The 44,097-nt window shown below is 44.0% G+C and carries 45 protein-coding genes, 2 rRNA genes and 1 pseudogene (1 of these 48 cut by a window edge); 26 read left to right on the top strand and 22 right to left on the bottom strand.

Features of this window, described 5'->3' with window-relative positions:
• The 10 genes and pseudogenes from RLN88_RS00825 to RLN88_RS00780 all read left to right on the top strand — a co-directional run.
• Nucleotides 1-400 (top strand): 23S ribosomal RNA (locus RLN88_RS00825); the annotation flags it as partial.
• A gap of 89 nt (nt 401-489) precedes the next feature.
• Nucleotides 490-601, top strand: a 5S ribosomal RNA gene (gene rrf, locus RLN88_RS00820).
• Nucleotides 602-683: 82 nt separating this feature from the next.
• A pseudogene (locus tag RLN88_RS00815) lies at nt 684-872 on the top strand (BatA domain-containing protein); the annotation flags it as partial.
• Nucleotides 873-956: 84 nt separating this feature from the next.
• Nucleotides 957-2,546 carry a hypothetical protein gene (locus RLN88_RS00810; RefSeq protein ID WP_350219477.1) on the top strand — a complete coding sequence of 530 codons (1,590 nt, stop codon included), beginning with the start codon at nt 957-959 and terminating at the stop codon, nt 2,544-2,546.
• Nucleotides 2,543-3,793: a dihydroorotase gene (locus RLN88_RS00805; RefSeq protein ID WP_350219474.1), complete on the top strand. Its 1,251-nt coding sequence runs from the start codon at nt 2,543-2,545 to the stop codon at nt 3,791-3,793. The genes RLN88_RS00810 and RLN88_RS00805 overlap by 4 nt, the downstream gene beginning before the upstream one ends.
• Nucleotide 3,794: 1 nt before the next feature.
• Nucleotides 3,795-4,304 carry a DUF4199 domain-containing protein gene (locus RLN88_RS00800; RefSeq protein WP_350219473.1) on the top strand — a complete coding sequence of 170 codons (510 nt, stop codon included), beginning with the start codon at nt 3,795-3,797 and terminating at the stop codon, nt 4,302-4,304.
• A gap of 2 nt (nt 4,305-4,306) precedes the next feature.
• Nucleotides 4,307-4,834 carry a DUF4199 domain-containing protein gene (locus RLN88_RS00795; protein WP_350219472.1) on the top strand — a complete coding sequence of 176 codons (528 nt, stop codon included), beginning with the start codon at nt 4,307-4,309 and terminating at the stop codon, nt 4,832-4,834.
• Nucleotides 4,824-5,786 carry a glycosyltransferase family 2 protein gene (locus tag RLN88_RS00790; protein ID WP_350219471.1) on the top strand — a complete coding sequence of 321 codons (963 nt, stop codon included), beginning with the start codon at nt 4,824-4,826 and terminating at the stop codon, nt 5,784-5,786. The genes RLN88_RS00795 and RLN88_RS00790 overlap by 11 nt, the downstream gene beginning before the upstream one ends.
• A 7-nt stretch (nt 5,787-5,793) precedes the next feature.
• Nucleotides 5,794-6,759: a glycosyltransferase family 2 protein gene (locus RLN88_RS00785; RefSeq protein WP_350219470.1), complete on the top strand. Its 966-nt coding sequence runs from the start codon at nt 5,794-5,796 to the stop codon at nt 6,757-6,759.
• Nucleotides 6,760-6,775: 16 nt separating this feature from the next.
• Nucleotides 6,776-7,183 (top strand): DUF2721 domain-containing protein, encoded by a 408-nt coding sequence (locus RLN88_RS00780; protein WP_350219469.1) that lies wholly within the window; start codon nt 6,776-6,778, stop codon nt 7,181-7,183.
• Between the two features lie 75 nt (nt 7,184-7,258).
• Here the strand turns inward: RLN88_RS00780 and RLN88_RS00775 are convergent, their stop codons facing one another.
• The 4 genes from RLN88_RS00775 to RLN88_RS00760 all read right to left on the bottom strand — a co-directional run bounded on the left by RLN88_RS00775 (nt 7,259) and on the right by RLN88_RS00760 (nt 11,979).
• Nucleotides 7,259-8,524 (bottom strand): cation:proton antiporter, encoded by a 1,266-nt coding sequence (locus tag RLN88_RS00775; protein ID WP_350219468.1) that lies wholly within the window; start codon nt 8,522-8,524, stop codon nt 7,259-7,261.
• Between the two features lie 117 nt (nt 8,525-8,641).
• Nucleotides 8,642-9,271: a response regulator gene (locus tag RLN88_RS00770; protein WP_350219467.1), complete on the bottom strand. Its 630-nt coding sequence runs from the start codon at nt 9,269-9,271 to the stop codon at nt 8,642-8,644.
• Complete coding sequence (locus tag RLN88_RS00765; RefSeq protein WP_350219466.1) at nt 9,268-10,992, bottom strand: sensor histidine kinase; 1,725 nt, start codon at nt 10,990-10,992, stop codon at nt 9,268-9,270. Before RLN88_RS00765 ends, RLN88_RS00770 begins: the two co-directional genes overlap by 4 nt.
• A 75-nt stretch (nt 10,993-11,067) precedes the next feature.
• Nucleotides 11,068-11,979, bottom strand: coding sequence for a hypothetical protein (locus RLN88_RS00760; protein ID WP_350219465.1), 912 nt, complete (start codon nt 11,977-11,979; stop codon nt 11,068-11,070).
• 74 nt (nt 11,980-12,053) lie between these two features.
• On the opposite strand from RLN88_RS00760, the gene RLN88_RS00755 reads away from it, so the two are divergent.
• The 3 genes from RLN88_RS00755 (at nt 12,054) to RLN88_RS00745 (ending at nt 14,134) form a co-directional block, all read left to right on the top strand.
• The gene (locus RLN88_RS00755; RefSeq protein ID WP_350219464.1) at nt 12,054-13,079 is read left to right on the top strand and encodes a sensor histidine kinase; all 1,026 of its coding nucleotides are present in this window, start codon (nt 12,054-12,056) and stop codon (nt 13,077-13,079) included.
• An 87-nt stretch (nt 13,080-13,166) separates the two neighbouring features.
• Nucleotides 13,167-13,520 carry a response regulator gene (locus tag RLN88_RS00750; protein ID WP_350219463.1) on the top strand — a complete coding sequence of 118 codons (354 nt, stop codon included), beginning with the start codon at nt 13,167-13,169 and terminating at the stop codon, nt 13,518-13,520.
• An 11-nt stretch (nt 13,521-13,531) separates the two neighbouring features.
• Nucleotides 13,532-14,134: a hypothetical protein gene (locus RLN88_RS00745; protein ID WP_350219462.1), complete on the top strand. Its 603-nt coding sequence runs from the start codon at nt 13,532-13,534 to the stop codon at nt 14,132-14,134.
• Here RLN88_RS00745 and RLN88_RS00740 read toward each other — a convergent pair.
• From RLN88_RS00740 to trhA, 4 genes are all read right to left on the bottom strand, one after another.
• On the bottom strand, nt 14,131-14,535 hold the full coding sequence (locus RLN88_RS00740) for an OsmC family protein (protein ID WP_350219461.1): 405 nt from the start codon (nt 14,533-14,535) through the stop codon (nt 14,131-14,133). The two genes, RLN88_RS00745 and RLN88_RS00740, sit on opposite strands and share 4 nt — an antisense overlap.
• 59 nt (nt 14,536-14,594) lie before the next feature.
• Complete coding sequence (locus RLN88_RS00735; protein ID WP_350219460.1) at nt 14,595-15,104, bottom strand: YdeI/OmpD-associated family protein; 510 nt, start codon at nt 15,102-15,104, stop codon at nt 14,595-14,597.
• Nucleotides 15,101-18,169, bottom strand: a complete 3,069-nt coding sequence (locus RLN88_RS00730) for a two-component regulator propeller domain-containing protein (RefSeq protein ID WP_350219459.1) — start codon at nt 18,167-18,169, stop codon at nt 15,101-15,103. The genes RLN88_RS00735 and RLN88_RS00730 overlap by 4 nt, the downstream gene beginning before the upstream one ends.
• A gap of 173 nt (nt 18,170-18,342) precedes the next feature.
• A complete protein-coding gene (trhA, locus tag RLN88_RS00725; protein WP_350219458.1) occupies nt 18,343-18,969 on the bottom strand; it encodes a PAQR family membrane homeostasis protein TrhA in 627 nt (208 codons plus the stop codon).
• A gap of 375 nt (nt 18,970-19,344) precedes the next feature.
• Here trhA and RLN88_RS00720 point away from each other — a divergent pair, with 375 nt between their 5' ends.
• Nucleotides 19,345-19,782 (top strand): DoxX family protein, encoded by a 438-nt coding sequence (locus tag RLN88_RS00720; protein ID WP_350219457.1) that lies wholly within the window; start codon nt 19,345-19,347, stop codon nt 19,780-19,782.
• Here RLN88_RS00720 and RLN88_RS00715 read toward each other — a convergent pair.
• On the bottom strand, nt 19,779-20,939 hold the full coding sequence (locus RLN88_RS00715; protein WP_350219456.1) for an S-adenosylmethionine:tRNA ribosyltransferase-isomerase: 1,161 nt from the start codon (nt 20,937-20,939) through the stop codon (nt 19,779-19,781). The genes RLN88_RS00720 and RLN88_RS00715 overlap by 4 nt on opposite strands.
• Nucleotide 20,940: 1 nt before the next feature.
• Between RLN88_RS00715 and menC the strand changes: the two genes are divergently transcribed.
• A complete protein-coding gene (menC, locus tag RLN88_RS00710) occupies nt 20,941-22,002 on the top strand; it encodes an o-succinylbenzoate synthase (protein WP_350219455.1) in 1,062 nt (353 codons plus the stop codon).
• Nucleotides 22,003-22,030: 28 nt separating this feature from the next.
• Here menC and RLN88_RS00705 read toward each other — a convergent pair whose 3' ends face one another.
• Both RLN88_RS00705 and RLN88_RS00700 read right to left on the bottom strand, forming a co-directional pair.
• Nucleotides 22,031-22,495 (bottom strand): nuclear transport factor 2 family protein, encoded by a 465-nt coding sequence (locus RLN88_RS00705; protein WP_350219454.1) that lies wholly within the window; start codon nt 22,493-22,495, stop codon nt 22,031-22,033.
• A gap of 56 nt (nt 22,496-22,551) precedes the next feature.
• A complete protein-coding gene (locus RLN88_RS00700) occupies nt 22,552-22,854 on the bottom strand; it encodes a hypothetical protein (RefSeq protein ID WP_350219453.1) in 303 nt (100 codons plus the stop codon).
• Nucleotides 22,855-22,987: 133 nt separating this feature from the next.
• Between RLN88_RS00700 and RLN88_RS00695 the strand changes: the two genes are divergently transcribed.
• Nucleotides 22,988-23,743, top strand: coding sequence for a sensor histidine kinase (locus RLN88_RS00695; protein ID WP_350219452.1), 756 nt, complete (start codon nt 22,988-22,990; stop codon nt 23,741-23,743).
• 178 nt (nt 23,744-23,921) lie between these two features.
• Complete coding sequence (locus RLN88_RS00690; RefSeq protein WP_350219451.1) at nt 23,922-24,395, top strand: response regulator; 474 nt, start codon at nt 23,922-23,924, stop codon at nt 24,393-24,395.
• On the opposite strand, the gene RLN88_RS00685 is transcribed toward RLN88_RS00690, so the two are convergent.
• Entirely contained in the window at nt 24,392-25,558 is a 1,167-nt protein-coding gene (locus tag RLN88_RS00685) for a histidine kinase dimerization/phosphoacceptor domain -containing protein (RefSeq protein WP_350219450.1), read from the bottom strand. The genes RLN88_RS00690 and RLN88_RS00685 overlap by 4 nt on opposite strands.
• Nucleotides 25,555-26,706, bottom strand: a complete 1,152-nt coding sequence (locus RLN88_RS00680) for a sensor histidine kinase family protein (protein WP_350219449.1) — start codon at nt 26,704-26,706, stop codon at nt 25,555-25,557. The genes RLN88_RS00685 and RLN88_RS00680 overlap by 4 nt, the downstream gene beginning before the upstream one ends.
• 130 nt (nt 26,707-26,836) lie before the next feature.
• Between RLN88_RS00680 and RLN88_RS00675 the strand changes: the two genes are divergently transcribed.
• From RLN88_RS00675 to RLN88_RS00665, 3 genes are read left to right on the top strand one after another with little or no spacing between them, the layout of a single operon-like run.
• Nucleotides 26,837-29,305, top strand: coding sequence for a PIG-L family deacetylase (locus RLN88_RS00675; protein ID WP_350219448.1), 2,469 nt, complete (start codon nt 26,837-26,839; stop codon nt 29,303-29,305).
• Nucleotides 29,302-29,436, top strand: a complete 135-nt coding sequence (locus tag RLN88_RS00670; protein ID WP_350219447.1) for a hypothetical protein — start codon at nt 29,302-29,304, stop codon at nt 29,434-29,436. The genes RLN88_RS00675 and RLN88_RS00670 overlap by 4 nt, the downstream gene beginning before the upstream one ends.
• A complete protein-coding gene (locus tag RLN88_RS00665) occupies nt 29,436-31,133 on the top strand; it encodes a sodium:solute symporter family protein (RefSeq protein WP_350219446.1) in 1,698 nt (565 codons plus the stop codon). Before RLN88_RS00670 ends, RLN88_RS00665 begins: the two co-directional genes overlap by 1 nt.
• 31 nt (nt 31,134-31,164) lie before the next feature.
• Here the strand turns inward: RLN88_RS00665 and RLN88_RS00660 are convergent, their stop codons facing one another.
• Together RLN88_RS00660 and RLN88_RS00655 are read right to left on the bottom strand one after the other, a co-directional pair.
• Nucleotides 31,165-32,010: a hypothetical protein gene (locus tag RLN88_RS00660; RefSeq protein ID WP_350219445.1), complete on the bottom strand. Its 846-nt coding sequence runs from the start codon at nt 32,008-32,010 to the stop codon at nt 31,165-31,167.
• A gap of 123 nt (nt 32,011-32,133) precedes the next feature.
• Nucleotides 32,134-32,997 carry a DUF2911 domain-containing protein gene (locus RLN88_RS00655; RefSeq protein ID WP_350219444.1) on the bottom strand — a complete coding sequence of 288 codons (864 nt, stop codon included), beginning with the start codon at nt 32,995-32,997 and terminating at the stop codon, nt 32,134-32,136.
• 16 nt (nt 32,998-33,013) lie between these two features.
• Here RLN88_RS00655 and RLN88_RS00650 point away from each other — a divergent pair, with 16 nt between their 5' ends.
• Together RLN88_RS00650 and RLN88_RS00645 are read left to right on the top strand one after the other, a co-directional pair.
• Nucleotides 33,014-33,634: a DNA-3-methyladenine glycosylase gene (locus RLN88_RS00650; protein ID WP_350219443.1), complete on the top strand. Its 621-nt coding sequence runs from the start codon at nt 33,014-33,016 to the stop codon at nt 33,632-33,634.
• A gap of 151 nt (nt 33,635-33,785) precedes the next feature.
• The gene (locus tag RLN88_RS00645) at nt 33,786-35,282 is read left to right on the top strand and encodes an OmpA family protein (protein ID WP_350219442.1); all 1,497 of its coding nucleotides are present in this window, start codon (nt 33,786-33,788) and stop codon (nt 35,280-35,282) included.
• Here the strand turns inward: RLN88_RS00645 and RLN88_RS00640 are convergent.
• Both RLN88_RS00640 and RLN88_RS00635 read right to left on the bottom strand, forming a co-directional pair.
• Complete coding sequence (locus tag RLN88_RS00640; RefSeq protein WP_350219441.1) at nt 35,279-36,205, bottom strand: succinylglutamate desuccinylase/aspartoacylase family protein; 927 nt, start codon at nt 36,203-36,205, stop codon at nt 35,279-35,281. The genes RLN88_RS00645 and RLN88_RS00640 overlap by 4 nt on opposite strands.
• 1 nt (nt 36,206) lies before the next feature.
• Entirely contained in the window at nt 36,207-36,893 is a 687-nt protein-coding gene (locus tag RLN88_RS00635) for a DUF6090 family protein (protein WP_350219440.1), read from the bottom strand.
• A 55-nt stretch (nt 36,894-36,948) separates the two neighbouring features.
• On the opposite strand from RLN88_RS00635, the gene RLN88_RS00630 reads away from it, so the two are divergent.
• The 4 genes from RLN88_RS00630 to RLN88_RS00615 all read left to right on the top strand — a co-directional run bounded on the left by RLN88_RS00630 (nt 36,949) and on the right by RLN88_RS00615 (nt 39,802).
• Nucleotides 36,949-38,244 (top strand): MFS transporter, encoded by a 1,296-nt coding sequence (locus RLN88_RS00630; protein WP_350219439.1) that lies wholly within the window; start codon nt 36,949-36,951, stop codon nt 38,242-38,244.
• Complete coding sequence (locus tag RLN88_RS00625) at nt 38,222-38,650, top strand: type I restriction enzyme HsdR N-terminal domain-containing protein (protein ID WP_350219438.1); 429 nt, start codon at nt 38,222-38,224, stop codon at nt 38,648-38,650. Before RLN88_RS00630 ends, RLN88_RS00625 begins: the two co-directional genes overlap by 23 nt.
• Before the next feature lie 331 nt (nt 38,651-38,981).
• Nucleotides 38,982-39,284 carry an FtsB family cell division protein gene (locus tag RLN88_RS00620; protein WP_350219437.1) on the top strand — a complete coding sequence of 101 codons (303 nt, stop codon included), beginning with the start codon at nt 38,982-38,984 and terminating at the stop codon, nt 39,282-39,284.
• Nucleotides 39,284-39,802 (top strand): hypothetical protein, encoded by a 519-nt coding sequence (locus RLN88_RS00615; RefSeq protein WP_350219436.1) that lies wholly within the window; start codon nt 39,284-39,286, stop codon nt 39,800-39,802. Before RLN88_RS00620 ends, RLN88_RS00615 begins: the two co-directional genes overlap by 1 nt.
• Here RLN88_RS00615 and RLN88_RS00610 read toward each other — a convergent pair.
• The 5 genes from RLN88_RS00610 to RLN88_RS00590 form a co-directional block, all read right to left on the bottom strand.
• Entirely contained in the window at nt 39,799-40,158 is a 360-nt protein-coding gene (locus RLN88_RS00610; RefSeq protein ID WP_350219435.1) for a SiaC family regulatory phosphoprotein, read from the bottom strand. The genes RLN88_RS00615 and RLN88_RS00610 overlap by 4 nt on opposite strands.
• Nucleotides 40,159-40,267: 109 nt before the next feature.
• Nucleotides 40,268-40,738 carry a hypothetical protein gene (locus RLN88_RS00605; RefSeq protein WP_350219434.1) on the bottom strand — a complete coding sequence of 157 codons (471 nt, stop codon included), beginning with the start codon at nt 40,736-40,738 and terminating at the stop codon, nt 40,268-40,270.
• Nucleotides 40,739-40,748: 10 nt separating this feature from the next.
• Complete coding sequence (locus RLN88_RS00600; protein ID WP_350219433.1) at nt 40,749-41,822, bottom strand: Ldh family oxidoreductase; 1,074 nt, start codon at nt 41,820-41,822, stop codon at nt 40,749-40,751.
• A 9-nt stretch (nt 41,823-41,831) separates the two neighbouring features.
• On the bottom strand, nt 41,832-43,517 hold the full coding sequence (locus RLN88_RS00595) for a hypothetical protein (protein WP_350219432.1): 1,686 nt from the start codon (nt 43,515-43,517) through the stop codon (nt 41,832-41,834).
• Between the two features lie 59 nt (nt 43,518-43,576).
• A protein-coding gene (locus RLN88_RS00590; protein ID WP_350219431.1) for a Ppx/GppA phosphatase family protein crosses the window boundary here: on the bottom strand, nt 43,577-44,097 show its 3' portion. The gene runs 427 nt beyond the window's last position; 521 of the gene's 948 nt are visible here — the last part of the coding sequence; the start codon falls outside the window, past its right edge; it ends in the stop codon at nt 43,577-43,579.

Raw genomic sequence — 44,097 nt, 5'->3', positions numbered from 1 at the left:
GAGGTTTGGCACCTCGATGTCGGCTCGTCACATCCTGGGGCTGGAGAAGGTCCCAAGGGTTGGGCTGTTCGCCCATTAAAGTGGCACGCGAGCTGGGTTCAGAACGTCGTGAGACAGTTCGGTCCCTATCTGTTGTGGGCGTAAGAAATTTGAGTAGATCTGACTTTAGTACGAGAGGACCGAGTTGGACTAACCGCTGGTGTACCAGTTGTTCCGCCAGGAGCACTGCTGGGTAGCTACGTTGGGAAGGGATAAGCACTGAAAGCATCTAAGTGCGAAACCCACTACAAGATGAGATTTCTTTTAAGGGATGTTCTAGATTAGGACGTAGATAGGCTGTAGGTGTAAAGGCAGTAATGTCAAAGCTGAGCAGTACTAATTACCCGTAAGCTTTCTTGAAGCGTTTCGATAATCTCGCAATTTTTCCGTGAATCTTTCTATTTAATGTCAAGATATTAAGTCCTGTCCTTGATGGATATAGGCAAATTTTATGGTGATTATAGCGACGGGGTCCACCTCTTCCCATTCCGAACAGAGAAGTTAAGCCCGTCAGCGCTGATGGTACTGCCGTAACAGGTGGGAGAGTAAGTCGTTGCCAGTTTATTAACAAAGCCCTTCTAGAAATAGGAGGGCTTTTTTTGTTTTATATAACTTACCCAACGTTCGATCGTAAACAATCAATTATGATTTTTTGGTGGGTTTTTGCTTTATTTCTTTTTGTTCCAATTCTGGTCCACTTGTTTGACTTTAGAAGGGCTAAGAGATTTTATTTTTCATCGATCCAATTTATTGCTCAGCTTACTAGTAAGACAAAGTCGAAATCAAGATTAAAATACTTATTAGTTCTCCTAAGTAGAGTATGTCTATTCACGAGTATTATTTTTTTTATTTGGACCTTATCTAAGGAATCCAATGAAGGACCCAATGTAAGTACTACGATCTACCTTGATAATTCATTGAGCTCCGCACTTAGTGAGAGTAATTTAATTCTTAAGCGATCATTGGTAGGGTTACAAGAACCCAGATCGGTAGTTTTTTTCAATAATGACTATTCTTTTTTTGGAGGAGCTGAGCTTAATCTGGATCAAATAGGCGAGCTATCACATTCGCCTCCAAGGTGGACTGAATTGTTAAGAAAAGACAATAGTGCCGATTTATCAGGCAGGCTAATCCTTCTCTCTGATTTTCAAGGAGAGGATTTGGCCGGGCTAAGGGAACATTTTAGTGATACTTCCAAGTCCTATTCCTTGATACTAACAAGAAATTTGAATGAATTGGGGAATGTAGCTATTGATAGTCTTTATGTTCAACCAAATCCGGATGAGCTTTCAGAGATGACCATTAAAGTCACTTTTCGAGTATTTAATATGGAATCTGGATCATTAGTTATTAAACTAATGAAGGAGGGGCGGCAGTTAAGTTCCATTGTTAAGGAGGCTTCAGAATTGGATGAGATACAGTTTTCTATTGCCAATAATGAGATTGGGGCTTTCTCTTTAGAAATTGATGGTGATGAAGTAGGTTACGATAACACGTTTGATTTTACAGTTGCAGATCGCAAGAAGCCCATCATAAGTATCATAGAACAGTCCGATCCGAGGTTTCTCAGGGAAGTCTTTGCGAATACTCAACTTTTCAATGTCCATGTACAGAAGCCTGGAGATTTGGATTATGAAAAATTATCAGAATCAGACCTCATCGTACTAAGTGATCTAATTGAGCTTCCAGTCAGTTTAATTGAGCAGTTTGCAGAAACTACTTTTCTTGTGTTTCCTAATGATTCATCTGAGATATCCTCCTATGGAGAGTTCTTAGGAATCAATTTGGCCGAAGCTGATGGATCCATTGCAGAAATTGATATCGACTATCAGCACCCTCTTTTCGAGGGCGTATTTGAAAAAAGTGTTGATGAGGGAATGATGATTGAGCTTAATCCATTGTTTCTACTGAGGGGGGATTTTGAGTCTATTATGAAATTCAGATATGGAAATTCCTTTCTGACAAGGAAGAACAAGACGTACTTTTTTAATTCATCGATGGGTACGACGGGATTTCAATCGAGCGCCTTATTTCTTCCTGTAATGTACCAGTTGGCATTCTCTGCATCTAATGACATACAAATTCCCTACTATTATCCAGGTGATAGAATTGTAACTCAGGGCCAGCCATCGGATAATCCCGTTAGGATACTAAATGAAGATACTGAATTGATTCCTTCGTTCAATTCAAACGGAGGCGAAATTGTTCTGGAGATACCCCAGGATATTTCTTCTGGCTTTTATTTTCTTGTGCAAAATGAGGATACTTTAAAGCAGATAGCTATCAATATTCCCAAGCAAGAATCAATTATGCAAGCTCCAACTATTGATGAACTAAAGGACGCTTTTGCGAACGTTGAAAACGTGGAAGTCCTAGAAGCTCTTAATCAATCTTCTGATAGGCCCCTATTAGCGAGTGCCGGGCAATCGAGCTTATGGAAATATGCATTATTTTTGGCGGTGCTTTTAGTTTTAACTGAAACAATGCTGCACAGATACCTCAAATGAGCCTACTCCTAAAGAATGTACACGTAGTAGATGTAAACTCTCCGGTTCATGGCAAGCAAGCCAATATCCTTATTGAAAATGGTAAAATAGCGTCCTTGAAGGGAAGGTCTGCTAAAAAAGAGATCGACCTGAAAGGCAAGTTTTTGAGTTGCGGCTGGTTTGATCTGAGTGCTCAATTCAATGACCCTGGAAATGAACATAGGGAGGATATAAAATCAGGATCGGCGGCTGCCCAAAGTGGTGGCTTTACGGATGTTTGCATGGTTCCGAGTACGCGACCTCCTATAGAGTCTAAAAGTGATGTCAATTATTTGCTGAGAAGATCCGGAGATGAAGTTGATATCCATGTAATTGCCGCAATAAGCGAAGGTTTGGAGGGTAAAAATTTGACGGAAGTGCTGGATCTACACGATGCTGGTGCCATTGCTTTTTCGGATGGTGATTTGCCTGTTTGGAATGCTGAACTTTTGCTCAAAGCATTACAATATACAAGTGACATTGGGTTACCTATCATGCAAAATGCGCGAGATATGCATATATCTTCAAACACGCACATGCACGAAGGGCGAATGAGCACGCATTTAGGATTGAGAGGGGAGCCGTCCCTTTCAGAAGAATTGATGATCCGGCGTGACTTAGACATTCTCAAGTATAGTGGGGGGAGCATTCATTTTTCCCGAATATCCACGGAAAAGGCTGTGGGCTTGATCAAGGAGGCCAAGAAGAAAGGTTTATCGGTGACCTGTGATGTTGGGATTCACCATTTGGTTTTTACTGATGAGTCGGTGGGTGATTTTGACACCAACTTTAAATCACTGCCTCCCTATCGCACAGAAAGGGATAGGAGAGCCTTGATAAAGGGAGTGAAGGAGGGAGTGATAGAAGCTATCTGCTCAAATCACCGACCGTATGATCAGGAATGTAAGCAATTGGAATTTGACCTGGCTGATCCGGGCAATACGTCCCTTCAGACATTTTATTCTTCGCTTTTAAAAATTTCCAAGGAGATACCAATTGAGTTACTTATTGACAGGGTAGTGAATGGTCCTCGGAAGGTTTTGAAGAAGGAGCTCATCCGAATTGACGAAGGTGAGGAAGCCAAACTTACAATTTTTGATCCATCTCAGACATGGGTGCTGAATGATGAATCCAACCGATCCAAGTCCAGAAACTCCCCATACTGGGGACAGGAGATGAAAGGAAAGGTGCTTGGCACCATCAACAAACGAAGTATTACTATCGAATAGCGTGCTAAAGCCCACCTTAAAATATTCCATTCTGTGCGGAGTATTCCTGATAGGATTATTCTTCATTTCTATCAATTTTGGAAGCAATCCGCTGCTGGATATGCGCCACTTCTTTTTTGATTTGGGCGTTTTTCTGCTATTTATCTACTTCGGTGGCAAGGAGTATAAGGATTATCACAATGGAGGCTATCTGCATTTCTGGCAAGGCATCAGTATTGGTTTTGTCGTCATTATTCCGGCTACATTGCTTTTTTCTGGGGCCTTTTATGTGATGTTTCAAGCTAACCCTGAATTGTTGGAGGCTTATAAGGAAGGAGCCCGGGCTATGCTAATAGCAAAGAAGGATTTGTATATCGAACGATTTTCAGAAGAACAGTACCAACAACAGCTTACCGCTGTGGATAATGAGACAACCCTTCGGCTACTATTTAGCACCTTTTGGAAGAAAATCATCGCAGGATTCCTAATTACCCCTGTAGTTGCCATAATTTTAAGAAAAAAACCTAAGTAATTATGAATAATCACGCAATCAAATCAGGCCTTATCACTGGAGTAATCTCCATTGTACTTAGTTTGCTTATCTACATTGTTGACCCAACCATTTTTGCTATCTGGTGGCTCATGTTGCTGCTCATGCTTTTTTACGTAGGGGTAATCACTTATTTCGGCATACAGCACAGAAATCAAGAGGGAGGGTATCTCTCATTTGGCAAATCATGGGTTTATTCGTTTACTGCACTGGTTTCTTACAGTATCGTAGGCACTTTGTTCTCTATACTTTTGTTTACGGTCATTGACCCTGAGCTTTCTGAGATTGTAACGGATGCCGTGGTGGAAAAATCTGAAGCTATGATGAGAAATTTTGGTATGCCAGATGATCAGTTGGATGAAGCCCTGGAAAAAACCAGAAATGACACCTTGGAAAGATTCACTATTGCTGGTAGCTTAAAAGGTTTCGCATGGGGCTTAGTTGCCAATGCCGTATTATCTTTAATTGCCGGAGCAATTATTAAGAAGAAAGAACCTGAACTTGAAGGATAAAAATTTATCAATAGTAATACCTGTTTACAATGAGGAAGAATCCATTCCAGAGCTTTTGGAATGGATTTTTCGCGTTGTAGACGCTCATAAGATATCTACTGAGATACTTCTGATTGATGATGGGAGCACGGATACTTCCTGGTCCGTCATTACCGCGATTGCTAAAAAGGACCCAAGGGTTGTTGGGTTTAAGTTTAATCGCAACTATGGGAAATCTGCCGCATTGCAGACTGGATTCGATCATGCTACTGGAGAAGTAATCATCACCATGGATGCTGATATGCAGGACAGCCCGGATGAAATTCCAGCACTTATGGAGATGATATTGAGTGCCAACCTTCACATCGTCTCCGGATGGAAAAGGAAGCGACATGACCCGATTAGTAAGACCATCCCCTCGAAATTCTTCAATTGGGTCACACGAAAGGTATCAGGCATTAACCTTCATGATTTTAACTGCGGGCTGAAGGCCTACCACCATGATGTGGTGAAAAATATCCATGTGTATGGTGAGATGCATAGATACATCCCCCTGATTGCGAAATGGAATGGGTTCAATCGCATTGGGGAAAAGGTGGTGGAGCACCGGGCCCGAAAGTATGGGAGCACCAAGTATGGGATGAAGCGATTTATTACCGGTTTCCTGGATCTGCTCTCTGTGACTTTTGTGTCTCGTTTCAGAAAGAACCCGATGCATTTTTTTGGAGTATTTGGTAGCCTTTCATTCATTGGCGGCTTCTTCATCACCATCTGGATCATTGCTGAAAAGCTCTATCGTCAGTATTACCACATGGAGCGCCGTGATGTAGTGGACCAACCGTTATTTTTCCTGGCGCTTGTGGCTTTGATCGTGGGGATGCAGCTATTTCTTGCTGGTTTCATTGCCGAAATGATGATTCAGGTAAATCAGCGAAAAGGGGATTACCTGATCTCCGAGAAGACAAAAGACTAGGCTGTATATGCCAAAATACTCCATCATCGTACCAGTTTTTAATCGGCCAGACGAGGTAAATGAACTCCTGGCAAGTCTCACCAACCAAACAGTCAAGGATTTTGAGGTGCTAATTGTGGAGGATGGTTCAAGAGTGACGAGTGAGGAAGTGGTATCGAATTACACTTCGAAATTGAATATATGGTATTTCAAAAAGGAAAACACCGGTCAGGGGTTTAGTAGAAACTTTGCATCTGAACGTTCCCAAGGTGAGTGGCTCATTTTCTTCGATTCAGATTGTGTGATTCCCCCAGCTTATCTGTCAAATCTGCAGAACCTGACGCAGGATCACTCCATACACGCTTTCACTGGTCCGGATGCAGCGAAGGAGGATTTCTCCTTTTTGCAAAAGGCCATTTCCTACTCTATGACTTCCTTTTTCACTACGGGCGGGATACGGGGCAAAAAGGTAAAGGTGGATCAGGAAGCTCATCTCCGTAGCTATAACCTGGTGATGAGGAAGGAGGTTTTTCAGGCTTTGGGAGGCTTTCATAAAACGAATATGGGCGAGGATATGGAGCTCAGCCATCGGTTTGGAAAGTCTAAGCACAGGGCGATGGTCAGTGACGGGCTGACAGTCTATCATAAGCGGAGGAATACCCTTTGGTCTTTTTTTAAACAAATATTCTCCTTCGGGCAAACCAGGATTCAATTGAAGCGATCTTATGATATTGCTGTAAAAATTCCCCACTTTTTTCCATCCGTTTTCACCATAGTCCTGATCGTGGGGTTGATCAGTTTAGCCTTATTTCCATTTGTTGGTCAGTTGATATTTTGTATTTATGCCATCTACTTTCTCGCAATTCTGCTTCATGCAACCATTTCCCAAAGGAGCCTGATCGTGGGAGTTCTTTCTATGTATACCTCTCTCATACAGCACCTGGCTTACGGGCTAGGATTCATTGCGGAGGCGCTGTACCTAACTAAAAAGTGAACTCTATCTTTGACGTATGCAAATAACCCTGACCACTCCAGCCCTTCTTTTTCCTGCTATTTCTTTATTGCTTCTAGCCTACACCAATCGTTTTTTGGCCATTGCCACCCTCATTCGCCAGCTTCACAGAAGCTATCTGGATAATCCTAAAAGTGTTTTAGAGGGGCAGCTGAAGAATCTGAGAAAAAGGCTCTTCCTGATCCGGGCAATGCAGTTATTTGGAGTGATGAGCCTGCTGCTGTGTGTGCTGGCCATGTTTTTTATCTACCTACAGATTGGTGAGTGGGGGAGCCTGATTTTTGGGGTTTCTTTGGTGCTGCTTTTACTGTCCCTGGTAATTTCTGTCAGGGAGATTCAGCTATCCACTAAGGCCCTGGATTTGGAGCTGAGTGATATGGAGCTTGGGAGCAAATTGAAGTTCTGAAAAAGCAAAAGCCCCCGCTTTCACGAGAGCCTTTGTATCCACCTATAAAAGGACTCAACTACGAAAAACCATTTCTTATTCAGTCAATTTCACCGGATGTTGGTCATTGTACATCTTCATTACCTTGGTGAGGGTTAACCCTTGATAAAGCACTGAGCAAACTACCACCACATAGGTCATGGTTACGATTATTTCCTGTCCGGGGAAGTTGGTGAGGGAAAGGGATACTGCCACAGGCAGCCCACCCCTGAGAGCGCCCCAAGACAGCACCGGGATGGTGCCGTCATCAAAGGAGCGACTCATCGACATCAGCCTTATTGGGATAAAAACGCTAATCCACCTTGCCAGCAATGCTATATTCACTGCAAAGAATCCTAATGCGAAATAGTCTAATCGCAATGGAATGACCAACATTTCAAAACCGATAAGTACGAAGAGCATAGCGGCCAATGTCTCTTCCAGCAATTGCCAGAAACGATAAACATAATTTCCTACGGCACTTTCACCCACCTCATTTCTACCAAAATTCCCAAGGATCAGACCGGTCATTACAGCCACCATCATGGATGAAACCGAAAACATATCTGCAACATATGAGCCACCCATTACCAGCGCCAGAGTGACCAGAACTTCCACTTCTACTGCATCATTGTCCACATATTTGAGGACGGAATACCCCATCCATCCAAAGAAGAGGCCGACGATAAGTCCGCCACCCAGATCTCTAACCAAGACCCAAGCTGCGCCTGTAAAATTTAGCGAACCCATGGCGGCCTCTTCTTTGTAGATGTTTACCAGTACAAGTGCCAAAATGATTGCGATACCTCCATTGAGCAGCGCCTCACCGGCTATTTTAGTCTCTAGCTGATTTGACATTTTGAATCGCCGGATGGTCTTGGTGATGGCTACTGGATCCGTGGAGGATATTAACGCCCCAAACACCAATGAGGCAATGTAGCCCAACGGAATGCCTAAAAAACCTGCAGTGTAGTGGATTAGTGTAGCAATAGTGAACGTGGAGATTAGTACGCCTAGAAACGAAAGGATCAGGACAGGAACTAACTGATCACCCAGCTTTTTGAAATCCACATTCAGTGCGCCGGCAAAGAGCATGACGCTAAGGACAAACCGATAAAGTACTTCAGCGAAATCATATTTCTTGATTTGCTCTGCAAGATGAAATTCGGGAAACAACAAACCGAAAACCAGCACCAATAATGACAGCATAAGTGCCAGTATGGTAAGGCCAATTGAGGATGGAAGTTTTAGATAGAAGGTGTTTATAAAAATGAAAACACCGGAGAAAAAGATTAAAACTGCAATGATGTCGAATATGCTCATAGCGACTGTTATTTAGAAGGTAAAAGTATGAGTAAGGCTTTTTTATTATACTCTGAGAAATGTTGTATTATTCATTCAGGGGATATAGGGAAGTGTGTATCCGTATTTATACGGAAGTTATATCAAATTTAAATGTGCTGCTTTTTTGATCAATTCGGCTGTATTTTGGACTTTCAGCTTCTTCATCATATTCACGCGGTGTGTTTCTACCGTTCGGGCACTCACGAAAAGTTGTTCAGCTATTTCCTTGGTAGTCAGCCCCTCCGAAACGAGCGTAAGCACCTCCATTTCCCGGTCTGAAAGTTTTTTGTGCGACTCTCCCTCTATTGCCATGTTGCCAATCATCAGCTGTGAGATTTCACTGTTGAAATACTTTTTGCCATTGGCCACATTCTTGATCGCAGTGATCAGTTCATTTTCATCCGCATTTTTAATGAGGTAACCATAAGCTCCATTTCTCACCGCCTTCACCACATATTGTCCCTCAGCATGCATGGTCAGCACAATGAATCTTACTTCAGGATATTTTTCGCGAGCAGTCTCTATTACCTCCAGCCCATTCATTCCCGGCATGGTAATGTCCACTAAAACGATATTGACGGCTTCCTTTTCCAGCAGCTCAAATAACTCCTCTGCAGAGGGAGCCTCTCCAATTATCTCAAGGTCTTCATTTTTAGAAAGAAGTGAGATGATCCCTTCCCTAAATAGCTGGTGGTCGTCTACTACTATAATTTTTATCTTGCTCATTTTGTTGGAATTTCTACTTCGATGGTGGTACCTCTTCTGGAGCTGTGAATGTCAATGGTACCATTGACGATTTTCACCCGCTCCCTCATGTTTTTGATGCCGTTTCCTGATGTGGCCTGATCCATTTTAAATCCTACTCCATTGTCAGAAATGAAAAAACCGACATGGTCATCAAACTCACTCATAGACACTTTCAGCTCGGTGGCTTTCGAGTGTTTAATGGCGTTGTTGATTGACTCCTGTGCTATCCGATACAGGCTGATATGAATATTGTCTTCAATGTCTGACTCCACAGACATGTCATTTTTATACATGATTTTGATGGGGAAGTTTTCGTTGATCTGTTTAAGCAAGTTCCCAATTGCCTCACCCGCACCAAAATCTACGAGTACGTTTGGCATCAGGTTGTTGCTCATCCTGCGCACCTCACCAATGGTTTCATCGAGCCGAAGCAGGAGTTCCTTTTTGGTTTTTTCATTCAAATCTGCGGCTTGAATATTCATACGGAGGGTGGTGAGTAGTGGCCCCAGCCCGTCATGCATTTCCCTGGAAAGTCTGGATCTTTCTTTCTCCTCACCGTTGAGGATGGATCGTTGATTCTCTTTCAGCAGCCTCTCTTCATTTTCCTTAAACTCCCTAAGCTTTTCCTTCATTTGGATGAGGGCTGTCCCCATTTTATCGTCTTCACTCAGGGGCTTGTATTGGGCGTTGAAATTGCCGGATCCGATTTCGCCTGCAAACACTACGGTTTCCTGCAAAGCACTCACCAGTCTTTCAAGAGCCGAAAACATTCGGCCTATTTCATCCTTTCGATTTTCGCTGGCAGGCACGTCATCCAAAATCCCTTTTGACATATCCATCAAATGCTTCTCCATATTTACAATTGGCCTCACGATCATTCGGGATAGGAAATAGGATGCTGCAAACAGGAAAATAATGACGAGTATAAGTATATAAATGAGGTTTGAGCGGAGTTTTTTGAGTGGGAAGAGCGCTTCCTGATGATTGATTTCACTGAGAATGACCCATGTGATCCCATTTAATTCTATTTTTTCATAGGAGCTAAAAACCTCCATACCCCGGTAGTCAGGGAAAAGGTCTTCGCCAGGCTCATCGTTTAGTGCTCTTTCTACTCCTTTTGTTTTTACCTGAACTGTGCGGGGATTTTGGGTATAAAACCTGGACTTTGTGCGTAGATTGAAATCATTCCCTACGATATATGATTCCCCGGTTTGTCCCAGTCCGGTCCTTTCCAAAAGGATATCCTGGACCTCCGGCACTTCAGCGAGTGCAATGAGGTACTGATCACCAAATCGAGTGACTAGAGCAATGGTGATTTCCTGATTGATGTCTGTTGGAGTTACATCTGCCATTGTGATCTCTGGAAGCAGGTCAGCTTCGGTTATTCCCAATACAAGCCCATTTATTTTGGATGGAATGGTGTCATACAGTTGAATGTGGCTGAATACTTCGCCGGGTTCCGCCATGACATCATCCAGGTTTTTTGCAGCATCCTGAAAGGCATAAAGCCTGTCCGTGAGTTCAGCTTTTATCTGCACAATTTTCAATTGCTTTACTGACGAAAGTTGGAGAAGTACCCGCTCTTTCAAAGCGGTATCAAATTGTACATAAAATAGCATGGAAAGCAGCGCAATAACGGTCAGGGATAGCGCTATCATGATTAGCGCCAGCTTGTTTCCGATATTGATTCGCTTTAGCATAGAGTAAAATTATCTACTTCCATAGATAGTGAAATCAGGAAAAATACGGATGAAAGATTGGAAAAAGCCGGAAGCTTACTCCCTGAAAAACTCTCGTCCTTTATAGATGAATGAATTGAGGGTGACGAATTGGAAGATCTTGTTTCCTTCTATTTCTAATGCAAGCTTCTGATCTGCACCGATAGAAAAGTACGTGGAGGAGAAACCTTCTGAAGTTATTTCCATGAGGTAGAATTGATTTTTGGTCTGATCAAACCCAAAATAGGTAATCGGGTCACCCTCGCCCATTTCAATTTTAAGCACATTGGGCAGCACCATTTGGCTTTGCCACTTGGCACCATCAGCAGACTGAAACTGCCCTTTGAGTACTGAAAATATGGTTTCAAAGTCACTATCATCACCAGCCTGATAGATGCGGGTACTTGCTAGGATGGCTTCTTCAAACTTTTCCTTTACAATCTGAGCGTAGTTGTCCAGCGAATCATTTAGCACTTCAGGAAATGACAGGAAGAGGAATGATGTGCTGCTGCCCCTTCTTTTATTGATGGTCTTGTGGATAAGGTCTTGAAAGCCATAGGTACGGAGCTCCAGCATTTTGCCTTTAACCAGCCGCCCTTTGGTTTCCTCGATTGCAGAAATCTTCAGGCTGTTGGGGTTTATATCCTGAATGCGAAACGTACGAATTGTATAGTCTTTTTCCTTGATGTTGGCCGTATTTGGTCGGCTGGCAGCAATGTGTTTGATGGTTACTTCCTTTTTGTCATTCACATAGAAAGTATTGTTCCACCACTTTTCACCCACCTCATCATAGTAGAGGTAGTTCAGTTTGCTATCGAGCCATTCTACAGCAGACTTAAAAATGAGTTTATCCTCCTCTGGAGATTGAGCAGAGACACAAAGCGGAAATGCGATGATCAGCACCAGGCCGAGCTTCCATTTTTGTTTTATACGCAAATTCCACCTCCATTTTTTGAAGATATTATCCATAGCTTGATTGGTTCCAGGAGCAGGATACTAAAATAAATGGAATTATCTTGCATATGTTAACCACTGCCTGTCCGATGAGTGCTTTTACAGAGGAGGATTTTCAGCTAAAGCTTGACTTGTTTGAGTCGGCGGTTCCGCATGCGTGGGTCTCATGGGATGAGTTTGGAACTGTTCAGGTAGAAAAGAGTGCCTGTCCGGATATTTTGCCAGTAGGCGAATACAAACTACAAAATCTTGTAAAAGGCAACAACCTGACCCAGCTACAGGAATATCACACTGGCATATCGGAAGAAACCGCCCGCTTCGAATTTTCAATTCAGAATAATGGTATTGCCTGTGATGTGAAGTGTGCTTCCCTGAAGAAACATGAGAAGATCATGAGTTTATGGTCTGTGCAACCCGAAAAAGACAGTTCAATTTTTTACCTCCAAAATGCTGCTCACGATTTTCGTTCGCCGCTGGCTTCCATCCTTGGTGTCGTTAATCTGATGCACCATTCCATAAAGAATGATTCGGAACTGGATCGCGAAGAATTCACCATCTTGCTTGACATGATCAAAGTGAATACGGACAAGACCCTCAGGCTTGCGGATGAGATTATGGAGCTGGCAGAGATTGAATCGGATGATTACCAGCTAAAGATCACACCAGTGGTGATGAAAGACTTTGTGGAGAACTACCTGGCGACCCACCGGCTGCTCACATTGAAAAAGCGGATAAAGGTTCACTTTGAAGCAAATACAACAGCCACTGTGCTGATCAATGAATCCAAACTCACACGGGCACTAGATAATATCCTAAGTAATGCAGTGAAGTTTAGCAGCATTGGATCGGAGATCAGATTCAGGCTTGAGGAGCATAAGGAAAATATCAGACTTACTATCGCTGATCAGGGCATTGGCATGAGTGAAGAAATTTTGAAAAACGTATTTGTGAAGTTTGGCAGCTCTAAAAGGAACGGGCTTGACGGGGAGCCCAGTCATGGGCTTGGGATGTCTATTGTGCAGCAGATCATGAAGCTGCATCGGGGACAGGTGGAGATCACGAGCAAAGAAGGAAGTGGAACTCAGGTAAGTTTGATTTTAAACAAAAAGCAATGAAATGAGCATGATTAAGAAATCACCAAACAGGGAGGAATATCATTCATGCGAATTCCATGTGTGCAACTGGAAACAAACAATATACACATGAAAAAAGTAATTATTGCTGATGATTCATTTTTCCAGCGAAAAACCCTGCAGGATATCCTCAGGGATCTTGGGCATGAGTCGGAGGCGGTTTCATCCGGAGAGGAGCTGCTGGATACGTTGAATGAGACGCACGATTGTATTTTCCTGGACTTACTGATGGGAGGGATGTCTGGCATAGAAGTGCTGAAGGAGCTGAGGGCGCGCGAATCCAAAACTCCGGTGGTGGTAATCACTGCGGACATTCAAAAAGCCAGAAGGGAGGAATGCATGGAGCTGGGCGCCACGGCCTTCATGAATAAGGTGGTGAATAAGGATGAACTTGTTTCAATACTGAATAATATTTTTAACTAAGCGATTGGCATATGTTGAATTCAAAACAAATAGATACAATTACCGAGATCATCAACATTGGAGTTGGGAAGGGGTCTGCGTCGCTTAGTCAGATGATCGACGGAGAGATTTTGCTCAATGTCCCCTACGTGAATGTGATCACCTTTAGCGATGTGCTTTCGGAAATCAAAAAGCTGGGCGGTGGCGATAAGGTGCACTCGGTGGAAATGAAATTTTCCGGTGAATATGAAGGGAGTGCCAATGTGATTTTGCCTGGCGAGAGTGCCAAACTGCTTGCATCCTTACTGGTGCATGAAGATCCGGACTCGGCCACCATCAAGGAAATGAAGGATGGGCTGATGATTGAGGTGGGCAATATCATCCTCAATGCGATTATGGGTTCATTTGGCAACATTCTGGATGCCCCTCTGGATTATCACATGCCAAAAAGCTATCAGGGTGACGTGGATGGAATCTATGGGCAGCTCGATAAGGAGCGATACAATCAGGTATTGGTTTGCCACACCAATTTTTCCATACGGGGAAAAAACATCAGCGGCGATATTCTGATCATGTATGAGATGAGCTCATTTGACAAGCTCTCGGACGTGCTAAACAAAATGATCGAAGACTAGTCCCGAACGATCTCAAAAGAATGAGTCTGTTCTGCACGGAGTGATCCTGCCACAGAGCAATACTTTGAGGTAGCCAGATCTACGATTCGTTCTGCTTCTTCTTCTGTCAAATCCGGGGAAAAAATGGTGTATTTAAGGTGTATGCTGGTGAAAGCCCTGGGATGCTCATCTCTGCGCTCACCACTGATCTCTGCTTTCAGGTCTCTAAATGTCTTTCTCCTTTTCTTCACCATGGAAACGATCTCTACTGCCGCACATGCCCCCACTGCAGACAGGAGCATTTCTGTTGGTGACTGACTTTTTTTCTCATCGGCGGGGCGCATATCCACTTCTACCTTGTTTCCATTTTCGTTGGTGGTGGTAAATTCTTCGTCTCCTTTGTATGCCAGATTGATTTTCATAGGATTTAAAATTAGTCAAGTGAAAACACTTTTTGTCAAGAGTTGAGTTCACGCATACTTTACTTTCGATTATTATATTCTTTGATCAGCACATTGAGTCGCTTGAAGTCAATCTCTCCGTTGGCCTCCTTTAGATGGTGCATGATTGCCAGACCTTTGGCCAATTGGCTATCCACATTTTTTACTTTCCCTACGATATGGATCAGCGTTCGTTGTTTGCCCATAGTCAGGGATTTGAAATAGTTGGCTCCTTCCTCATCCTGATCCAGCAAGACCAGAAACGATTCCGGTACCTGAATGCCATATTCCGAGGTGTCTTTCTCCAGCAAAACATCTACCTCTTCTCCTTCACTAAGGCCGTGCTTTTTTAGGAAGTCCTTTTTCACATAAATACTATAAACTTCTCCTTTTGGCATGAGTGCACTGTGAATCGGGTCCGCACCATTTATGAAGCATTTCACCCGTCGGTTGTCACCTTCAATGAATTGATCGCCGATGTTTTTGGGAATTGCCACATAGTAGCTCCAGAGCTCAGCTTCAAATTTTAGAATGGGGGCTTTGAATTTCATTTTTTCATCATCGGTAAAGTTACCCGTGCTGTGGTGCCTTTTCCCCACTCAGACGAGTACTTGAGTGATCCCCCGTGCTCGTTGATGATCGAGTAGGTGATGGATAGTCCCAGGCCTGTGCCTTTGCCGGGATCTTTTGTACTAAAGAATGGCTCAGTGATTTTATTGAGGTGTTCCGGCTTGATACCATGTCCGGAATCCGTAAAGTCAATGACGATGTTTTCGTCTTCCAGTTCCACTTTAATCTTGATGATTCCCTCCTTTTCGATCGCCTGAATGGAATTTGTGATGATGTTGAGAAAGGCCTGGTGGAGTTTGCCATTGTTTCCAAGCACGATGGCATCCTTTTCAGGAAATTCTTTCTCAAGTTCTATTCCATTTTTCAGCCGATACCGGATCATAGTTAGACAGTTTTCAATGAGGTGGTAGATGTCACAAGGCTCCAGCTTCTTGTCTGAGGCGTGGCTAAATTCATTGAGACTAGACACAATGGTGGACGCCCTGGAAATCCCCTCTTTGATTGCGCCAATGAGCAGTCCGTATTCTTCGCTCTTAATTTTTTTGCTCCTTTTTAGATTTTGCTCCAAACCTTCCACACCGCCTTGAATGAAATTTAGCGGATTGTTTATTTCGTGCGCCACTCCTGCAGCCAGGATTCCAAGAGAAGCCATTTTATCGGATTGGATCATTTGCTCCTGGGCGCTGCGTAGCTTGTCCAGCGCTACTTTCAATTCGTGCTTTTGTTCCTCTATTTCCCTGGTTCTTTGCTTTACTGTCTCTTCCAGCCTCAGGTTTCTGGAGCGCAAGGCACGCATCCTAATCCAATAGATGAGCAAGGCGATAAAAATGATGGCAACTACCATAAGCACCCGTGCCCAGCCTTTTTGCCACCAGGATGCTGCAATGATTACATCCTGAGAAATGGTGGTGCTATTAGAGGTGCCTTCTATCCATGTTTGTACCTCAAACGAATAATTTCCAGGGGCCAGATTGGTGTAAACAGCATTTCGCTCCGTGGATGCTTCCACCCATTCTTTGTCAAACGGATTTAGCCGATACCTGAATTTTAAAAGGTCTGTCTGAGTGTAGCTGATGCCAGTGAAGTCGATGGATAGCCGGTTTGTGCCGGGTGGGATGATTATCTCTGAGCTAATGGAAACTTCTTTGTTATCAGCATATACGTTCTCTATCAGCACATTGGGGCGAAAGGATGGGGTCTTTATATCATCAGGATCCAGCAGCACGATCCCTCCAATAGTGGGGATCCAAAAACGTCCCTTACTGTCAGTAAATGAAAGCACAGCCCCAAGACAGTGGCTGTCTTTCATACCATAGCTTTCACCATATTGCTTTACCTGAATGTCATGCTCTGGGTCTTTCGCAGCAGCCTCCAGGTCTTTTATCTTCACACTCAAGATGGCATTTTCGGAGGCCATCCATAGATTCCCCTTATCGTCAGCCAGTACATCATAAATGATGTTTGATGGCATGCCATTTTCCGTATCAAAGTTGATGATGCCCTGGTCGTTGTAGCCCGAGAGCCCGTCATTCGATGCGATCCAAATGAAGTTTTCTGTGAAGCAGGTGGCAAACATAAAATTGGAGGGAAGCCCGTCTTCCACAGTGATCGTCTTGATTACCTTTTTATCTCTGATGATATTGAGGCCGCTGATCGTCCCAACGATTAGATCACCATTGGGCTGTTGTTCTATAGACATAATGTAGTTGGAACTGAGTCCATCATCTATGGTGAGGGATTCCCACTCGTTGGGGTTTTTGAATATTAAAAGCCCGGCATTCTTAGTGCCTACCCATATCTCCCCGTTCCGATCTTCAAAGGCCAGCCTTACAAAATTATCGGGGAAGCCGTTCGAGACCTGGTAATGTTTGCCTTTGTTTCCATCGAGCAGCACCAGCCCTCCATAGGTACTAATCCAGATCCGACCCTGGCTGTCTGTGAAGATATTTTTCAGTCGTTCGGTGGGGATAGGCACAGGCGGTTTGAGTGTCGAAATTGAGCCATTTTTTATCAGGTTGAGTGTGCCATTTTCGTTCCCCACCAGGTAGGTATTTTCTGAAATCTCCGTAGCGCTTGCGATGATATTGGTGGCCAGTCCGTCATTTTTTGTGTAGCTGGTGATGCTGCCATCCCCGAGGTAAAAAATACCGTTGCGGTAAGTGCCTACCCACAGGTTGCCTTGTGAGTCAAAGATGATATCTTCAATGATGTTGCTGGGCATACCATTAGCCTCCGTGAGGGAGTCCAATTGATTAGGATTTTTTTGGAACCTGAAAAGGCCATTCATGGTGCCCAACCATAGCGTTTTCTCTTTGTCTACAATGATTGCATTGATAGTGGTGTTCCCCAAAAAACTGTGTTTGATTAAATCGCCCCCCTCCCAAATATATAATCCGCTACCCGTGCCCAGGTAGAGTATCCCATTACCAGCCAGGATGGTATTGACTCCATTGATACCTGAGCCAAGATCATAGTTCTGTAAAATGCCATCAGTAGTATATTTTAAGAGTCTGGAATCGTCCGTCCCAAAGTATACATTTCCCTCCCAATCTTCCTCAATGGACAAAACCGTGCTCTTATCCACATTGAATTCCTTTGTAAACTCCCTGAGCATATTGTCTTTAAATTGAAACAGGCTATTGGATTTTGTACTAAACCACAATTCCCCTTCACGGGTCAGTAGCATTTCTTCAATGCTGAGATTGGCTACCGGCTCTAGCGTTCGTGGAAGAGTGAATTTCCCATTCTTATAAATCGCAACGCCATGCAGGGTGCCGAGCCACAATTCCCCATTGTGGCCTTTTTCGATTCGCAGCACATTGGAGGAGGGGATATCACTGTTTTGACTGGTAAATACCGTGAAGTTTTTCCCATCGAATCGATGCAATCCGGTATAAGAGCCGATCCAGATATAGCCATCCTCTGTCTGGGCAATTTCATTGACGGATTCGGAGGTGAGGCCATCTTCCGTATTCCAGCCTCTAAGCACATATTGGCTCAGTTTTCTTTTGCTTATTGCCTGCTGGCCAAAATTTGGAGTGATCAACGAAAAAAGTATAAAGACGAGTAGGATACCCCTAACTTTTATATAAAGGCAGCTCACGAAGGAAATTAGGTGGTAGCGGCATCTATCCATTTAATGAACTAATGGCCTATTAAATTAAAGAACCACAGGCGTAATACATAGCAAGAAATAAAAATTAAGGTGAGCTCAGGGGATTATAAGACGAAACTATAAATCATAATGAAGTGACTGGTACTACCACCAATGACAAAGAAATGAAAAATGGCATGATTGAAAGGGATGGTGCGAATGCTGTAAAGAATGGCACCTGTGGTATAAAACACCCCACCTGCCAGTAGCCACAAAAGCCCTTCTGTGCTCATGTGGGATAGCAGAGGTTTGATTGCGAAAATCGCAATCCAGCCCATGGCGATGTACATGATCGTGGAAAGGCGGTCAAATCTTCCGGTGAAAAACAACTTTAACACAACCCCACAGAGAGCAACAGTCCAGATTACAATCAGTAAGGAAATGCCCGCACTTTCGCGTAGGGTGATCAGGCAAATTGGTGTGTATGTGCCTGCAATGAGTATATAGATGGCTGCATGATCAAATATTCTCAGACGGGCCCTCAGTGCGCGTTCTTTGGCCGCATGATAGAGGGTGGAGGCTGTGTATAAAATGATGAGACTTGCGCCAAAAGTCAGTGATGAGGCTATTTCCAACAGAGAGGATGATTTTGCAAGCAAAAAGATTAACCCGATACCACTAAGGATCACCCCAGCTCCGTGGGTCAGTATGTTCAGTCGTTCTTCAGGTGCGGAATAGTGCGCTTCACTCATGCAAGTAAGATGGGTATTTTGTCCGCTAAAATAAAAAAGCGCCTCGAAAGGCGCCTTCTTAATGTTTAACGGTAAGTTGTGCGGTGACACAGAGCGATCTCAACCAATCATCAACGCAAGTATCAAAACCAAAAGAAAAAACTTCCCCACCAATTCGAGGTGAGTGCGTTGGATTGATAGACTTTTTATGAGTTGACTCATAGTTTTTTTGCTAGTTAACAATACAAAGGAACAGTGCCCGCCGCTAGGATTCAATACCCAGAATAGGGTATTTTTCACCTCTTTCGATGAATCATGAGACCACCCCCACAAGGGGGTGATTATTGGATATGAGTTTATTTTTCAGTAACTTATGTATAATCAAATACCGAAATTATGGGGATCATTCAGAAAATCGAATCGATCAATCCACCCATTTTGGTAGATTTTCTTCGCATCGCTTTGGGTGGGTTAGTCACTTACAAAGGAATTGTTTTTGCGAGCAATTTTGACAGTTTCACAGCTAATATCCAGTCGGTAGGCTGGATTTTTGTAGCAGCCCATCTGGCGCATGCTATTATTTTCATCCATATGGCAGGCGGGATTATTTTGATGTGTGGTGCACTCACAAGGTGGATGTGCCTGCTCAATATTCCGATACTGGCCGGGGCGGTTATTTTCAATTACAAACAAATGCTGGCCGGAGACAACTACATGGAACTACCTATGGCAGCTGTCACACTTGGGCTATTGATTCTGATCGCAATCACTGGCAGTGGAAAATTTTCCCTGGATTATATCCGCGATCAACGATTGAAAATGAAATCAACCTAGCGCAGCAAAAAAGAGCTGTCGCCGTAGCTTAGAAAACGATAATTATTTTCCAGGGCAGACTTGTACACTTTTTTCCAGTTGTCACCGATGAAAGACGCAACCAGGAGGATGAGTGTGGAGCCTGGAAGGTGATAGTTGGTGACCAGTCCGTCACAAATTTGAAATGAATAGCCGGGGTAGATGAAAATCTCAGTCTGCCCGCCGATGCGCTCAAGTTCAAGTTCATCGAGGTGGCTGAGCACCGCCTCCAATGCTTGATTTCGCTCGATTGGAATAAAGGAGTAAGGATCCTGCTTGTGAATGAAGAATTCCTTTTTGCCCTGAAGCAGCTTTACCCCAAACCAGTAGAGGCTCTCCATGGTGCGCATTGAGGTGGTACCCACGGCGATGATTTTGCTGGCGGCCATGAGGTTTTCTATGTTTTGTCGGGATATCCAGATTTGCTCACTGTGCATTGGATGATCAGCGATTTTTTCACTTTTGATGGGCTGAAAAGTACCAGCGGAAACATGCAGCGTGAGATAGTCGGTCTTTATTCCTTTGGCCTGAATGCCGTCAATAATTTCATTAGTGAAATGGAGGCCGGCGGTTGGGGCTGCTACGGCTCCTTTCATTTTTGAATACACCGTCTGATACCGATCCTGATCGTCCGCCTCTACTTCCCTATTTATATATGGTGGTAGGGGTATTTTCCCGATCTCAGTGAGCAAGTCAGAAAAAGTCAGATCACTGTTCCATTTAAAAGTCACCTCATCATCCCCCCTGCGTATAGCTTGCAGTGAAAGTGAAGCCAGGTGCAGGGCTGTTTCGTTTTTCCACTTTTTGGCATTGCCAATCATGCATTTCCAGGTGCATTCCTGCCGACTGTTCATCACCTCTTCGTGCACGTTGGATGGCTTGAGGGGCTCAAGTAAGAATATCTCGATTCGGGCACCACTTTCTTTGTGCAGAATTATTCTTGCAGGGATCACCTTCGTATCATTAAAAACGAGGAGTGAATTTTCAGGAATTAGGCCGTCAATGTCTTTAAATTCGTGATGCGATATCTCACCCTGCTGATAGAAAAGGAGTTTAGATCCAGATCTTTCCTTAGGGGGATGTTTGGCAATCCTGTCATCTGGCAGATCGTATAAAAAATCTTCTAATTTTAGATTCATAATGCGACTCGAAGTTAAACCGTACCTCCTTGATTTTAAATTTTCTGCCCGCACAAGCAGGGGAGCTATGAATGATCGTAAGGTTTGGTTTCTGAAAGTATTTGATGATGCTGGAGTCTGTGGTATTGGGGAAGTGGCGCCCATTCACCGGCTGAGTCCTGAGGAAGTAGATGAAATCCCTCTTTTTTTGGAGCATTTAACTTCCAGATTGGCTGGAATACGAAAGCCTCAAAGCGAAGAGGAGGTCTTTGAAGCAGTAAGTGAATTGGTGCCCATGGAAATCCCCAGTGTTCGATTTGGGCTGGAGATGGCACTACTGGACCTGATGCGAGGTGGGGAGAAAAGGATTTTTGCGGAAGACTTTAAAACAATTAATATACCTATCAATGGGTTGGTGTGGATGGGGGATGAGGCGTTCATGAAAAAGCAGATCAGGGAAAAGCTGGATGCAGGATTCAGATGTATAAAGCTAAAAGTAGGAGCTCTTGATTTTGATACGGAGCTGGAAATCATCAAGTCTCTGAGAAAGGTTTCGGATGATCTGATCATACGCCTCGATGCAAACGGAGCTTTTGAGACCAATGAGGTCTTGTTTAAACTGAATGAGCTGAGCAAACTCAACATTCACTCCATCGAGCAGCCAATCATGCCGATGCAGCCGGAGGCCATGGAGCTCATTTGTAATCGTAGCGAAATACCTATTGCACTTGATGAAGAGCTGATTGGAATCAATTCTTCCAGGGATCGGGTAGATCTTCTTCAGGAGTTAAAACCTCAATATTTGGTTTTGAAGCCCACGCTTCATGGAGGCTTTGCTTCCGTACAGGAATGGATCGATCTGGCTCAGATGCATGGTATAGAATGGTGGATCACATCCTATCTGGAATCGAATCTGGGGTTGAATGCCATAGCGCAGTTTGCCAGCCGATATCCCGGGAACGAAGAATACCATGGCTTGGGTACCGGAGGATTGTATCACAACAATATCACTTCACCCATTGTCATTGATCGGGGATTTTTTACCTATGCGGAATCACTCGTATGGGGTGATGTAGAGGGATAAAAAAAGTCCCTTTTAGGGGCTTCTTCTTTTAATGTCTGTGATAAACTTTTGCTACGATTTTCCAGCCACTTTCAAACTTCAGTAGGCTTAGATAGTCAGTGAAGACATGCTTGCCCTGATTGGTAAGCTCTACTTTCACCTGGGCTGCACCCCCTGTCACATCTACGCTAGCAAAATTGTGTTTCCAGATGTTTTTTTCATCTGCCGGGTCATACCCGTTGGCTTTGCGCTTTTTCACACCTGCTACCCAGTCAGCGATGGGGTATTTGCTGATTTCTTCACCTTTGGCTGAATAGATTGCAAAATCTTTGTGGAACCCATTTTCCATTGCTTCGGCATCCAGCTCGTTAAAGGCGCCATTGATGTAAGACTCCAAAACAACCATTTTTACCGCCTCTTCTTCGAGGGTAGTATCAGAACCTTTAGGGATGAATGAAAATAGGGAAACAGCAATTAGTCCAAAAATCGCAAGAAGCTTGATAGAATTTTTCATGTTTGAGTTAGTTTGATTCCCAACTCAAACGGCAAATTTAGGAGTGGGTTTGTTAATTACTGCAAAAGGTCAAACTCTCCAAGTGCCTCCTCTTCGTCATACAATCCCTTGTTCTTCTCGTTCAGCTGATCATACTCAGCCTTGTGTTCGTCGAGAAAATCCTCATAGTCGGCTTTTGACATCCACTTGTCTACGAGGATGTAAGATTTGCCATCTGCACTTTTCATAAGCTCGTGACCCAGATAATCTTCACAAGTCTCAAAAAACTTGAACCAGCTCCCATTTCGGCCATATTCTTCTTCAAATTTTGACTGATTTGATGAGACTTTATATTTCCATGCGAGGCAGTACATTGACATAGTTTCTTCTTTAGAGGTTTAGCTAAAGATATAGAAATATGTAGATATGGAAGGAAATGGTCGAAAAATTGCGAAGGCGACTTGTCTATTATCAGGCAGATTCCTTAATTAGTTTTAGCTTGAAAGCACAAGTATGGAAAAGAATGTTACAGAAAATATCGAAGATATTGAGCGTCAGCTCCAAAAGGCGAAAGCTGAGGTGGAGCGGGCGAGCCTGCTGCGCGATACATTGATCCGGATTGTGAGCCACGACATCAGAGGGCCGATGAGTAACCTGAAAAGTGTGATTTCGCTGGTAAGGGAAGAACAGGTGGGGCTGGAGCAGGCAAAAGAGTTTATGGGCACGATTGACAAAGGTGTGGACCATACGATCCAGATGTTGGAAGAGCTCATGGAGTGGGGCCGTGCAGCTTCAGCCAATAAGATTGATCAGGAGGAAATAGCGCTGGATGAAATCATAAACCCAACCATAGATCGGCTGCAAAGCCATATAGACAGGAAGGAACTAAGCTTAAGCGTGATGGGCGATCTGGATACAAAATGCGTGTTTGATAGGAATGCCCTGAAAGTGGTGATGAGAAACCTAATTTCCAATGCGGTGAAATTTACCCCAAAAGGTGGGAGTGTTCAGGTAAAGGTTGAAGATCAGGGGGAGGATATCTCCATTAGCATAATCGATACCGGGATTGGAATCTCAGATGAAATGAAAGCCAACCTTTTTGAGATGAAGAAGGACAACAAGCGCCCCGGCACGGACAATGAAAAAAGCTCCGGTGTTGGCCTGTTTATTACCAAGGACTTAATCTCCCAAAATGGAGGTGCCATAGCTGTAAAGGATAACCCTCAAGGTCAAGGCACTATTTTTATTTTTACCCTCCGGAAGGCCTGACCCTCGCTGAGACAACTCAATTCTTCAATTGCCGGAAAGATTGAAATAGTGTTCTTATTTTCATTAAATTATGAATAGAATTATCGGGAAATGCAGGCCCGGTTAAGTATTTTACTTATCAAAAATTAGATATCCATTCCTCACTAATTCTTGTATTTTTGTAAATAATAAGTTGTCTATGGAAACACTCACAGCAGAAGAAAGAGCAGAGCGAAGAGCCGCCAGAAGGGCTGCCAGACAAGCCACTAAAGTTGATAAAGAATACACCATTCTTTATGTGGATGATGAGATGCCCAACCTGAGAGGCTTCAAATCCACTTTCCGAAGACTCTACAATGTTCACACTGCTTTGGGGCCGCAGGAGGCGCTGGAGATCATCAAAAAGGAGAAAATCGATCTCATCGTTACTGACCACCGAATGCCCCACATGTCCGGGGTTGAGTTATTAAAAGACGTCTTTTCTTTTGCGCCGGAAATCAAACGAATGATCCTGAGCGGGTTTATTAAAAGAGCTGATTTGTATGAAACAATTGGTGATTTTGGCATTCATGATTTTGTAACCAAACCATGGGATTTTGAGGACTTAAATGCCATCTTTCAGCGCATTCTTACCAGCGACGCTGACGTGAAGGATTTTAGCAAGCTAGGCTAAGCATCCACTTCTTCCGCTTGAAAGGAAATTCTGATTTCATTATTTGAAATCTCCAATTTACCATGTAGTTCACTCGCCAGGAGATTGACCAAAGAGGTCTCCTCAATTACAAGCTTTTCTTTATTCATCGATTTCACTACGAGTGAGGATTTTTTTCCACTGATCTTCAGTGCAACAGTGAGTTCCAAACCCTGAGAATTATTGATACTGCTTAATATTTTTTGAGTGATGATGCCAAGCAGGAGTGCTGTTTCATGAAAAATGAATTTGTCGCTCACATCGATTTCTACCCTGCTGAACCCTGCGGACTGAGTAAAGGCAGCAATGAGCTTTTCAAGGTATAGTTTGATAGCGACCTTTTTATAATCTTCGGTATGATAGAGCGGGTCATGTGCGCGGGCAATGGTATGAATACTGTCGGTGATTTCCTGCAATTGATTTTTGGCGCCAGACTGACCATACGTCTCCAACTCTATCAGGCTATTGATCAGGAGCAGGTTGTTTTTCACCCTGTGATGCACCATTCTCAGCAGTTCGGATTTTTCCTCCAGATTTTGAGCGATATCGGCTTTATATCGCTTCTGAACATTGAGCTCATCGGTAGCTCTTTTCAGGTTGTTCTTGGTAATGTTGGAAAAGCTGTAAGTGGTAAAAATATGGAGTACAATAACTGTCAATACCACCACCAGGTCTGCCCATTTTGCACGGGGCGTATTGTTTGGTGGGAAGATTCCGAATGCTTCCCCAAATACGAGCACTGCAATACACAAAATCACAATGATTGTGGTAATGGCTACTCCTCGCACGTTCATAACGAGGCTTGAGAAAAGTACCAAGACGGGAAACAGAATAATCCCAATCTCGTGAATTCGGTACCCGATAATGCAAATACCAGTTGTAGAGGCAATCAGAATCGTGATAATTATGATCATGGAGAGATTGATGTAGCCACGATTTAGTGCCATAAGCGAAATGCCGCAGAAGAGTGGGACTGTCAAGGTCACGAGGGCAATATCTGTGAGGCCAAGTGTGAAGTCCATTGCTGCCAGTACAATTGAAATACCGGGAATGATGTACAGAAAGGTTCTAATCAGGTTAGAAATCTCCTTCCTCGACTCCAGATCTAAATTATCGTCATATGGCAGCCAGTTGGATAAATTCATTTTACCGAATTGAATGTTAGCGATAATTCATTCTCAGATTGTGTAAGTGAACCCTTCAGTTGCCTGGTCAGCAGGTCGATCATGATGCTTTCGGGCATCTTATCTCCTTTTAGGCCCATGAGCCTCAATTTGATGGTAGGCTTGTTTATTTCCAATTTCACCAGAATGGCCGAATCATCCTGCGCATCAACGCAGTTGATTAGCTCAAGCATGCAAATGCCATAGTTGATGGCCAGGTCCTGCCGGAGATAGCATGGCACTTCCCCAACGTCAATTTGCAGCAAGGAAGATTTTAGAGTCTCCCGGTATTTGATCAGTAGATTTTTAGAAAGTCTAGTAATGTCCAGCATCAAAGGGTCTCCGGCCTCAAGAAGGATTTCATGAGATTCCTCAATGACCAAAATCTTTCTTTTCAGGCTTTCGTAGAGGGGGACTAGCTCCGCTTCTTTCGATTCTTTGTGCCTGATCAGTTGAATGATGTGACTAAGGCTGTTGATTGCCGCTTTGTGTATCTCCGAAATAATCTCCGTTTTTTCTTCGATTTCTTTACCCAACACCAGTGCCTCTTTTTTACTAATTGCCACCTCTCGTTGTGCCTTAAATGCAGAGACCCTCATATTCCTGGTTAAACTGAAAGCAACAAAACCTCCAATCACAATCAATAGACTGGAAACTATAAAATCCCCCAAACTGCCAGGTGTGGTGGGAGCCGGAGTGTAGAGGCCAAACATTTCCCCCACTACCAACCAGGTTAGACCCGCAATGCTAAGTACAGAGGCAATTGCCAGCTTTTGCTGGTCTAGTATGATACTTGAAAATGCAATAATGATCGGGTAGCCGATAAGGCCAATATCATGGATGCCATTACCAAGTGAGCATACAATTGTGAGGAGCATAGAGAAGAAAACAGCTATACACATGATGGATCGCTCCATGTTTCCAAGAAGGAATTGATGGCGGATATAAAGCGAGGTGAGTATGGCTATACCAATGACCACCATCATATCATAATCGGCCTGGATAAACTGACGAATAAGGACAATCAGTAAAAAAAGTGGAAGCAGATAGAAACCGATATTGAGCACTCCGGCTATGCTCTCGGTCTCAATTTTCAGATAGGTTTTAGGTGTGAACTTTGTTGATCTCAAAATCAGGCGTTGGTTGAATAAAGCTAGCTAAAAAAACGAAAGGAGAAGTTCGCATACTTTTCTACCGCTCATCCAATTCACATAACTTTCCGCCCCTTTACTCGTAACTAACCCGAACGAAAACCAATCTATGAAAACCCGCGCCCTGTTTGGCTATGCACTGATAGCCTTTTTTCTTAGTTCTAACGCCCAACAATTCAACGTCTATAAGCCCGGTGACATTCGTCTGAGACTGGAAAAACTCAATGTGCTGGGGTCTGTGCTTTATGTGGCGGCTCATCCTGACGATGAAAACACCCGGTTGATTGCCTATTATGCAAATGAGGAATTGATGAGAACTGCCTATCTCTCAGCCACAAGGGGCGATGGAGGCCAGAACCTGATCGGCCCGCAGATACGTGAAGAACTTGGACTGATCCGCACCCAGGAGCTTTTAGCGGCACGCAAGATAGATGGTGGTCAGCAATTTTTTTCTCGTGCCAATGATTTTGGGTACTCAAAAGATCCCGATGAGACCTTTAACATCTGGAATCGAGATCAGGTATTGGCAGATTTCGTTTGGGCATTCAGGAAATTTCGGCCAGATATTATCATCACCAGATTTACCGATGATGGGCGCACGCACGGGCACCATACCGCCAGTGCCATTCTGGCGAGGGAAGCCTTCAAGCTGAGCGGTGATAAGAATGCCTACCCGGAGCAGCTTGATTTGGTAGATACCTGGCAACCGAAAAAGATTTTTTGGAATACCGGATGGTGGTGGTTTAGGGATTCCGGCATGGATACCACCGATTTGAAGACATTTAATGTAGGTGGATACAATGTGCTGCTAGGCGAGTCCTACACTGAGATTGCCGCCAGAAGTCGCAGCATGCACAAGAGCCAGGGTTTTGGCTCTTCAGGCTCCAGAGGAGACCAGATTGAATACCTGAAACAGTGGGAGGGAAAGGAAGGTGAGACCCCTTTCGAAGGAATAGATACCTCATGGGATCGTATGAAGGGAAGCAAAGAAGTAGCTTTTTTCATCAATAAGGCCATTGAGCAGTATGATGAACGAAATCCTTCATCCATCATAGAACCACTGATGGGTGCCCGCAAGGCGCTGGATAAAATAGATAGTGATTTTTGGAGGGAAGTGAAGCGACAGGAAATAGACGAGCTGATCATGGCAGTGTCAGGTCTTTATCTTTCCTTGTCATCTACCGAGGCAAACTACGCAGTTGGTGATTCTATTTCCATAAATCTGGAGGCTGTGAACAGAAGTTCGATGGATATGAAGGTGGAGCGAATCAAGTTTTCTGGGTGGCCAAATCCGATCTCATTTGGGGCTCCTATCCTCAACAATAAGCCATTTACTTCGGAAATGAATTTTAAGCTTCCTTCAGGAATGAATTTTAGTCACCCATATTGGCTGGTAGACGAGGGTGAGTTGGGGATGTATGCGGTGAATGACCAAAGACTAATTGGCAAGCCTGAAAATGATCCGGCCATAACCGGAGATGTTACGGTCAGTCTGGGCGAAGAGGAAATCACCTATAAAGTGCCGGTGTTGTACCGTCGCACTGATCCGGTGGATGGAGAGGTGGTGGAGCCACTGACCATCGGGCCTCCTGTGATGGTGAACATTGCCGGTGGGGTTTTGGTCTTCGGGGACAATTCACCCAAATCAGTAGATGTGAGGGTGATAGCCGGCAAAGCAAACTGTAGCGGTGAAGTCTCCCTCGTCGCACCGGATGGATGGAAGGTGACTCCCGCGACGTATGATTTTGATCTTTCGCAAAAGCGTGAAGAACAGATTTTTACTTTCGAAATAATACCTCCGGCCAATGCTTCCGAAGGGCATATCATTGGAAATGCCAAAGTGGAGGGCAAAACCTATTCGAAGGGACTTTCTGTGATTGATTATGACCACATCCCCAAACAAACACTTTACCCGGATTCAAAGGTGAAAGTGGTGCGATTGGATTTGAAGAAAAAGGGCAACCTGATTGGGTATATCGAGGGGGCTGGAGATGCTATACCGGACAACCTGGCACAGATTGGATATCAGGTAGTCACCCTGCAAAAGGATGATGTGATTCTCGAAAATCTGTCACAGTATGACGCCATCATTCTCGGCATCCGGGCGTTCAATACGGTGGAGTGGCTCTCTTATAAAAACAAGGAACTCTTTGATTATGTGAAGCAGGGGGGCAACCTCATCATTCAGTACAACACCAGTCATCAGTTGGTCACTCAGGAGATTGCTCCTTATGACCTGAAACTATCTCGGGATAGGATTGCAGTAGAGCAGGCGCCTGTTGAGATTATTGGGTTTGATCATCCGGTGATGAATACTCCGAATAGGATTACCGATAGAGATTTTGAAAGCTGGGTGCAGGAGCGTGGATTGTATTTTCCGGATAAGTGGTCTGAGGAGTTTACTCCGATCCTAAAAAGCAACGATCCGGGGGAAAGTCCCAAAACAGGAGGACTACTGGTGGCGAGGTACGGAGAGGGATACTATGTCTACTCCGGGTATAGCTGGTTCAGGGAATTGCCTGCTGGAGTGCCCGGGGCATACCGGATTTTTGTAAACATGATTTCCCTGGGCAAATGACAGAACTGATCTCAGAAAAGAATATCGATAAGCCACCATTATTCAAAAAATGGAGGTATCTGTACCTGTTTGTGGCTGCCTGGCTGGCTGTGCTTATTCTTTTATTTCACCTTTTTAGCAGTACGTATTAATGAACAATCTTGACCTGATTGTGCTCTTTGGCACCCTACTTTTTATTGTGGCGTATGGCGTGTACAAAACCAGGGGGCAAAAGGATATAGAAGGATACCTACTTGGTGGGCATTCCATGAAATGGGGGACTATTGGCCTCTCAGTGATGGCTACTCAAGCCAGTGCCATCACCTTCATATCTACTCCTGGACAGGCCTACGAAAGTGGGATGGGATTTGTGCAAAACTATTTTGGGCTACCACTTGCACTGATAGTGGTTTCAGCGGTGTTTATCCCCATTTTCTACCGGCTAAAGGTTTATACAGCGTATGAATTTTTGGAGAAGAGATTTGATCTAAAAACCCGATATCTCGGAGCTTCTCTATTCCTGATTCAGCGGGGATTGGCAGCCGGAATTACCATTTATGCCCCTGCCATTATCATTTCATCCATCCTTCACTGGGATCTGACGGTGACGATTTTGGGCACAGGAATTTTGGTGATTATCTACACCGTTTCAGGTGGAACCAAGGCTGTTTCGATCACACAAAAGCAACAGATGGCGGTAATCATGGGGGGCATGTTTGCAGCCTTTTTTGTAATTCTTGGGTACATTGGAGATCACACTTCATTTGGTGGGGCCATGGAGATTGCGGGGAATCTGGGAAAGCTGGAAGCAGTGAATTTCAGCACTGATGCGGGTGAGCGATATACCATCTGGTCGGGACTGGCCGGTGGATTTTTTCTGGCACTTTCCTACTTTGGGACGGATCAATCGCAGGTACAACGATATCTTGGCGGTACAAGTGCTGCTGAGAGCCGCATGGGCCTGATGTTCAATGCCATCCTGAAAATCCCCATGCAGTTTTTCATACTTTTTGTTGGAGTGTTGGTATATGTGTTTTTCATCTTTTACAACCCGCCGATTCACTTCAAAGAAGCATCGGTAGAGATCGTTCAAAACTCAGCGTATGCAGAAGAGTTTGAGCTCATCAATCATGAGTATTCCCATGCGCTTGATGAACGAAGGGCAGCCGCTGAGAACCTGGCCAACTCCACTTCGGAGGATCAAAAAGATTTGTATGCCAATCTGCTGAAAGAAGCGGACGCAAAATCAGTGGATTTGAGGAGGCAGGCAAAGGAAGTGATCCTGAAAGCGGATGAATCCCTGGAAACCAAAGATTCCGATTACGTTTTTCTTACCTTCATTATCACCTATCTGCCTCACGGATTGATTGGATTGTTGATAGCCGTGATTTTCTCAGCTGCCATGTCTTCCACCTCTTCAGAGCTCAATGCGTTGGCATCCACCACTTCGGTTGATTTTTACAAGCGGGCAATTAAGAAGGATGGATCGCCGCATCATTACCTGAACACCTCCAAGCTTTTGACATTTGCCTGGGGTGTGCTGGCCATACTTTTTGCGATTCTTGCGAAGAACTCGGAGAACCTCATTGAGGCAGTAAATATTGTCGGGTCAATATTTTATGGAACAGTACTGGGAATTTTCTTAGTCGCCTTCTTCTTCAAAAAGGTGCAAGGCAATCCCGTTTTCATAGCAGCTATTATAGCTCAGACCAGCGTGATCATTATTCATTTCATGACAGAAGCCGGGATGTTCTCACTTAGCTACCTGTGGTACAATGTGATTGGGTGTGGAGGTACGATGATACTAAGTTTAATCTTCCAGATTTTTGTAGGCACAAAAAAAGCGTGAGCTAAGCCCACGCTATAGTTCTTGCAGTCATCTAATCACAATCATAGACATAATCAAATTGATGAATTGTTCCGGAATCTTCAACTCTCGTCTTTACAAGACGATTATCATAATATTCCAGCGAAATCTCTTCATTATCACTTCTTAGTTCTCCATCAATGTAAACTTTAACCTCAATTTCATTGTATGGACCCCATACATCTGTATTTTCAAACTCTACTGGTAATCCTATGTATGGAAAAAAATTCGTGTCATATTTTGAGAAATAGCGGTACTCTTCTGAAGGAGGCCCATCGTTTTCCCAAACGCCCCAACTTTCAACAATATTTCCATATTTATCTGACAAATAGTCCAAAACGAAGATTTCTCCATTGATGCCAGCACTTATGGATCGATTGAGAAGCCCATTATCATAATAGCTATAGCCATATGCTATCACGTTACCATTATCATAAAAAATCCTTTTAATAGGTAAACCATCCTCATAGAAGTATTCATCCAGAATGACTGAATCTTCGGAATATACTTTCACATGATTAGTTCCCTCGTGCACGTACAACTTATAATTGTTCAGGGTTCCACCTACATAGTGCTCAACCTTAGACAGAACTCCATTTTGGTAATAATATCGGTGATTGGTATCATCGGTTTCATACGAGGCGGTGAACCTTTCTTCAATTAACCTACATGGAGGAATTTCTAATTCCACCTTCTTAAAATCATATTTATGGGCTGGTGGTAGTTTAGAAATTAATTCCTCGATTCTTTCCTGAATTTCGATTTCAACATTGGATTCTTCAACAGAATCATCGGTGTTGCAGGCATTGAATAGCATTAAGCTGGCAAACATTAAAAAAGGCAAGATATGTTTAAGCATTCTCTTCATAAGTTGAAAGTTAGCTGAAGGATACTAATAAATCGTTAAGTGAGGGTTAAAAAATCATATGGCACAAAAAAAGCGTGAGCTAAGCCCACGCTTTGAAAACTTACTGGTTTAAGATTATTTCAAAGAATCAATCAAATCCTGATTTCTTTTTACGTAACCAAAATCTCCGCTAGGAAAATTCTTGGCTTTTTCCATCGAATCCTGTGCTGCAGCAATAGCCTCTTTCTTCTTGCCCATTTTGGCAAGGATCTGAGCCTTCACGTGCACATTCCAGAACTGACCTGAGTTTTCACCTACAGATAGATATTTGTTCATCCACTCTAGGGCTTGCTCCAGATTCTCACCCGCAGTGAGGTAATAGTTTGCTGCAGCAACATAGTTCTGAGGGTTTACCTGGGTCTTAGCAGCAATGTCCTTCATCACAGCTTCATGGAAGCTCACTTCAATGGGAAGACTCCACATCACATCATCCCATGAGAATACGATGTTGGCAGACGTGTTATCAGCGCTAATGTCAGCGATCTGGAAAGTCATTCTCTCAACAGCACTGGCAGTCTTTGATGGAGTTACAGTTGCTTTTGCTACTACTTTACTTTCATCATAAGCACTCTCATTTCCACCAATAGGCTCGGAAATCAGCATTACTTCCCACTGAGATGCACCTGGCTTACTCACCATTTGGTACTCACCGGCTTTCACATCTTGCCCGGCCACTTTCACATCTGTGCTGAAGTTCACCATCGTGCCACCATTGGCACCTGTTCTCCAGATTTCTCCAAATTGCTCCAGGTATTCATCGCCGGATCCGAAGATTTTTCTTCCTTTTTTCCCGGGTCTGAAATACTCAATGCTCACGTCAGTAAGGCCTACGGTAGAGCTTACTAAGCCAGCAGGGCTAGGTTGAGGAGTATTGATTTGGGCATTTGCACCAAATGCAACAAGGATGATGAGTGCGATTAGATTTGTGATTCTTTTCATAGTTAAAGGTTTATTTATGGTTTTCGAAATTAATACATCCCTTTACGAAAAACTCCCAAGATCGTTTTATGAAAGGGGAGATGTCGTTCAAGTAGCAAAGGAACTTTTGGGAAAGGTGCTTGTGACTAATTTAGGCGGGGTTTTAACCGCCGGAAAAATTGTGGAGACAGAGGCGTATTGTGGAAGGGGGGACAAAGCCTGCCATGCCAATGAGAAACGAACCCGAAGAACCGAAGTAATGTATCAGCGGGGAGGAAGTGCCTACGTGTATTTGTGCTATGGCATCCATCATCTGTTCAATGTAGTGACGAATAAAGAGGGGTTAGCTGATGCGGTTTTGATCAGGGCGCTGGAGCCAATGGAAGGACTGGAAGAAATGAAGGAAAGAAGGAAGTTTACCAAAGCTAAATTGGCTTCCGGGCCCGGCACCCTTTCTCAGGCTATGGGAATAAATGTGGGGATGAGTGGACAGGATTTGCTTTCGGAAGAAATATGGATTGGAAAGTCAGAAAGGAATGAAGAATTTGAAATTTTGTCCGATACGCGAATTGGTGTGGAATATGCAGAAGAAGATGCACTAAAACCGTGGAGGTTTGTAATAGCTGGAAATACGTTCGTTAGTAAAGTGGTGAAATAAAAAAGTCCGGCTAACCACACCGGACTTCAAATAATTCACTAGCTGTTTAGCTTTGTCACCAACTAACCAATAGAGAAACTTTACAAGTACAATAATATATATGAATATTTATATATTCAAATATTTTTCACGAAAAAATTAAAATAATTAATTGAAAAGTTCAATAATAACTCTACTGACGTTTTTAAGTCTGTTTTCATATGGTCAGATCTCCTTTGAGGGAAGTGGCTCACAGGTCGATTCACTTAATACACCTAGTGGTCAGAACTATCTGATGTTGAATCCATTCAAACAAGCAATAGCCTATACTGAAGAGAAAGGAGGGCTCCCTCAAAGCGATGAGGTTTTCAATTCAATTGAAAAAAATATTGGTGGACAATCCTGGGAGGTGTTGGTCTTTCCTGACTGGTTAGGAGAGAAGGGGATGGTCAGCCCCATTGGTTTTAGTCCCTTTGGAGTTTTTTATAGCGAGGTGATCCTTGACAAGGGAATCTACCAGGGCAAAGTCAAATTTGTATCTGAGGGCAAGGTGGAAGAATTGAGCATCCCGTATTTGAAGAACAAAGCACCTGTTCAAAGCGGCTGCCTCTCTAAAGATGGAAAATATATGATCTTGAGCATGGAATCCAATAATACGTATGGAGTGGAGGATTTGTATGTGGTGAAAAAGAAAGCCGACGGAACGTGGGATCGTCCTAAGAACTTGGGATTCCAATTGAATACAGAGTCCCAGGAGGTGACCCCTTTTTTGGCAGAGGATAACCGAACGCTCTTTTTTGCAACGAATAGAAGAGGTGGTCAAGGGAGCTTTGATTTGTTTTATAGCGTGCGACAAGACGATTCGTGGAGAAACTGGAGTGAGCCGGTGAACCTGGGTCCGCAGGTCAACACAACGGGTTCAGAGACTTCTTTTGGCTATCTGGATGGATCGGAGTGGGCATACTACATCAGCTCGCAGGATAGTGACGGATATGGTGATATCATGAAGATCAGATTTCAAGAGGAGATAGAGGAAGATACTACGGTTGTTGAAGAACCCGTTATTGCTATTATTGAAGAAAAGGAGGAGCCAAAATCGGAGATCCTTCTGAAAGTCGTAGATGCGAAAACTGGGGAGAGTTTACCTGCCGAGATGATTACAAGTGTAGAGACTAAAATTGGTGCGAACGGACAGTTTGTGATTGACTCCTTGACCGGAGAAGAAGTGGAGATAAAATCTGCAGGTTACCTCCCTAAAATGATCATGCTGGATGAGCAATTGAATGTGGGTGAAAATATAATCACCCTTTCTTCGATTTCGAAAGGAAGTGTAGTCGTCTTGGATCATGTGCTTTTTCATCGCAGCACGGCCAACATGATTGAGGGCTCACAAAAGGAGTTGAACCTGGTCGTGGAAGTAATGAATGACAATCCCAATATTAAAATCCTTCTAAAAGGGCATACCGACAATACCGGAGATCCGGTGAAGAATGTTCAACTCTCGGAGGAGCGCGTGAAGACAGTGAAAGAATACATCATTGCTCAGGGCATTAGTCCCTACCGGGTGACTGGTAGAGGGTATGGTGGTAATGAGCCAATCGCCAGCAATGAAACCGAAGAAACTCGTAAGCTGAATCGAAGGGTAGAGTTTGAGGTGGTGGAGGATTAACCCACCACCCCCGTATGAAACAATGCATCCCCCCGATTCACCACAGGGTTATTGTTCACGCTCAGCACATAGCAGTCGTGCGTGGCTTTGATCTTCTTTTCATATTCGCCATAAGGGTCAGAGATCACACCAAGCACTTCCCCCTTTTTCACCAGCTGGCCGTTTCTGGCCTGGGCGTAGTGCAGGCCAGCCCTATTGGCCCTGCTCCAGCTCGACTTGCTGATTGTAATGGGGGTTTTGTTTGGTTCAGGCGCATCCTCAATCATGCCAAGATGCTTCATCACTCGCTTCATTCCGGCAAGGCCCTCATCAATGGCAGGTTTTCTAAGTTTGAGCGACTCCCCGGCCTCATACACCAGAATACTTTTCCCGAGCTTCCCGGCTTCTTTTCTGAGCGATTTGTCCCTGAAAGGTGAGTTGATGATAAAGGGTGAGGCAAATGCATTGGCCAGTGCTTCATTTTTTGGATCGTCCAGCATGGCTCGTACCTGCGGATAATTGTTGATCAGCTTTCCTCCCGTATGAAAATCGATCCCATAATCCACATGAGGGATCACCTCATGCATCATGAAGTGTGCAAACTGGCTGGCAAGTGATCCATTTTGCGATCCGGGGAATGAACGGTTTACGTCTTTGCCATCCGGTACTTCACGGCTAAAATTAATGAACCCGAATACGTTAAAAACTGGCATCAGGATCACCCGCCCGGCATTCACCTGGTAGAGCTTTTTGGTGATCACCCGCCGCATGATTTCCACACCATTGATTTCATCGCCGTGCATGCCGGCCATAAGTAGCAGTGTGGGGCCTTCGTTTTTAGATTCATATGAAAAAATAGGTATTTCTATGACCGTACCTGAAGGGAGGCGTGCGGTTGGGATATTCTGCCTGTGCAGCGTTTCCTTTTTTAAGTCAAATTCCATTCTAGCGAGATTTTATTTCTTTATCAATGGTGACAATGAGATTATCTATTTCATTCTTGACTTGTCTATAGCTGCTGAGCGCAAACCAATGCTCAAATCGTGCAATATCTAGTCTGACAACTAGCTCGTCATCTTTTAGCCACTCTGCCGATCGTATTTTTGGGACTGGCACCTCACCCGAGGTAATCGGGTAGCTTTTATAGTATGTAGTGGCCACCCATTCGAAATCATCAAAGAGCTGGTTGGCTGCATAATTTGATTCATACTTAATGAGGACCTGGTAATAGAAATCATAGAGTCGCTGTGTCCCAATTCGGATGCTATCATTCGAAATCAGATCCACACCTTTTGATTTTAGGGTCTCGAAGGCGCTAGTTTGAGGGAGAAATAGATAGTCTCTAAAAATCCTAAAGAACATCTCTCCGAGTTGATCCTCATAAGGATCCTCCCAATTTTTAATAGAGTCAATAAGCTTAATGGCATTTTCATGACCATACGTATTCCCACTTAGGTCGATCAGATCCAACTCAAGGTTCGATTTAATTTCGCGAAGGACTTTGAGTTCAGCGTCTTCAGTTTTTTCCACTTCCCTCATGGCATTGAGCTGATAGGCCAGCACAATACCTATCGTGATCACCACTACTTCTATGAGTACCTGGAGCGGATCAATTCTTCGTTGTTTTGCCATGCACTAAAAATAGTGAAAGTAGCATTCATTATATTGCCGCATCAACGCAATTCCTATGCTTAACGATAAGAAAGTTATCAATGCCTGGTGCATGTACGATTGGGCCAATTCGGTCTACTCGCTCACCATTACCTCTGCCATTTTCCCCATTTACTTCCAAAGCGTAGCAGTCAATGCAAGTGGCGGTGATCGGATAAGTTTTTTTGGCATGGAGGTGGTCAATTCGGTTTTGTATTCCTACGCGCTCTCTGCATCGTTTCTCCTGGTGGCCATTATCCTCCCCATCCTTTCAGGGATTGCGGATTATGCGGGCAAGAAGAAATTCTTTTTGAAACTTTTCATGTTCATTGGGTCATTTTCTTGCATTGGGCTTTTCTTTTTCACCGGTGAAAATATAGAATGGGGGATCATTTGCTCAGCACTGGCAAGCGTGGGCTACTCTGGCAGCCTGGTTTTCTACGATGCGTTTTTAAATGAAATCGTAACTGAAGATAAGCGGGATATCGTTAGCGCCAGGGGATATGCCTACGGCTATATTGGCGGGGTTGTGCTGCTGGTGATAAACCTGGTGACCATCGAAATGCACGGTACGTTTGGGCTGGCCGATGCAGGTGTTGCATCGCGCATTTCATTCCTTACTGTGGGTGTTTGGTGGATAGGGTTTTCGCTCTACGCTATCTCCAAGCTCCCTGAAAATCCACATGGCAGGAAGCCGGAAGGCCACTACCTGGTGAATGGATATAAGGAGCTGAGAAAAGTATGGAGACAGCTAAAGGACATGGACGGAATGAGGAAATTTCTTTTGGCGTTTTTCTTCTACAATATGGGTGTGCAGACGGTGATGTACCTGGCTGCTACCTTCGGCTCTAAGGAGTTAAAAATGGAAGCTTCCAAGCTGATCATGACGGTGCTGATTATCCAGTTTGTGGCTGTTGCAGGAGCCTATCTTTTTGCTCACCTTTCTAAAAAGCAGGGAAATATCCGTGCCATTTCGATCCAGATTGGAATCTGGATACTGTGCTGTTTTGGGGCTTATTTTGTAAATCAGGAATGGGAATTTTTTGCATTGGCGGCAGTAGTTGGCCTGGTAATGGGTGGGATTCAGGCACTTTCCCGTGCCACTTTTTCCAAGATTATGCCAAAGGACACGGTAGATACGGCCTCTTTCTTCAGCTTTTATGATGTGACTTACAACCTCTCAATCGTCTTCGGGACGTTCGTGTATGGCTATATTGAACAAGTAACCGGAAGTATGCGGAATAGCACATTGGCGCTAGCTACATTCTTTATTTTGGGGTTCATTTTCTTATCTCAGGTCAGATTGAAAAATGCAGCCACTCAAGCTTCCTGAGTTTGACTACCAGATCGAGGACAACAGGATTTTTTGTATTGTCAGGAAAAAATGGGTGGTTTTGACCCCCGAAGAGTGGGTGCGCCAGCATTTCTTAAATCTTCTTTTTGCCCATCTGGGTTATCCAAAAGGGATGACCAAACTGGAGCACAGTCTCAAGTATTTCAAAAACCAGAAGCGATCTGATATTACCATCCTTGATAAAGATGGAGGCGTTTTTTTATTGGTAGAGTGCAAGGCACCATCAGTAAAGCTGGCTCAAAAAGTGGTAAGTCAGGTGGCGGAGTACAACAAAGTGCTGGACGCCAAATATCTGGCTATTACCAATGGCATGAGCCATTTCATTTGGACAAAAGTGGAAGGACGTTTACACCAGATCAAAGAGTTTCCCTTTTATCAATCTTAATCTCTTAGGCAAATGAAGGTTTCAAAAAGGATTTATAAGGTTAAACAGAATCAGGCGACAGGGGCATTACTTGTAGCCATCTTATCGCTTCTTATACTCCTTTTTCACGCGTACAAAATATTCTTCAAAGGCGAACCTTTTGATCTGATTGAATGGATCGGATGGATTGTTATACTGCCGGTTATGCTTCTGATTTGGAGAAGGAGAGAGAAAAAATTTAAAGAGTTGAAAATTGATGATTGACCAGGGATGATCAAATCCGCTTAAATTCCCTATTTTTACATATCTGCTGAAGCTTTGAAAGACAAACCACCCATTAAACTCAAAGCAGATGAAAAACTTATTGGATCGTATCCCACCATTTTTTAAAAATTTTTATTTTCTATCAACCTTATTTTTTATAGTCTGGCTTGCATTTATTGACAGCAATGATCTGTTTCTACAGACTCAGCTATCAGGAAAGAAAGCTGAACTAGAGGAAGCGCGTCAGTTTTATCAGGACAAAATCCTGCAGGTAAAAAATGATCAGGCGGCTTTAAATAACAATCCTGACCTGCTGGAAAAAATGGCCCGTGAGAAGTATCTCATGAAAAAACCAAACGAGGATCTCTTCATTGTCGTAAAAGAGGACTAATGAAATCATTTCTCTCTTTTGTTTTCCTAGTCAGTGTATTTATCCTCACAGCGCAAGACAAATTTGGCGATCGAATTTACTTTGGGGGTGGAGGAGGTTTTAGCACCGGTTCTAATCAAACCAACATTAGCATTTTTCCACAAGTCGGCTACAAAATCACGGATCGGTATTCGGCTGGTATAGGCATCACCTATCAGTATGTGAAAATCAAGCAACCAAGCTTCAAACTTTCAAACTATGGATGGAGCGTTTTCAATCGATTCAATGTAACAAATCAGTTCTTCGCATACGCGGAATTTGAACGATTGAATTTTGAATATCCTATTTCTACAGAACGAACAGAGCGATCATCATTCAATAGCCTCTTGGTCGGAGCAGGGTATTCTGAGCAGCTTGGTGGCAGAGCCTCATTCAGCATCATGGCATTGTACAACGTGCTTTATGACGAAAGCGAAATCCCAAGACCCTACAACAGTCCCTGGGTAATTCGCGCGGGAGTCGGTGTTGGGATTTTTTAATTCGCCGAGATGTCGATCTCCATTTCCAGCAGCTGGCTGTAGTCATTGGCCATTTCCCGCATTTCCTTATCCTCACGATCGTGATACCAGTGAACAGATGGTTTGACGCCTTTGCTAAACTTGATGGTTCTGAGCAAATCAAGCAGCGTCTTAGCAGCCATTGTATTGAACGTTCCCAACTTAATGTTCAGGTCGGTATAGTCAAAGTTTAGCAGGTTTTGCTTCATCTCATTGACCACAGATGCATAGACCGTAATGTCTCTGCAAATGGAGGTGCCGGAAATCAGCGCCGATTTTGTTTTGGAATCCATCATCACCGCAGGCGAGGTGGTGGTGGCTTTGCGGAAATAATCCATATGATTAGGGTTTAGGGTGTACCTTAATAACTGCGGTAAAGAGGCGGGGTTCCTGCAAATAGCCTAGTGCGTGCTCCTCATCGGTGAAAACCGGAAATGATTCGGCGAGTCATTTTTTTGGATCGGTCACTTTTATGGAGCGGATCATGCGATTGAATGCCTGAGATACAGCCTGATCTTCAGGCAGAGACTGAACGGTGACGATCAGGAATCGCTGACCAAATGTGTAGAAAACATAGGTCGCTGATAGTTCGTTGGAATTGTTCTCTTGATATTTCGCATCCTGTCCTGCGATCTTTTTGGGATAAGGCGTTAGATTTTCCGGAGGTGTTTCGGGTTGACTTTCCACCAATGGAAATTCACCAAATGGCTCAGCATCTTCAAAGTAGGTGATGGAAAAATAAGTGCGGGAGGAATCAGCAGCAGAGGGACTTACTTTCACCACTAGGCCATCATCAAACACCTGCCAGTCTTTCGGCTTTTTGAAGCTGAAGCTCAGATCGGGATCATTGAAGGTGATGCGCTGAGAGAAAGAAATAAGAGTATGGGAAAGAAATGCTAAAAATAAAAACTGTCGCATGGTCGATGTTTTATTTCAGCTTAATTCCAAACTTCTTGCCAAGTTCTTCTAAATCCACCACCACCGGATCGAGTAAGTCAATTCCATTCTTCAGCCGCTCTTCCGTCATCTCTCTTTCCGGATCACCGGGGATCAGCACTTTTTCGCCAGGGTTCACGGTCTCTGACGCCCTGAACCGCTCGATCCAGTTGTCCATGTGCGACTTAAATTCCTCCCCATCACGAAAAGCATCTATGCGCATGGCACCAAAAAAATGACCAAGACCTTGACCCACCGGATTTGGGGCAGGGTCAATGAATGCAACAAACGGAGGAACCCAGGGACCATAGTTGGCACCTGACAATACAGCGGAAAGGATATCCACCACGGCACCCAGCGCATAGCCTTTGTGAGACCCATGCTCCCTGTCGCCACCTAGGGGGCGCATGGAGCCACCCTTTACCAGTCCCTTTGCATCCGTGGTGATGTGGCCTTCTTTATCCTGCAACCAGCCTGCCGGGGCGTTCAGTCCTTTGCGCTGAAGCACTTCCAGTTTGCCATTGGCTGCCGTAGTAGTGGCCATATCCAACACAAACGGCGGTTGATTTTTAGTAGGGATGGCAATGGAGATCGGGTTGGTGCCAAGCAGCCTTTCTTTAGAAAATGTAGGGGAGACCAGCGGACTGGCATTCGTGAGTGAGATGCCAATGCAATCTTCCTCCAGTGCCATCATGGCGTGATAGCCGGCGATACCGTAGTGATTGGAATTTTTTACCGCTACCCAGCCCGTGCCTACATTCTTTGCTTTTTCGATGGCAAGGTTCATTGCATGAGGCCCTACTACAAGTCCCAGCCCAAGATCACCATCGACCACAGCGGTAGACGGGGTTTCATGCACGGTTTTGACTTGAGGGGTGGCATTTAGCCGTTTTTTCTCATGCAGACGGATGTAGCCGGAGAGCCTGGCCACCCCGTGCGAATCCACACCTCTAAGATCGGCACTAACTAAAACATCGGCTGCCTGCTGAGCTTCCTGCTCAGGACAACCGATGCTGATGAATATTTCTTTTGAAAATCTGGTTAGTTCTTCCGCTGAAAAAATCATGCGGCGAAATTACTCATTTAGCTCCGCTATGATCTGGTTGAAAACCAAAATTAGGTTTCTGGCCACTTCGATATCAGCGAGGCTCAGCTCAAATCCATCCTGATAGTTTTCAATTTCGCCATCCTTGTAGTACTTGATGATGTCCTCTTTGAATTTTGTTTCAAATGAGACGGCCAGGGTTTTGCTTCCAATTTTATACTGGATGCTCTTGGGATTGATGTCTGTGAAGTTAAACTCGAAGATCTCTTCCTGTCCGCCCTTTGAATCAACTTCCAGCTTGGTGAGCTTAATTTTATCAGGATCTGCATTGTCAATCCGCTCAAAAGTTTGGGTGATGGTTTCGTCATCTATCCGAACTTCCTGCACATTATCTGTCAGCCAGGCCACCTTTTGCTCAAGACTCATGTCCGCAAAGGGATCCACATAGTCACGCTCACAGATTTTGATCAGGTCTTCCAATGCAGCTTTGATCCTACGAGCTACCTCTACATTCTCAGCATAGATCTTTAACTCATCATCATACCCGTCAAACGCATCGTTTTCGTACATCTTCAGCAGATCCAGAGACTCCTTTGTGGTAAACTCGACAAACATGCGATCGGAAGAAACATCGTAATCAATCAGGTTGGCATTGATATCAATGAGGTTGAAATTGGCTGTAAGTTTAGTGGTAGATTTAGCATTAGACTCTATCTGGTTAAACTTCACAAGGCAGTTTCCTTCGATTGCCTGCTCCACGGACTCATCCCCATAGTTGATGTTTTGGGTAAACTTGGCCAAATAGTCGAAAGCTGTCTGCATGGACTCGAATTTCTGAATGGAGGCTTCCACTTTGTCCTCCGCAAGCGGTACCACTCTGGTCAGGATGTTTTTCAGATCCCTTGCTTCTTCCACATTATTGGTGAAGATCTCAATCTCATCATCGAAACCGTCTGGTGCTCCGTTTGTAAGCACTTTTATCACTTTTTGCTTGCGCTTGGTTTCAAAGTCCAATGAAAAACTGGAGCCTGAGATATTGAATTTCAGGCTGTTGATATTGATATCGGCCAAATTGAATATGTACTGCTTTTCTTCTGAAGATTTGGATGTGACCACCGTCTGGATAAACCGCACACTTGCGGGAAAGTCTTCCTGAGCTACCATTTGCTGATTGTAGCTTTTTCCGGTACTTTCTGCATTCACAATGTTTGCTTCCAGCCAGTCTTCCATTTCGGGATAAGTCTCCACCTGGAGTTTGTTGGTCATGATTTTCTCTGCCAATGGGATCGCCTTCTTGATGAGGTCTTTGAGGATTCGGGCATTGTCAATGTTTTTAGTGACCATGAGCATATTTTCCTCATAGCCTTTGGCCTCACCGTTTTCGTATTCCTTGATGAATTTCTGTCCATTATCCACCGTGAGGCTTAGATAGATGATGTCATTCTTGGTTTCTTCCCTCACCACATAGGGGTCGAGATCGGCCACATTGAATTCATAGATCATCTCCTCCCTATTACCTTTATCATCTACTTCCACCAGGGTATACTTTAATACCGAATAGCTAAGAAGCTCAATTTCGTGGGTATAGGTTTCACCCCCTGTTTGAACTTCAAGGAGATTGGATTGAAGTTCAGCAACAATACTCTCAAATTCAGATTGCTGGCTGTATGAAACGAAGGAAAAGATTATTAAAAGAATTCCGAATAAATACTTCATTTTAATGATGGTTGGGTTTGAAACTCAAAAGTTAAGAAGATGTGGGTGTTTCCCAATACCTATTTGGAGGTATTTATATCAGCTTGCAAAGAATCCAACACATTATAAAGGATGCCTTCCTTAAGTGCAAAAGCTGATATGCGGATGTGATTGAGGTCAAGTTTTCCGATGAGATAGTCAATGAGTACGCAAGCCACCACGATCATATCCACCCTCATTTCTATCATCCCGGGGATGGCCAGCCGCTCTTCACGGGTTTTGGTAATGAGATCCTGAAAAATGCTCTCGAATGCCTCTTTTCCAAATGGGAGCTCCGTGGCATCATCATCTCGCTCAATGTGATTTTTTTCACAGTAGATATCGCTCAGGGTGTCAAATGTGCCTGAGCAGCCCACCAAAGTGTGCGGCTTGAATTCCGCACAGGCATCCATCAATGGCTGAAGTTGAGATTCGAAAAACGTGTGGAGATTTGCAATCTCCTCCGAGGTAATTGGGTCTGATTTGTGGAATCGCTCCACCAGCCGCTGACCACCCACCTCAAAGCTCCTGAGCCAATGAGATTGCTTCCGGTCAGCAATGA

The sequence above is a fragment of the Ekhidna sp. genome (assembly GCF_040223195.1).
Taxonomy (GTDB): Bacteria; Bacteroidota; Bacteroidia; order Cytophagales; family Cyclobacteriaceae; genus Ekhidna.
Note: the sequence above shows the minus strand (reverse complement) of the source record. Positions and strands in the feature narration are given on the sequence as shown.

What these genes read in the sequence shown, in the direction of transcription:
- RLN88_RS00760 (WP_350219465.1), bottom strand. Translation starts at nt 11,979, where the DNA reads ATGGATAATATCTTCAAAAAATGGAGGTGGAATTTGCGTATAAAACAA.
- RLN88_RS00755 (WP_350219464.1), top strand. Translation starts at nt 12,054, where the DNA reads ATGAGTGCTTTTACAGAGGAGGATTTTCAGCTAAAGCTTGACTTGTTT.
- RLN88_RS00640 (WP_350219441.1), bottom strand. Translation starts at nt 36,205, where the DNA reads ATGGAATTTGACTTAAAAAAGGAAACGCTGCACAGGCAGAATATCCCA.
- RLN88_RS00675 (WP_350219448.1), top strand. Translation starts at nt 26,837, where the DNA reads ATGAAAACCCGCGCCCTGTTTGGCTATGCACTGATAGCCTTTTTTCTT.
- RLN88_RS00610 (WP_350219435.1), bottom strand. Translation starts at nt 40,158, where the DNA reads ATGGATTATTTCCGCAAAGCCACCACCACCTCGCCTGCGGTGATGATG.
- RLN88_RS00765 (WP_350219466.1), bottom strand. Translation starts at nt 10,992, where the DNA reads ATGCTAAAGCGAATCAATATCGGAAACAAGCTGGCGCTAATCATGATA.
- RLN88_RS00700 (WP_350219453.1), bottom strand. Translation starts at nt 22,854, where the DNA reads ATGTCAATGTACTGCCTCGCATGGAAATATAAAGTCTCATCAAATCAG.
- RLN88_RS00605 (WP_350219434.1), bottom strand. Translation starts at nt 40,738, where the DNA reads ATGCGACAGTTTTTATTTTTAGCATTTCTTTCCCATACTCTTATTTCT.
- menC (WP_350219455.1), top strand. Translation starts at nt 20,941, where the DNA reads ATGCGACTCGAAGTTAAACCGTACCTCCTTGATTTTAAATTTTCTGCC.
- RLN88_RS00620 (WP_350219437.1), top strand. Translation starts at nt 38,982, where the DNA reads ATGAAAAACTTATTGGATCGTATCCCACCATTTTTTAAAAATTTTTAT.
- RLN88_RS00655 (WP_350219444.1), bottom strand. Translation starts at nt 32,997, where the DNA reads ATGAAAAGAATCACAAATCTAATCGCACTCATCATCCTTGTTGCATTT.
- RLN88_RS00805 (WP_350219474.1), top strand. Translation starts at nt 2,543, where the DNA reads ATGAGCCTACTCCTAAAGAATGTACACGTAGTAGATGTAAACTCTCCG.
- RLN88_RS00685 (WP_350219450.1), bottom strand. Translation starts at nt 25,558, where the DNA reads ATGAATTTATCCAACTGGCTGCCATATGACGATAATTTAGATCTGGAG.
- RLN88_RS00615 (WP_350219436.1), top strand. Translation starts at nt 39,284, where the DNA reads ATGAAATCATTTCTCTCTTTTGTTTTCCTAGTCAGTGTATTTATCCTC.
- RLN88_RS00785 (WP_350219470.1), top strand. Translation starts at nt 5,794, where the DNA reads ATGCCAAAATACTCCATCATCGTACCAGTTTTTAATCGGCCAGACGAG.
- RLN88_RS00740 (WP_350219461.1), bottom strand. Translation starts at nt 14,535, where the DNA reads ATGAAAATCAATCTGGCATACAAAGGAGACGAAGAATTTACCACCACC.
- RLN88_RS00665 (WP_350219446.1), top strand. Translation starts at nt 29,436, where the DNA reads ATGAACAATCTTGACCTGATTGTGCTCTTTGGCACCCTACTTTTTATT.
- RLN88_RS00750 (WP_350219463.1), top strand. Translation starts at nt 13,167, where the DNA reads ATGAAAAAAGTAATTATTGCTGATGATTCATTTTTCCAGCGAAAAACC.
- RLN88_RS00650 (WP_350219443.1), top strand. Translation starts at nt 33,014, where the DNA reads ATGGTTTTCGAAATTAATACATCCCTTTACGAAAAACTCCCAAGATCG.
- RLN88_RS00625 (WP_350219438.1), top strand. Translation starts at nt 38,222, where the DNA reads ATGCAGCCACTCAAGCTTCCTGAGTTTGACTACCAGATCGAGGACAAC.
- trhA (WP_350219458.1), bottom strand. Translation starts at nt 18,969, where the DNA reads ATGAGTGAAGCGCACTATTCCGCACCTGAAGAACGACTGAACATACTG.
- RLN88_RS00635 (WP_350219440.1), bottom strand. Translation starts at nt 36,893, where the DNA reads ATGGCAAAACAACGAAGAATTGATCCGCTCCAGGTACTCATAGAAGTA.
- RLN88_RS00770 (WP_350219467.1), bottom strand. Translation starts at nt 9,271, where the DNA reads ATGAGCAAGATAAAAATTATAGTAGTAGACGACCACCAGCTATTTAGG.
- RLN88_RS00630 (WP_350219439.1), top strand. Translation starts at nt 36,949, where the DNA reads ATGCTTAACGATAAGAAAGTTATCAATGCCTGGTGCATGTACGATTGG.
- RLN88_RS00775 (WP_350219468.1), bottom strand. Translation starts at nt 8,524, where the DNA reads ATGAGCATATTCGACATCATTGCAGTTTTAATCTTTTTCTCCGGTGTT.
- RLN88_RS00795 (WP_350219472.1), top strand. Translation starts at nt 4,307, where the DNA reads ATGAATAATCACGCAATCAAATCAGGCCTTATCACTGGAGTAATCTCC.
- RLN88_RS00600 (WP_350219433.1), bottom strand. Translation starts at nt 41,822, where the DNA reads ATGATTTTTTCAGCGGAAGAACTAACCAGATTTTCAAAAGAAATATTC.
- RLN88_RS00595 (WP_350219432.1), bottom strand. Translation starts at nt 43,517, where the DNA reads ATGAAGTATTTATTCGGAATTCTTTTAATAATCTTTTCCTTCGTTTCA.
- RLN88_RS00735 (WP_350219460.1), bottom strand. Translation starts at nt 15,104, where the DNA reads ATGAAATTCAAAGCCCCCATTCTAAAATTTGAAGCTGAGCTCTGGAGC.
- RLN88_RS00705 (WP_350219454.1), bottom strand. Translation starts at nt 22,495, where the DNA reads ATGAAAAATTCTATCAAGCTTCTTGCGATTTTTGGACTAATTGCTGTT.
- RLN88_RS00690 (WP_350219451.1), top strand. Translation starts at nt 23,922, where the DNA reads ATGGAAACACTCACAGCAGAAGAAAGAGCAGAGCGAAGAGCCGCCAGA.
- RLN88_RS00715 (WP_350219456.1), bottom strand. Translation starts at nt 20,939, where the DNA reads ATGAATCTAAAATTAGAAGATTTTTTATACGATCTGCCAGATGACAGG.
- RLN88_RS00660 (WP_350219445.1), bottom strand. Translation starts at nt 32,010, where the DNA reads ATGCTTAAACATATCTTGCCTTTTTTAATGTTTGCCAGCTTAATGCTA.
- RLN88_RS00695 (WP_350219452.1), top strand. Translation starts at nt 22,988, where the DNA reads ATGGAAAAGAATGTTACAGAAAATATCGAAGATATTGAGCGTCAGCTC.
- RLN88_RS00720 (WP_350219457.1), top strand. Translation starts at nt 19,345, where the DNA reads ATGGGGATCATTCAGAAAATCGAATCGATCAATCCACCCATTTTGGTA.
- RLN88_RS00745 (WP_350219462.1), top strand. Translation starts at nt 13,532, where the DNA reads ATGTTGAATTCAAAACAAATAGATACAATTACCGAGATCATCAACATT.
- RLN88_RS00780 (WP_350219469.1), top strand. Translation starts at nt 6,776, where the DNA reads ATGCAAATAACCCTGACCACTCCAGCCCTTCTTTTTCCTGCTATTTCT.
- RLN88_RS00670 (WP_350219447.1), top strand. Translation starts at nt 29,302, where the DNA reads ATGACAGAACTGATCTCAGAAAAGAATATCGATAAGCCACCATTATTC.